Genomic DNA, 55,356 nt, shown 5'->3' with positions numbered 1-55,356 from the left:
TAGATCGCCGGTGCCGGGATCGCGGTGTCGTCGTCGGTGGCGATCCCGTGGTTGCAGCTGCCGGCCGCGGTGAGCCGGCCGGCGTAGCTGTTGTCCCAGGAGGTGCAGCTGTCGTAGTCGAGGAACCCGGCCACCGCCTGCCGTTCGGCGGCGGTGAACGCGACGCCGGGCTTCGCGAAGTACCGGTTGAGCAACCGGCAGTCTCCGGCGACGTCGAGCACCGTGAAGGGATCGGGGAAGGAGAAGCCGGGGATGATGCCGTCCAGGATGCCGGGGTAGGCGTCGGCGATGTCGTACTGCTGGATCGATCCGCCGGATCCGCCCCAGCCGATCGTGTGCGCCACCGGTCCGTAGGTGGTGATGAAGTGTTCCTTGACCATCATCGCCGCCTCGGCCGAGATGATCGTGGAGCAGTTGTTCTCCAGGACGTTGAGGCTGGAGGAGGCGACCGCGTACCCCTGCGACAGGAACAGGTCGTCGAGGACGTCTCCGGTACTGCTGCCCTGGTGGTGCCCGCCGTTGCAGCCGCCGCCGAAGGAGTAGACCAGCCTCCGGTTCCAGCTCGTGTCCGGCCGCAGCGGGGACGGCTCATGCCCGTCGTACAGCGCGGCCGTCCGGTAGACGGCGCGGTCGATCGTGCCGGTTTCGACCCGGACGACGTAGGGCACGGCGTGGCCGTCGACCTTGGCGGTGGCCAGGTCGGCGGGTCGGTCGTCCGGGTCGGTCAGTGCCCGGAAGGCACCGCCGGTGCTCCGGTACTGGTAGCTGACCACGGTCGGTGCGGCACATGACGGGCCGGCGGCCGGGGCGAGGCCGAACGCGGTGGTCTCGCAATAGAAGGGCTGCTGCTGGGGTCCCGAGAACACCGGGCCCGAGGCGGCGTGGTCGATCACCGTCACCGCGGCCTGACGACGACCGGATTCCGCGACGAGGTGGTGCAGTCCGGGTCGGAGCCCGCGCACGAGCCCGAGGAAGCTCCCGTCCGCCTGTCGCGTCAGGCCCTCCACCGGGTGCCCGTCGGCCCGCAGGACGACCGAGCCGGGTGCGGTCAACCGGATCAGCACGTCCGGGCCGCTGACCAGGTCCGGCCGTGGGTTGGACACGGTGGTGATGGTGACGCCGGGCCCGTCGTGCGCTGACGCGGTCGCCGGTACCGCGGCGGCCAGCAGCGCAACGCTCGCCACTCCCACCGCGGCGGACCAGGTTCGGCGGTGTGCGGGTCGCATGGCTCACGCCTCCGTGGCGAGCTCGGTGATCGCCGCGACGTCCTCGCCGGACAGCTCGATTTCCGCTGCCGCAAGGTTGTCCTTCAGGTGCGAGACGCTGGTGGTGCCGGGGATCGGCAGCATCACCGGCGAACGGTGCAGCAACCACGCCAGCGCGATCTGCCGGGCCGTCACCCCGTGCCGGGCGGCGATCGGCTCGATCACCGCCGTGACCTTGTCCGTGTCCGGGCCTTCGGTGAGCGTGACCGGGTGCCAGGGTGAGAAGACCGCACCGCTGTTCTCAGCTGCCCGAAGCAGGTCCGCGCCGGTGCGCGCACTGGCGTTGAAATGGGCTGTGACCGCCGCGATCTCCACGATTTGCTGGGCGGCCCGGTACTGTTCGAGGGTCACATTGGACAGTCCGACGTGCCGGATCAGCCCTTCCTCCTGCAACGCCGCGAGGGTGGCGACCTGGTCCTGGAACGGCACGTCCGTGGCGCGGCCGCTGTGCAGGTAGTACAGGTCGATCGTGTCCACACCCAGCCTGCGCGCGCTCAGGTGGGCGCTTTGCCGCAGGTAGTTCGGGTGGCCGACGGCGCCGAGGGTGGCGTAGTCGAAGCCGCCGCGCACGAAGCCGCCCTTGGTCGCGATGACCAGGCCGTCGGGGTAGGGGTGGAGCGCGTCGCGGATGAGGACTTCGTTGGTGTGCGGCCCGTAGACGTCGGCGGTGTCGATGAACGTGACGCCGGCGTCGACGGCCGCGCGCAGCACGGCGATGCCGCCGTCGCGGTCGGCGTACTCGCCCCAGACCTGCTTCCCGGTCAGCTGCATGGCGCCGAAACCGATCCGGCCGACCCGCAGGTCACCGCCGATGGTGAGGACTCTCGAAGTCATCCGGACCTCCTGATAGAGTGATAGTCGACTTCTCACTTTAACGGAGTCCAGTTATCACTTACAAGAGGTGGAGGTATCCCGGTTGACGCTCGCCGAGCTGCTCGCCGAACGCCGCCCGCACCGCGCCGACGCCCGGCGCAACTTCGACGCCCTGGTCACCGCCGCGACCGAGGCGTACACGGACCTCGGCGCGGACGTACCCATGGAGGAGATCGCCCGGCGTGCCGGTGTCGGCATCGCCACGCTCTACCGCAACTTCCCGACCCGCACGGACTTGATGGAGTACGTCTACCTGACCTCCGTCGACGAACTCGTCCGGTACGGGCGCGGGCTCGACCACGCGGACCCGTGGGCGGCGCTGTCGGATTGGTTGAGAAGGTTCGTCACGCACTTGGCCACCAAGCACGTGCTCACCGCGGTCCTCACCCGCGAGTCCCCGGCGTACCTGCCCAGCCGGGAAGCGATCTACGGCGTCGCCGACCCGCTGTTCGAGCTGGCGCAGCGAACCGGGGCGGTGCGTGCCGATGTCGACGCCGACGACGTCATGCGCCTGGTGTTCGCGGTGACCGCCGGGATCTACGTCGACGACGCGCAGCGCGAGCGCGCCATCAGGATCGTGCTCGACGGGATCCGCCCCGCGGCAAGCTGATGCCGGCGGTCAGCCGGCGACCGAGGCACCGCCGAGGGCAGCCGTGACGCTGCGAAGCGTGGCCGCGCGGATCGCCCGGCTGCGTTCGCCCGAGGGGAGCGCGCGGGCGATCGTCACGGCGCCCACGACCGAAGCCACCAGAGCCCACGCGGCCTCGGCCTGTTCCGCCGGGGATCCGGGCATGGCCGGGGTGAGCAGCTCGACCAGGGCCGCCATGCGACGCTCATAGGCTTCCCGGACCGCGTCGTTCGCGCGGGAGACGTCCGCGGTGAGCGCCGGCACGAGGCATCCGTCTGCCACGGCCGCGCAGTGCTCGTCGCTCAGGTAGAAGTGCAGGAACTCGGCGAGGCGGCGACGCCGCTCAGCCGGGTCCGGGTCATCGATCACCGCGAACTCGGCCCCGAGCTGCTCGGCCACCACCTGCTCGAGGAACGCCTCCTTGCTGCCGAAGTTCGAGTAGATGGCTCCGGACGTCACGTCCGCGGCTGCCGCGAGGCCGTCGACGCCGACGCCTCCGAAACCTTTCTCCTTCAGCGGGCGAGCCGCCGCGGCCAGGATCGCGGCGCGCGCCGTCTTCTTGTGGTCCTTCGGGTACCGCACGCCGGGTCCTCGCCTTCCGCCCTTGCCTTCGCGCTGGCGCCACCATACGATACCGATCGTTATATAGCGATCGTTATTCTATGGCGGATCGCTCCTCGGATCGTGAAGAGAAACGAGACACCCCCATGTCCACGAGCCACAACGAAGCCCCCACCCGCACGGTGGACGTCGACGGAACCGCTTTCGCCTACCGGGAAATCGGCACCGGATCGGATGTTCCGATCGTCCTGCTGCACCACTTCACGGCCGTTCTCGACGACTGGGACCCCGCCGTGGTCGACGGCCTGGCCGCGGAGCGCCGGGTCGTCCTGGTCGACCTGCGCGGCGTCGGCGCCACCGGCGGCAGCACACCCGACAGCGTCGAAGCGATGGCCGCGGACGCCATCGCCTTCATCCGCGCGCTCGGCCTGGTGACCGTCGACCTGCTGGGCTTCTCCCTCGGCGGCATGGTCGCGCAGGCGGTCGTCCAGCAGGAGCCGGACCTCGTCCGCCGCCTGATCCTGGCCGGTACGTCCCCCGCGGGCGACGCCGGACCGGCGAACGTCCTCCCTGTGCTGCAGGAAGCGATCGAGAAGGCGACCGCCGCCGGCAAGCACCCGAAGCACTTCCTGTTCTTCTCACCGACGGCGACCAGTCAAGCGGCCGCCGACGCGTTCCTCGGCCGCCTCGGGGAGCGCACTGCCGACCGCGTCCCCGCGGCCACCGACGAGACCATCGGTGCCCAGGTCACCGCGCTGGCCAAGTGGGAGCGCAGCAGCACACCGGCCGGCCTCGCGAACGTCTCGCAGCCCGTCTTGGTGGTCAACGGGGACAACGACGTCATGATCCCGACGATCAGCTCGTTCACCCTCGCCCGAGCGCTGCCGAACGCCCGGCTGAGCATCTACCCCGACTCCGGCCACGGCGCGCTCTTCCAGCACCACGAGCTGTTCGTCCGGCAGGCGCTGGACTTCCTCCGCGACTGACCGCCGGCTACTGCACCACGGGCAGAACGATGTTCGACGGGCGGGTTGCGGGCGAACCGCGGGAACACGCCGCCCGAGAGCTGCGGCCGGGTGCGGTGCCCGGCGTCGAACCGGTGTGCCGTGGGGTCGAGCGTCATCTCGATCCTGCGGACTTCGCCGGGCGTCGCACCCGCCCGGGACAGGACGCCCTCCGCCTCCAGTCAGCCGTGATCGTCCGCGAATAGCGAAGTCAGCAGGTGCCGCACGAACCAGTCGCGCGCCGCCTGCGAGGCCACGGCAAAACCCCGACCCGTGTAGGCGTCGAAATGACCACCCGGCAGGAAAACGACGTCCTTCGGTTCCGCCGCGCTGGAGTAGGCGACGGCGGCGAGGTTGCCGCCGGTCAGGCCGTCCTCGCTGCCGACGATCATCAACAGCGGCGTCGGCGTGACCTCCGGCAGGTACTTCGCCGGCTCGTAGCAGTAGTAGTTGTCCAGGCTGCGCAGCGTGACCTCGTTGGGCCACGCCGGATCGAGCTCGGCCCGCGCGTGGGTGAACCACTCGTGGGAGTCCCGCGTCGGCAGCCCGACCAGCCGGCCCGGGTCGGTCCCGACGACCGGGATGGTCGCGGCTGCCTCGCCCCGCGCGCGAGCCCGGCGGTCGGCCGTGAACACGTCCGGGCCGACGACCTGGTTGTCCACCCGCGCCAGGTTCGCGTAGGTCGCGCGGCCACTGACGAACGGCGCCTGCGTGACCACGGCCTTGACCCGCCGGTCCATCGCCGCGACGACGTAGGCGTGCGCACCCGAAAAACTCGTCCCCCACACACCGATGCGGTCGGGGTCCACTTCGGACCGGTTCTGGGCGTAGGTGATGGCGTGCCGGTAGTCGCCGACCTGAACCCACGGGTCGATCTCGTGCCGCGGCTGCCCCGGCGCCGCCTCGGAATCACCCCAGCCGCGGTTGTCGTACACCAGCACGGCCAGCCCGGCCGCGGCGAACACCTCCGCGAACCGATCGAGGTACATGCGCCTCGTGGAACTCCAGCCGTGGGCCATCACGACACACGGCGCCGGTCCGGCGGCCCCCTCGGCCTCGTAGAACCAGCCTCGCAGCAACGCTCCTTCGGCATCGAATTCGATGTCGTGACGCATCATTCCTCCTCGAAAACCCGCTGGCGGACCTGCTCGCCGACAAAGCCGGCTACGTCGTCGATCTCCCGGCCGCGGACGTCGTGGCCCAGCCCGGGATACACGTGGACCTCGGCGGTGGCGTGGCGAGCGAGCCACCGTTCGGTGCGCACGAGCGCGCCGGGCGGGATGACCCGGTCTTCCCGCCCGCGTCCCCAGTAGACGGGCGGACGGGTGACGCTCAGCGCCTCGTCGCCGGGCTGCTCGTCCCGCGCCACGAACCCGGCCAGGTTCACGCAGTAGGCGAACCGGTGCGGCGCCAACCGCATGAGCTGGTGGGCCATGGCGCCGCCCTGGGAAAAGCCGAGCAGCCCGATCGACGGCGCCTCGATCTTCTCCAGCCACGAGAGCACGTCCAGCGCCGCCGCGTTCGCCACCGCCGGCCGCGGATCACCGATCGGGTTGCCGGCGCTGGGAAACCACGCATACCCACCGGCTTCCGGGATCCGCGCCCGCACCGAGGCGACCACGACCTCGTCCGGCAAGTGCGGCGTGATCAGCCGGTGCAGATGCGTCTCGTCGTAGCTCCAGCCGTGCAGCATCACCAGCAGCGGCCGTGCCCCGCTGGCACGCTCCTCTTCGGACCACAGCACCGCCCCGCGGTCCATTCCCGGTTCCCGGTTCATTCTGCGGCGAGCTCGTTCAGCGGGTCGGTGTGCACGGGCGTCCAGCCCAGCTCCCGCTGCGCTTTGGCCGAGGTGAGCTGCTGGTCGAGGGCGAAGGCGTCGGCGATCGGGCCCATCTGCTCGCGGGCCTGCTCGAGGGTGAGGGAGACGGTCTTCCCGTCGAGCCCGGCGGCGCGGGCGCACGCCTCGGCGACCTCCTTGGCGGTCGGGTGGACCTCGCCCACGCCGAGGTACACCGAGCCCGCCGGAGCCGACAGCGCCGCCGCGTAGAGCCGGGCGAGGTCGTCGAGGTGGATCAGTGCCCAGTGGTTGCCGCCGTCGCCGATGTACGGGATCGCCCCGCTTTCCTTGCCGGGCTGGACGAAGAAGATGTCGATCAGGCGGTTGTCGCCGCCGTAGAGCAGGCCGGGCTGCACGATGACCGGCCTCCCGCCGCCGGCCGCCCGGGCCAGCACCGCGTCCTCGACGGCCCGGCGCCACGCCACGACGGCCGGCGGGTTCCACGCGGCCGTCTCGTCCTGCACTCCGTCGCTGTCGCCGTAGACCCAGCTGCCACCGGTGTGCACGTAGGTGCCGCCGCCGACGCCGTCCTGCATCGCGGTGGCGGCCGCCAGGTCCTCCTCACCGGTCGTGGCCTGCGCGAGGTGGATCACGGCCTCCGCCCGCGAGGCCGCGTGGTTGAGCACGCCGAGGTCGGTCAGGCCACCGCGGACGGCCGTCGCCCCGGCGGCGACCACGGCCGCCTCGGCACGCTCGTTGCGCGCGAGCGCCTCGACGGTGTGCCCGAGCCGCACCAGTTCGCCGATCGTCGCGCGGCCGATGTAGCCCGAGCCGCCCGTGAGGAAAATCTTCATCGCTGTCCCTTCAACCGGAATCCGTTCCTCCTCCACGGTGGCCCGGGCACCCGCTGTGCGTCCAAGACCCGTTTCGTGCGCTGTGATGCCCTGACGGCATCAACGACCTGCGATGATGGGTGACGAGAGCGGGAGGTGCGCCGACGTGGACTTCGACTTGCGGAAGCTGCGGTACTTCGTCGCGGTGGCCGAAGAGCTGCACTTCGGGCGGGCCGCCGCGCAGCTGCACATCGCCCAGCCGGCGTTGTCGCGCCAGATTCGCGCCCTCGAGGACGAGCTGAAGACGCTCCTGTTCGTCCGCGACCGCCGGACCACGGTCCTCACCGCGGCTGGTGAACAGCTCCTGGCCGACGCCCGGGACCTGCTGGCGGCGGCCGAAGCCGTGCACCGGAGGGTCACGGCCGCAGCGGAGGCGAAGGCAGTGCTCACGATCGGGTTCATGCCGGGCATCGTGGTCACCCCGGCGGTGCGGGTGCTGGCCCGGCAGCGGCCGGACGTCGGCGTCCGGTTGCTGCGCACGAGCTGGCACGACCAGGTGGAGGTCGTCCACGACGGCCGCGTGGACGTCAGCATCGTCCGGCTGCCGATCGACCAGCGCGGGCTGACCGTGCGGCCGCTGTTCACCGAACCCCGCGTCGTGGTGGTGCCCGCCGGGCACCGGCTGGCCGGGAAGGAGTCCGTGTCGGTCACCGAACTCGCCGACGAGCACCTGCTGCAGGACCCCGACGCCGTCCCGGAGTGGCGGGACATCGCGCTCGAATTGCGCAAGCCGGACCGCCCCGAGGTCCCGCGCATCCACAGTGTCGAAGAGAAACTGGAACTGGTGGCGGCCGGAGCGGGAATCAGCGTCATCCCGTTGTCGACGGCGACGTTCTACTCCCGCCCGGACGTCATCGGCATCCCGGTCGAGGACATCGGCCCGAACCAGGTTTGCCTGGCTTGGCTCACGACGCGCCGGTCACCCCTGATCGACGCCTTCCTCGACGCCGCGGCAAGCCTGGTGCCCTAGTCCTGCAAGCACGCCAGTCGGCTGCCGCGAACGCACCGCTCAACGCGGCGATGTCTGGCAGAGCAAGCCCAAGACACCCTCGTCGGAGGGCATCGTCGCCCTCGACCCGAACACGGTCTTGGTGCTGCGTGCCCACCTGGCCCGTCAGGACGAGCCAAGGCCTGCCTCGGCGACGACTGGGTGGAGCACTGCTTGCTCTTCACCGAGCCCGATGGCAGTCCTCTGCATCCCGCGGACGTGGCTGACGAGTTCGCCCGGCTGATCAAGCCGGCCGGGGCGATCCCGCGGAGGGTTTGCACCCGGATTGCGCTCTCGGGCTCCCCTCGGGCTCGCAGGAGACCACAAAGGACAGTGAGGAAGTGGACAAAGTGATTCCGGATAACACAAAACCCCAGGTTGAAGAGAACTTCAACCTGGGGAGTGGGTGTGCGCCATCAGGGACTCGAACCCCGAACCCGCTGGTTAAGAGCCAGCTGCTCTGCCAATTGAGCTAATGGCGCCGGTGTCTGCCGGAGGTTTCCCTCGGCGACGTGGAAAACATTAGCACCCGGTTCCGGGGCCTGTTTCAGGGGGGTCCCGTTAGCGAGTTGCGGTGTTGCCGCCCCGGTGTCGGGGCTGGTCGGGCACACTGTAGTCGGACATCGACGGCTAAACAGGCAGGTGGGCATGACGAGTGCGGGGGTGCGGCTGCTCGTGGCCGCTGGGGTGATCGGCCTCACGGTCGCCGGCTGTAGCAGTAACCCTTCGAGTGAACCGCCGAAGGAGACGGTGTCCTCGAGCGCTCCCAAGCCCGTGGCGAAGCCCGCCGTGCTCACGCTGAGCCCTGCGAAGGATGCCAAGGACGTCGCGCCCGGTGAGCCCGTGAGCGTCGTCGTCGCCGACGGGAAGGTCGGGGACGTCAAGCTGACCGGGGCCGACGGCAAGGTCGTCGCCGGGAAGGCGCGCGCCGACGGCTCCGGGTGGGACTCCGTCGAGCCGCTCGGTTACAACAAGACCTACACGCTGACCGCCGCCGCGACCGGCTCGGACGGCAAGCCGGTCAGCGCCACGTCGAGCTTCAGCACCGTCAGGCCCGCGCGGCAGCTCGGTGTCTCCGTCAACCTCGACGAGGGCGAGACCGTCGGCGTCGGGCTGCCGCTGATCTTCACCTTCACCGGCAGCGTCGCGGACAAGGCCGCCGCCGAGAAGGCGCTCAAGGTCACCGCCGAGCCCGCCACCGAGGGTGCCTTCCGCTGGTCCGGCGACAAGCAGGTGACCTGGCGGCCGAAGGACTACTGGAAGAGTGGCACCAAGATCAAGGTCGACGCCGCCGTCTACGGCAAGGCGCTCGGCAAGGGCAGCTACGGCCGCGAGGACAAGAAGATCACCGGCACGGTCGGAGACAAGCTCGTCGCGGTCGCCGACGGTCAGACCCACCAGATGACGGTCACCATCAACGACAAGGAGGTCAAGACCATGCCGACCTCCATGGGCAAGCCCGGCCACACCACCCCGGCCGGCACCTACACCGTCATGAGCGAGCACAACGGGTACACGATGAACTCCGCCACGTACGGCGTGCCCGAGGACTCGCCGGGTGGCTACAGCACCTTCGTTCAGTACGCGGTTCGCCTGTCCTACAGCGGCATCTTCTACCACTCCGCGCCGTGGTCGGTGCGGCAGCAGGGGCACAGCAACGTCAGCCACGGCTGCCTCAACCTGTCCACCGACAACACGAAGTGGCTGATGGACACGTCGAAAAAGGGTGACGTCGTCACGGTCCAGAACAGCGGCGGCCCGAAGCTCGAGCCGACCGACGGCTGGAGCGTCTGGCAGCTGTCCTGGGACGAGTGGCGGACCGCCGCGAACTAGCGGTCGTCGTACTCCTCGCGCGCCGCCGCGATCAGCGGCAGGTGCGTGATGCTCCACTCGATCAGCGGCGCGGTGGCCTCGCGCAGGGTCCGGCCCATCGTGGTCAGCTCGTAGCTGACGTGCGGCGGCATGACGGCGTGGACCGTGCGCGTCACTATCCCGTCGCGCTCGAGGTCGCGCAGGGTCACGGTGAGCATGCGCTGGCTGATCCCCTCGATGCTCCGCTTGAGCTCGGTGAAGCGCCGCGGCCCGTCCTTGAGCATCCGCACGACCAGCAGCGCCCACTTGTCCCCGACGATGCCGAGGACTTCGCGGGCCTGGCAGGGGTCCTGCACGGTTACCTCCTGAGAACCGGGGCACCATTTAGTGCCGTATTGCCCGGTGCGCGTCGAGTGGATCACGATGGTTCCGGTTACCGAATGGTACCGAGGAACCGAAGAGAACCGAGGCGTGCATGTCAACATTCCTGCTGGTCCACGGCGCTTGGCACAGCGGACGCTGCTGGGATCGGGTGGTCCCGCGCCTGGAATCCGCCGGACACCGGGTGCTCGCGCCGTCCCTGACCGGCTACGGCGACCAGGCCCACCTGCTGAGCCCGGAGGTCGGGCTCAGCACCCACGTCGACGACGTCGTCCGCCTGCTCGAGGACGAGCGCGACGTCGTGCTCGTCGGGCACAGCTACGCCGGGATGGTCATCTCGGGCGTCGCCAACGCCGTCCCGGAACGGATCGCCCGCCTGGTGTTCCTGGACGCGATGGTGCCCGAAGACGGCGAAACCGCAGCCGACGTCATGCCCATCACCAAGCAGCTCATCGACGCCGCGGTGGACGGCTGGCGGGTGCCGCCGCTGCCGGAGATGCCGCCGATGGGCCTGTTCGGGGTCACCGATCCCGACGACGCCGCCTGGCTGCGCTCGATGCTGTCCGACCAGCCGGTGCGCTGCCTCACGGAGCCGGTGCGGCTGGACAACCCGGCGGCGAAGGCGATCCCGCGCACGCACATCCACTGCGTGGGCGGACAACGTCCGGCGGGCATCACCCGGCGGCCGGTCCCGGCGGGTGAGCCGGTGCGCGAGCTGCCGACCGGGCACGACTGCATGATCACCATGCCCGCCGAGCTGACCGGGCTCCTGCTGGAGACGGTCTAGCCCTTCGCCGAGTCGCGGACGAGCTCCCGCGCCTCGGCTTCGGTCGCCACCGCGGGACCGGAGCCCCAGAGCGGCTTGTTCGCCGTCTCGCGGCTGAAGTAGACCGCGACGGCACCCACCGCGCCGGCGGCCATCATGTACCAGGCCGGCCAGAAGTCATGGCCGGTGGACGAAATCAGCGCCTGCATGACCAGCGGCGTCGTCCCGCCGAAGAGCGACACGGAGATGTTGAACGCGATGGACAGCGCGCCGTAGCGGATCGCGGTCGGGAACAGCGCCGGCAGCGCCGCGGGCATCGAGACCTCGAAGCAGAGCAGCAGCAGGCCGAGGCCCATGAGCCCGAGGAACGTCAGGATCAGGCCGCCGTCGTGCACCAGCAGCATCAGCGGCCAGGAGAGCACGACGAAACCGACGCAGCCGGCCATCATCACGGGCTTGCGGCCGACCTGGTCGGTGATCCGGCCGCCGACCAGGATGATCAGCATCATCACGACCATGACGACGATGATCAGCAGCAGGCCGTGGGTGGCGTCGAGGTGCAGCTGCTCGGACAGGTACGTCGGCATGTACGACAGGAGCATGTAGTCGGTGACGTTGAACACGAGCACCAGGCCGACGCAGATGAGCAGCGCGGGCCAGTAGTCGGTGAACATCTTCCAGAACGGCTCGCCGGAGCGGCCGCGCTTCTCGGCCTCTTCGGCGTGCTTCTGGAACGCGGGCGTCTCCTCGAGCTTGAGCCGCAGGTAGAGGCCGATGATGCCGAGCGGCCCGGCGACCAGGAACGGGATTCGCCAGCCCCAGTCGAGCAGCGTCTCGTGCGGGACCCAGGCCTTCATGCCGGTGACGACGGACGCGCCGAGCACGTACCCGGACAGCGTGCCGAACTCGAGCCAGGAACCCATGAAGCCACGGCGTTTGTCGGGGGAGTACTCGGCGATGAACGTCGTCGCGCCGCCGTACTCCCCGCCGGTGGAGAACCCCTGCACCATCCGCGCGAGGACGAGCAGGATGGGCGACCAGACGCCGATGGACGAGTAGGACGGGATCAGCCCGATGCACAGGGTCCCGATGGCCATCATGATCATGGTGACGGCGAGGACCTTCTGCCGCCCGATCCGGTCGCCGAGCGGCCCGAAGACGAGCCCGCCGAGTGGTCGCATGAGGAAGGCGGCGGTGAAGGCCCCGAAGGTCCCGATCAGCCGGACTCCGGGGGAGACCGTGGGCGGGAAGAAGACCTCGGCGATGGTGTCGGCGATGTAGGCGTAGACGCCGAAGTCGAACCACTCCATGGCGTTGCCGAGGGCGGCGGCTCCCACCGCCCGCTTGAGAAGCGACCGGTCGACGACGGTGATGTCCTCGTACCGCAGCTTCTTCTTCCGCCTGATCTTCGGTCCTGAACGTGCCACCACCCCACGGTGCACCGGCGATCGGACGTTCGCACGCTGAGCCATCCGGTCGTGAGGGTTGCCACGAACAGCGCAACGCAACGACGCGTGATGGGGGTCCGGGGGCGAGCCCCCGGCGGGGGTGTGGGGGTTCGACCCCACAAAAAGGCGAAACCCCGACCATGGGGAGGGCCCGCGAGGGCCCGACCACGTCGGGGTGTTGGGGTGAGCGACGGGTTTCGAACCCGCGACCTCCTGGACCACAACCAGGTGCTCTACCAGCTGAGCTACGCCCACCATCAGCGAGGGAACCGCGTGCGATCACCTCGATGGCAGTAATCGTAGCGGGTGTCTTCAAGCGGATTGCAGGGGGTTACCTCTGCAACCGTTCCTGCACTTCAGCGGCCGCCGCCTTGGCTTCGTCGCTGGTCGGGCCGGGCTGCGGGACGAAGGCGACGCGCCGGTAGTAGTCGAGCTCGCCGACGGATTCCTTGATGTCCGCCAGTGCCCGGTGCGCGAGGCCCTTCTCCGGCTTGGCGTAGTAGATCCGCGGGTACCAGCGGCGGACGAGTTCCTTGACGGAGGAGACGTCGACCAGGCGGTAGTGGAGGTGGGCGTCGAGCGCCGGCATGTCGCGCGCGATGAAGCCGCGGTCGGTGGCGATCGAGTTGCCGGCGAGCGGCGCGGTGCCGGCTTCCGGGACGTGCTCGCGGATGTACTCGAGGACGCGGCGTTCGGCTTCTTCGAGGGTGACGCTGGAGGCGCGGACCTCTTCGGTGAGGCCGGAGTGGGCGTGCATCTCGCGGACGACGTCGGGCATCCCGGCGAGTTTTTCCTCGTCGGCGTGGATGACGATGTCGACTCCTTCGCCGAGCACGTTCAGCTCCGCGTCGGTGACGAGGGCGGCGATTTCGATCAACGCTTCCTTGCCGAGGTCGAGCCCCGTCATTTCGCAGTCGATCCAGACTAGGCGGTCGGTCACCCGGTGACCCTAACCCGACACGGGGACGGGAAGGGCGTTACCTGCGCGTACGGCGCGTTACGCTCCGAGATGTGGTGCAGGCCACACGATCGGGGAGGTGCGAGTGACCGGGCAGGAGTCGCCGGCGAGCGAGATCGCCGCTGGTTATGCGAGTGAGGGGGCCGCGCTGGAGCTGGGCGCGGTGGTGATCGACGGGAAGGCGGACGCCACGGCCGCGGTGCGCCTGCCACTGGCGACGCTGAACCGGCACGGCCTGGTGGCGGGCGCGACCGGGACGGGCAAGACGAAGACGCTGCAGCTCGTCGCGGAGCAGCTGTCGGCCGCCGGGGTGCCGGTGGTGCTCGCGGACGTGAAGGGCGACCTGTCCGGGCTGGCCGCGGCCGGCGAGGCGAACGACAAGGTCGCGAAGCGCTCTCAGGAACTGGGTGACGACTGGGCCGGCACGGCGTTCCCCGTGCAGTTCCTGTCGCTGGGCACCGGCGGGAAGGGCTCGCCGATCCGGGCGACGATCACGAGCTTCGGGCCGGTGCTGCTGTCGAAGGTGCTCGGGCTCAACGAGACGCAGGAGTCGACGCTCGGGCTGATCTTCCACTGGGCGGACCAGCGCGGCCTCGCGTTGCTGGACACGAAGGACCTCCGGTCGGTGATCACGCACCTCACCGGCGACGAAGGCAAGGAAGACCTCAAGGGCATCGGCGGGGTGTCGGCGGCGACGGCCGGGGTGATCCTGCGCGCGCTGTCCAACCTGGAGGCCCAGGGCGGCGAGGACTTCTTCGGCGAGCCGGAGCTCGATGTCCACGACCTGATGCGGCAGAACGACGGCAAGGGCGTCATCACGCTGCTGGAGCTGGACAACCTCCAGGCGAAACCGGCGCTGTTCTCGACGTTCCTGATGTGGCTGCTGGCCGAGCTGTTCGAGGAGTTGCCGGAGGAAGGCGATCTCGAGCAGCCGAAACTCGTCTTCTTCTTCGACGAGGCGCACCTGCTGTTCAACGACGCGTCGAAGGCGTTCCTGGAGCGCATCGAGCAGACCGTGAAGCTTATCCGATCGAAGGGTGTCGGCGTGTTCTTCTGCACGCAGCTGCCCACGGACATCCCGAACAACGTCCTTTCGCAGCTGGGCGCCCGGATCCAGCACGCCCTGCGGGCGTTCACGCCGGACGACCAGGCGGCGCTGGCCAAGACGGTCAAGACCTACCCGAAGACGAAGTTCTACGAGCTCGACACGGCGTTGACGTCGCTGGGCATCGGCGAGGCGATCGTCACGGTGCTGTCGGAGCGGGGCGCGCCGACGCCGGTGGCGTGGACGCGGCTGCGGGCGCCGCGCTCGAAGATGGGCTCGATCGGCCCCGAAGCCGTCGCCGCCGCGGTCGCTTCGTCGGACTTGCACGCGAAGTACGCCGAGACGATCGACCGGGAGTCCGCGTACGAGAAGCTGGCCGCGAAGATCCCGCCGGCTCCCGCTCCGGACGCTCCGCCCGCCGAGGCCCCTCCGGTTCCCGAGAAGGAGAAGGACGAGCCGGGGTTCCTCGAGTCCGCGATGAAGAACCCGGCCGTGAAGTCGTTCATGCGGTCTGCGGCGAGCGCGCTGGGCCGGGAGATCACGCGTGGGCTGTTCGGCAACCGGAAGCGGTGAGGAATACCTGACGCGAACTGTCAGGTATGGCTGCCAAGCTGGGCTCACCTTCGAGACAGGGGAAACCAGCCATGACCAGCACTGCCACCGCGTCTTTCGTCCTCGACGAGTGGGCACCGCAGGCGACCGACGAGGCCGCGGGGACCGAGTTCTCCCGGGTGGCGATCGCCAAGACGTTCACCGGAGCGGTCGAAGGCACCAGCACCGTCGAGATGCTGACGGCGTCCAACGCGACTTCGCGCGCGTACGTCGCCTTCGAGCGTCTCGCCGTCTCGGTCGACGGCCGCAAGGGCGCCTTCGTCCTGCACCACTCGGCCGACGAGTCCGGCCTGACGCTCAAGATCCTCACCGGCTCGGGCTCGGGCGAGCTGACCGGGATCTCCGGCACGGCGAACATCGAGATGGACGCCGAGCAGAACCACACCCTGGTCCTCACCTACGACCTGTAAACAACGCGAAGGCCGTTTCGAGAGCCCCCGATTGACTCTCGAAACGGCCTTCGCTGTCCCCGCTCCCCGAAAGCGGGTGGAACGGACCGCCCCGACACGGCCCGTCCGCGTCCTAACTGTTCACGATCTGGTCGACGATCTTCTTGGCGTCGTTGATCGGGATGGCGAAGCCGATCCCGACGCTGCCGGCCGAGCCGTTGGCCGAGGCCGTCGGGCTGTAGAGCGCCGAGTTGATGCCGATGACGTTGCCCTGGGCGTCGACCAGCGCGCCGCCGGAGTTGCCCTGGTTGATGGCGGCGTCCGTCTGGATCGCGGTGTAGCTGGGCGAGTCCTGAGTCTGGTTCGAAGTCCGGTTGAACGGCGACTGCTGCTGCTCCTGGCCCTGCCCGATGTCGGACAGGTTCCGGTTGAGCGCGCTGACGATGCCGGTGGTGACGGTGTTCTGCAGCCCGCCCGGCGAGCCGATCGCGATGACTTCCTGCCCGACGATCAGCTTGCTCGAGTCGCCCAGCGTCGCCGCCGTCAGGCCGCCGGCGTTCTGGGCCTGGACCACCGCGATGTCGGCCTTGGTGTCCGCGCCGACCACGCTGGCCTGGTACTTCTTGCCGTCGGACGTGGTGATGACGACGTTCTGGGCGCCGTCGACGACGTGAGCGTTGGTCAGGATCCGGCCGTCCGAAGTGAGGATGACGCCGGAGCCGATGGCCTCGCCCTGCCCGGTGGTGACGTTGATCTGCACCACGCTCGGCGTCACCTTCGCCGCGACGCCGCTGACGTCGCCGGAGGCCGGGTTCGAGACCGTCTGGCCCGTGGCCGCCGGCGTGCTCACCGACGTCGTCGTGCCGTCCGCCGAGTTCGTGGTGAGCCCGACGATCGCGGCGCCGCCGACCAGCGCGGCGCCGAGGGCCGTCGCGCTGACGATCATCGCGACGCGGCCGCCTCTGCGCGGCTTGGCCTTCAGCGCCGTGGGCATCTGCTGCGGCGGCGGTTGCGGCGTGAACAGAGGGTTCGGCGCGGCCTGGTGCTGGTAGCCGTACTGCTGCTGCGCGTACGGCCCGTACTGCTGGGTGCTCTGGTGCGGCTGGTGCCCACCGGGTGAGGCGGGGCCGGGCCGACTCTCGTTCTCGGTCATGACTCAAGATTCGCGCCCGTGCTTGTGAGCAGCCTGTGGAAATACCTCAGGCTTTGCTGAGAAGAATCAGCTGAGAAAACTCAGGCGGTCCTCAGGCGTCACGCGAAGAACGACGGTACGTCCAGTGCGCCTCCCGCCGCCTCGAACTCGTCGTGGACCGCCTTCCGCAGCTCGGCGTCCCCCAGGTAGTCGGCGGCGGTGAGGGCCAAGCCCAGCGCGCCGTCCCGGACTCCGGCGTCGCCCGTCTCCGACCCGGCCGCGGCCGCGAACTCCTTGGTGTGCAACGCGACCGTCGGGCCCGAGACGGCGAGCATCGGGTGCAGCGCGGGCATCCGGTACGACAGGTTGCCCAGGTCCGTCGATCCCGTGAGCGACTCCGGGACGATGCCCGGCGGCAGCGGGGTGCGGCCGGTGCCGAGCTGGTTGGCCGTCCACCGCCCGGCGAGCGCGGTGTTGAACCGGATCGGCAGGTAGGCGGCCTGGGCGTCCCAGGTCAGCTCGACGCCGCAGCCGGTCATCGTCGCCGCGCCCTCCGCGATGGACGTCATGCGGGCGGCGAGGTCGCGCAGGGTTTCGGGGTTCTGGGAGCGCAGGTAGAACAGCAGCGCGGCCCGGGCCGGGATGACGTTCGGCCGGGCGCCGCCGTCGGTGAAGACGCCGTGGACGCGGTCGCTCTGCGGGAGCTGCTGGCGCAGCGCCGAGACGCCCTGGTAGGCCGCGACGGCGGCGTCGAGCGCGTTGCGGCCCATGAAGGGCTGGGCCGAGGCGTGCGCGCCGACGCCGTGGAAGACCATTTCGAGCTGACGGCGGCCGAGGAACGGGTGCAGCGCGATGTCGTGGCTGAACGGGTGCAGCATGATCACCGCGTCGACGTCGTCGAACACCCCGGCGCGGGCGAGGATCTCCTTGCCGCCACCGCCTTCCTCGGCCGGCGTGCCGATCAGGCTGACGCGGCCGCCGAGCCGCTCGGCCACGGTCGCGGCGCCGAGGAAGCCGCCCGCGGCGGTCGTGCAGATGATGTTGTGGCCGCACGCGTGGCCGAGGCCGGGAAGGGCGTCGTACTCGGCGAGCACGGCGATGTGCGGGCCGTCTCGTTCAGGCGTGCTGACGCGCAGCGCGGTGTCGAGCCCGCCGACGCCGATGGTCGCTTCGTGGCCATGGCGTTTCAGGAGGCCGGCCAGCGCTCGCACCGAACGGTGCTCGGCGAACCCCTCTTCGGGGTGGGCGTGGAGATCTTGGCTCAACGCCACCAGATCGGGTGAACTGCGTTCGACCGCGGCGGTCACTTCGGCCCGCGTCGCCTCGTCCGCGCCGGTGTGCGGCGAGGACAGCGGTTCGGCGGCCGCGACGGCGTCGGCGGTGGCCTCGACCAGGGAACGCAGGTAGCTGTCGTCGGGCGGGACGGGCTCGTGGTGGGTCATGGGGCGATGCTAACCGCAGGCTCCGACAATCCGCGGCGCTCAGGTCAGCCGGCCCGCCACGATCTGCGTGACCCCGGCGTACCGCTCGGTGATCCCGGCGAAGCCGCGGGCGCGCAGGCTCGCCGCGATCTCGCCGCGGTCGAACATCCGCTGCCCGCTCAGGATCCCGCCGACGGACTCCGCCGCCCGCGCGGGTTGCCAGCCTCGTCGGGCGCTCGTCAGCAGCACGATCCGGCCGCCGGGTTTCAGGACGCGCGCGAACGAGTCCAACGCCGTTTCGGGCTCGGCGAACATGTGGAGGGCGGCGAAGCAGCAGAGGCCGTCCACAGTGGACTCTTTTAGCGGGAGGCGCACGGCGTCGGCGCGCAGGTAGGCGACGGACGCCGGGCCGGCCTCGGCGACGGCTTTGGTGAGCATCGTCCGCGCGCCGTCGAGGCCGATGGCGAGCCCGGCCGGGCCGACGGCCGTGCCGAACGCGCGCGTGAACCGGCCGGTGCCGCAGGCGACGTCGAGCGCGGTGTCTCCGGGGCGCAGGCCCAGGAGCTTCGTCGCGAGTTCGACTTCGCCCGTCATGCTCGGGCCGAACGGGCCTTTGAGTGCGCGGCCGAGGGTGGGACGCCAGTACCGCTCGTAGATCCGCGGGAGGAGGGTGGTGCGCATCAGGCGCTGGGTGAGGCCGGTCGGCGGGCCGGCCTGGCTGACGGCGCCCAGCAGGTCGAGGTAGCCGTCCTCGATCTTCGCGGGCGTGTCCAGGAGGTCTTCCAGGCGTTCGGTGGCGGTCTCGGTCGGCATTGCGCTCCTCTCGGATACCGCCAGTATGTCAAAGCTGAGGCGCTCGAACGAGTGAAGAAGTCGCGGGCTCAGGCGTTCGAGGCCGAAATTGTCGGTGCTCGTGCCTAGCGTCGCAGGCGAGGTTCCGATCCGAGGAGGACTGATGACGATTTCCCTGCTGAACAACGAGATCACGGTGCACGGCGAGTTCGACCTGGCCGCGGCGGCCCGGTTCCTGACCGGCTTCGCGCCGGCCGGCCGGCCGGACGCCGAGCCCGGCGCGCTCCGGGTGGCGTTCCCGCTCGAGGGCGAGTGGACCCCGGTGGGAGCGGTGCTGCGGCAGAGATCGCCCGGCGAGGTCGTGGTGGAGGTACACGGGTCGCCCGCGCGGCCGGACGCGGTGCTGACCCAGGCGGGGCGCATGTGCTCGCTGGACGTCGACGGCACCGGGTTCGCCGACGTCGGCGGCCGCGACCCGGTGGTGTCCCTGGTGCAGGGGATGCATCCGGGGTTGCGGCCGGTCCTGTTCGCGTCCCCGTACGAGGCGGCGTGCTGGGCGGTGCTGAGCCACCGGATCTGGATGACGCAGGCGGTCCGGCTGCGCCGCCGGCTGGCCGAGCGCCACGGCACGGAGGTCGACGTCGGCGGCAGCCTGCTGACGTTGTTCCCGGCGCCGGCGGTGCTGGCGAAACTGGAGTACCTGCCGGGCCTGTCGGGCCCGAAGATGCAGCGCCTGCGCGGAATCGCCGAGGCAGCGGCGGACGGCCTGCTCGACGCGGCGACGCTGCGGGCGATGCCGGCCGACGAGGCGCTGAAACAGCTGCAGCGCCTGCCGGGGATCGGCCGCTTCAGCGCGGAGCTGATCCTGATCCGCGGTGCCGGCCACCCGGACGTGTTCCCCCGCGCGGAGACCCGCCTCCACGAAATCATGCGCGACGCGTACCACCTGCCGGACGCGGGAGTGGACGAGCTGACGGAGATCGCCGAGGCGTGGGCACCGTTCCGGAGCTGGGTGTCGTTCCTGTTCCGCGTGGAAGGGGAGGCGCGGATGAGGGAGTCCCGGTGACCTGACCCGGCGGCCCGGCCAAGCCCCGGTCTCGAGTTCTGGCCCGGATCACGCGAGTTCCGGCTCCAGTCACGCGAGTCTCGGCCTGGATCATGCGAGTTCCGGCTTCAGTCACGCGAGGCTCGGCCTGGATTATGCGAGTTCTGGCTTCAAGCACGCGAGCCACGGCCTCGGTCACGCGAGTCTCGGCTTTGGCTACGCGAATCACGGTTTCAGTCACGTGAGGCCGGCGCACCTCGCCGGAAGCCGATGCCCTCCGTCGGCGCACCTCGCCGGAAGCCGATGCCCTCCGTCGGCGCGGCTGCCGACCTGCCCGGGCGCCCGGCCGGACGTTCACCGCGAGCCCGCGATCGGCGCCCCACCTCCACCACGACGAAAGGAGATCGCATCGATCCGATACCGGAGCCGCCGAAACCTCCAGCGGCGGGGACTCACCGTAGCCAGATATCGCCTGTGGTGAGGTGTCCGGGTGAGCTCGCCCGTTCAACTCGCCCTCGGCAGTCAGGCCGGTGCCGCCCTTCGTGCGGCCGCCACCACGCCGTCGCTGCTCGATGAGGCCCAGGCCCCGGCGGTGATCACCCTGGTCGCCGGTGGGGTGGCGCTGCTGGTGGTGCTCGTCGGCGGCAGCCCGTGGCGGCTGGCGCGCAACGGCGTCACCATCGTGCACGAGGCTGGGCACGCCCTGGCCGCGGTGCTGGTCGGGCGGCGTCTGCAGGGCATCAAGCTGCACTCGGACACCTCGGGCGTCACCGTCTCGCGCGGCAAGCCCGAAGGGCCGGGCATGGCCTTCACCGCGATGGCCGGGTACCTGGCGCCGTCGGTGCTCGGGCTGCTGTTCGCCAGCCTGCTGGGCGCCGACCTGGCCGGCACGGTCCTCGTGCTGATCGCGCTGTTGCTGCTCGGCGTGCTGGTGATGGTCCGCAACGCCTACGGGGTGTTCACCGTCGTCGCCAGCGCCGTCGTGCTGGCCCTGGTCGCGTTCGTCGCGCCGGTCGAGGTGCAGGCTCCGTTCAGCTACCTCGTGACGTGGTTCCTGCTGTTCGGGGGCGTGCGGCCGGTGGTCGAGCTGCAGGTCAAGCGGCGGCGGGGCCGCGCCCGCGACTCCGACGCCGACCAGCTGGGCCGGCTCACCGCGGTGCCGCCGGTGCTGTGGGTGCTGGTCTTCGCCGTGGCGACGATCAGCTGCCTGATCGCCGGTGGGCTGTACCTGCTGGAGCCCGTGGCCGCCTAGCCACGCCCATGCGGCAAACTGGTCTCTCGCTGGTCCGCGCGGAGGGAGACGAACGATGGACGAGGTCGCCAAGGCCGTGGAGGAGTGCGCACGGGCGGCGAAGCTGGCCGCGCCGTCGCTCGCCGCCGCTTCCGCCGAGGCCGTCGACGCCGCGCTGACCGGGATGGCCGAAAGGCTGCTCGCGCACCGCGACGAGATCCTGGAGGCGAACCAGGCCGACGTCGAGCGCGCCAAGGGCGAGGGGATGAGCGCCGGTCTGCTCGACCGGCTCACCATCACCCCCGAGCGGCTGACCGGCATGGCCGAGCAGCTGCGGCTGCTCGCCGGCGCTCCGCACCAGGAGCGTTCGGTCGACGTGTCCACCCTGGACGGCGGCCTGAAGCTGGTCGAGCGGCGACGCCCGGTCGGCGTGATCGGCGCGAACTACGAGGCGCGGCCGAACGTGACCGTCGACGTGGCGTCGCAGCTGGTCAAGTCGCGCAACGGCGGCGTGCTGCGCACCGGCTCGGCCGCGCTCGGCTCGGCGCAGCGGCTGCGCGAGGTCGTCATCGCCCCGGCGCTGACCGAGGCCGGCATCGACGCCGACTGCGTGCAGCTCGTGCCGCGGGTGGAGCGCGAGGCGGCGTCCGCGCTGGTGCGGCTGCCGAACCTGGTGCCGCTCGTGATCCTGCGCGGCAGCGGCGACAGCACCCGGGCGCTGGCCACCGAGGCGGCCGTCCACGGCGTGCGCACGCTGGCCCACGCGGACGGCGGCGGCGTCCTGTACGTCGACCGCGGGGCGGACGTCACCAAGGCGCGTGACCTCGTCTACGCGAGCCTCGACCGGCTGGGCGTCTGCAACCGGCTGAACCTGCTGCTCATCCACGAGGGCATCCACGACGACGTCTGGCCGGGCATCTCCGAGGCGCTGGCCGAGCGGGGCGTCACGCCTTCGCTGGCGCCGCACGAGCACGCCATCGGCTACGAGTGGGCGCTGGACTCCGACCGCGAGGCGACCGTCACGGTGGCCAAGGTCGGCGCGCTCGCCGACGCGGTGGAGATCGCCAACGAGCAGACGTCGGGCCTGGCGGCGGGCATCGCCACCGACGACGCGGCGGCCGCCGACGCCTTCTTCGACGGCTACACCGGCACCGGCGTCTTCTGGAACGCCCCGACCCGCCTCCTCGACGGCTTCAAGCTGCTCGCGGTCCCGGAAACCGGCATCAACCTGGACAAGGTCCCGGGCCCGCGCGGCCCGGTGACGTACACGGACCTCTACGTCCGCCAGTACGCCGTCTTGCCCGCCTGACCGGTCTGGTGGTGGGCGCGGAGCCCGCGGGCCGGTGCGATGCCGGACAGGGTGCGCAGGTCGTCGACCGTGTGGGCCGCGTTGACCACGAGTCCGGTGCGGTCGTCCTGGTCGAGCACGTGGCGGTAGATGGCGCTCGGGCCGTCGCCGATCGCGATGGCCGCGACCAGCCGGCCCTCCGGGTCGCGCGTGAGCCCGGTCGTCACCGGGACGTCGCGCCCGAGGGTGTCGACCAGGGTGAGCGTCCGTTCCTTGTACCAGCCTCGCGTGGTCATGCACTCGTAGACGTCGCGATCGCCGGGCGCGTTACGGGGCGGGCATACTGGGCCGGGTGATCACCCGGCCGCACGTCCTGCTGTCCGCCGCGCAGTCGCTCGACGGCTTCCTCGACGACACCTCACCCGAGCGGCTCGTACTGTCCACTGAGGACGACTTCGCGGTCGTGGACCGGTTGCGGGCCGAGGCCGACGCCATCCTCGTCGGGGCCGGAACAGTCCGGGCCGACAACCCGCGGCTGCTCGTGCGCTCGCCCGAGCTGCGGCGGAAGCGGCTGGAACAGGGGAAGCCCGAGCAACCCGTCAAGGTCACCGTGACCACCCGAGGCCTCGATCCGGACGCGCAGTTCTTCACCGTCGGGGACACCGAGAAGATCGTCTACGCACCGCCCGGGGCCGCCGACGCGCTGAAGCACGTCGCGACCGTCGTCGATGCCGGAAATCCGTCCGACTTCTCGCGCGTCCTCGACGACCTCGGGGCGCGCGGCATCGGGAACCTGCTGGTCGAGGGCGGTGGCGGGATCCACACCCGGTTCCTCACCGAAGGCCTCGCCGACGAGCTGCGGCTCGCGATCGCGCCGTTCTTCGTCGGGCAGCCCGGGGCGCCGCGGTTCGTCGGGCCCGGGCTCTACCCGCGCCCGCTGATCCTGAGCGGCGTCGAAGAGCTCCAAGGGATGGCGATCCTCCGGTACCGGGCCGCGGCCGAGCCGACCGGCTGGGACGTCCGGCGCCTGCGGGAAGCCATCGCGCTCGCCGCCGAGTGCCCGCCGAGCCACACCTTCCGGGTCGGGGCCGTCATCACCGACGCCGACGGCGAGGTCGTCGCCACCGGGCATTCCGGCGAGGGCGACCCCCTGAACCACGCCGAGGAAGCCGCGCTCGCCAAGTGCGCCGGCGACCCGCGCCTGGCTGGCGCCACGATCTACAGCTCGCTGGAGCCGTGCAGCAACCGCAGCTCCCACCCGCGCAGCTGCACCGAGCTGATCCTCGACGCGGGGATCCCGCGGGTCGTCTTCGCGTGGCGCGAGCCATCCGTCTTCGTCGACGCCCGGGGCACCGAGCTGCTGCGGGAAGCCGGGCGGCACGTCGTCGAGGTGCCCGCGCTGACCCCGGAGGTCCAGCGCGAGAACACCCACCTCGACTGGAAGTAGCCCGTGCTGGCCGGAACCCGCACGGGCTGGACGGCTCAGCAGGCGCCGTTGTCGGTCCAGACGCCCCACTCGCCGGTGGTGCCGGGCTCCTCGCCCTGCGTCCACCACTTCGCGGTGAACTTGTGGCTGTTGTGCGAGACGACGTCGTCCTTCACGTAGACCTTCGCCTTGTCCCACGCCGCCGCGGTGCAGGAGCCGCCGCCCGGGGTGGTCGGGGTCGTGGTGGTCGGCGGGGTCGGCGTCGTCTGGGGCGGGGTCGCGCCGGCGAACCGGACGCTGAACTTCGTGAAGTCCCAGTCGTTCTGAGGGACGTTGCTGCAGACGCCGTTGTCCGTCGTGCCGACGCACGCGCGGTCGCGGTTGACCGACCAGAACGTGAAGCGGCCGAGGCCGTGGCTGGTCGCGTAGTCGTAGACCGTCTGGAAGTCGGCGGTGTAGAACATCTCGGCCGCGTCCGACTTGCCGTTCATGCCGGAGAAGCCTTCGTGCGAGTACGCGGTCGCGCTGTCCCAGCCCATGTGCGACATGAGCAGGCCGTGCAGTGCTTCCAGCGCGGACACCTGCGACGAGCCGCCGTTGAAGCCGCCGTCGAACGGCATGATCGAGAAGTTGTCGGGCGTGAAGCCGATCGACTTCGCCTGGTCGAGCAGCTGCGTGCCGAACCAGCCGGTGCCGGCCGCGGTGCCCGGCATGGTCACCGACACGAACAGGCCGGGGTTGTTGGCCTGCAACGTCTTCGCCGCGCCGAGCTCGTTGGCGATGGCCGCGGTGTTCTCGTACTCGGGCTCTTCGAGGTCGAAGTCGATCGCCTTGAGCGAATACTTGGTGATGACCTGCTGGTACGCGGCGGCGGTCGCGGCTACGGTGCCGCAGGTCTGGCCGAGCTTCGTGCCGCCGTAGCCGCCGACGGACACCGAAACGTCGCCGCCGTTGCCCCGGATCCGGGAGATCACGTTCGAGACGGTGGTGTCGGAGGAGACGGCGTTGGTGCCGTCCCAGGTCGGGCTGCAGCCGCCGCCGTTGGGCGCCAGGATGAACGCGAGCTGGAAGGCCTTGAGCCCGGTCGCGTTCATCACGGTGATCGGATCGGGTGGGTTGTTGCTCACGGGCATCAGATACGGCGCGGCGGCGTACCAGCTGGTGCTCAGCGCCGCTGTCGCGGAGGGCGCGCCGATCACGAGGCTCACCGCGGTACCGATGAAGGTGGCGGCGGCGAGCCCGATGGCGGCCAGTCTGCTTCTGCGCATGATCCGTCCTCCCGGTGGGGTTCGAGGGTGGACAAACTATTGGACTAGACCATTGACGAAGTCAAGACGCGAAGGTCGGGTAGGGGTGTTCGGCGGGCGAAAAGCGCCCGAATATCCGATATTCGTCCGGGAATGGCGCCGCCCGGGTGAGGCCGCAACGGACCGAACCGGCGAAGTGAGCGGGAGAGTAAGGCGGCGCCCACTCACCCGCGCGCCGGATCGTAGTTCGGCGCCAAGACGGGCAAACGGCGGCGGAGAAACGGGCAAGCGGCGCGGACAGCGCCGGAGTGGTGCGAGCTCTCAAGCCCGCGGGGCGAGGCGGGTGAGTGGGCGCGGTGGTGGAGGTGATTCGAGCTCGCAGGCTCGCCGGGCGGGTGAGTGGGCGCGGCAGTGCGAAGTGATGCGAGCTGGCAGGCTCGCGGGGCGAGGCGGGAGAAGTGTCACGGCAGTGCCAGAGCGATGCCCACTCTCAGGCTTTCAATCTCTCGGCGGGCGGCCCCGACGCACGCCCTGCTGCCATCGCCGCGCGACTCAGCGACCCTCAAGGCGCCGGCAGGGTCACCACCACGACCAGGCCGCCCTCCTCCCGCGCCGTCGCCGTCACCTCGCCGCCGTGGGCGTGGGCCACCGAGCGGACGATCGACAGCCCCAGCCCCGCTCCCTCGGCCGCCACCCGGGCGCGCCGGTGGAACGGGTCGAACAGCGCCGGCACCTCCTCCGGCGGGATCACCGGCCCGCTGTTGGCCACCTCCAGCTCCGCCCGGCCCGGCGACGACCGGGTCGTCACGCGCACCCAGCCGCCTGCCACGTTGTGGCGCAGCGCGTTCTCCACCAGGTTGTGCGCCAGGCGCTCCAGCATCAGCGCGTCGCCCAGCGCCGTCGCCTCGGCCAGGTCCTCCGTCACCCCCGGCGGGACCACGTGTGCCACCACCGCCGCCAGATCCACCGGGCAGCGCTCGGTCAGGGCGCTCTCCGACCGGGCCAGCAGCAGCAACCCGCTGATCAGCTTCTCGTGCCGCGCGTTGATCCGCAGCAGCTTGCCGCCGAGCTGCCGGACGTCGTCGGACGCCGTGCGGCGGTGCATCGCCACCTCGACCAGTGAGCGGTTCAGCGTCAGCGGCGTGCGCAGCTCGTGCGACGCGTTCGCGACGAACCGGCGTTGCGCGTCGAACGACCGGTCGAGCCGCTCGACCATCACGTCGAACGCGTCGGCGAGGTTCTTCACCTCGTCATCGGGGCCGCGCAACGCGATCCGCTCGTGCCCGCCCGGGTCGGCCGCCGCCGCGATGCGGCGCGCCGTGTCCGTCACCTGCCGCAACGGCGCCAGCGCGCGGCCCGCCACCAGCCAGCCCAGCCCGGCCGCCAGCACTGCCACCGCGCCGAGCGCGATCGCGCCCTGCGTCAGCAACGACGTCGCCGCCGCTTCGCGCACCTGCCGCGCCTGCTCGTCGAGCGACTCCGGTGACGGCAGCGAAGGCAGCCCGGCCGGCGCGGTGCCCGCGATGAACGTGACCCGCCGCCCGACCTGCCGCGTGAACAACAGGTACGTGACGCCCAGCAGCGCCCCGCCCGCCAGCAGGAACAGGCCGCCGTAGAGCACGGTCAGCCGCAGCCGGAGGCTCATCGGAGCCGGTAGCCGACCCCGGTGACCGTCTCCACCGGTGGCGGGTCACCGAGCTTGCGGCGCAGCTTGAGGATCGTGAGCCGGACCGCGCCGGTGAACGGGTCCGCGTGCTCGTCCCACGCCTTCTCCAGCAGGTGTTCCGCGGACACGGCGGCGCCGTCCGCGCGCAGCAGCTCGGCCAGCACCGCGAACTCCTTTTTGGACAGCGGCAGGTAGCGCCCGTCGCGGAACACCTCGTGCCGCGCCGGGTCCAGCGTGATGCCGCCGCGGCGCAGGATCGGCGGCGCGGCCGGCCGGCAGCGCCGCCCCAGCGACTGGATGCGCGCGGCCAGTTCGGGGAACGCGAACGGCTTGGTCAGGTAGTCGTCGGCGCCGAGGGACAGCCCGGCGACGCGGTCGGTGACCTCGACCGCCGCGGTGAGCATCAGCACCCGCGTCGCCGCCCCGGACGCCACCACCCGCCGGCAGACGTCGTCGCCGTGCACGACCGGCAGGTCCCGGTCGAGCACGACGACGTCGTAGTCGTGGACGGCGATCCGGTCGAGCGCGGCGCCGCCGTCGTGGGCGATGTCGACCGCGTGCGACTCGTCACGCAGCCACTCCGCGATCGCGTCCGCGAGCATCGGCTCGTCCTCCACCACCAGGACCCGCATGCCGCCATGATCGCCGCGCCGGTGTTTCCTCGCCGTTAGCGGCACTGGTAGAGCGCGTCCGCGCCGCCGATCCGCACCGGGCCGTCGCTCCGTCCGGGTCCGGGCCGGCCGCCGTACGCGCCCGGGTCGACGACCGTGCAGTGCCGCTCGATCCAGCGTTGGCGGTCGCCCTGGACCGGACTCCGCGGCGGCCCGGGCGGGGTGCCCGCGCCGCTCAGCACGAACCGGAGCTTGCCCTCGGCGAGCCAGCGGTCGAGCTGCGCGACCGACGGCGCGTCGTCGCGGCCGCCGAAGCCGCCCATCCCGATCACGGTCGCGTCCGACTCGATGAGGAACGGCGCGACCGTGCCCGCTTCGGCGTTCACCGCCAGGGTGATTTCGGTGCCGTTCCGGTGGGCGTAGTCGAGGATGCGTCGTTGCTCGTCCGACAGCGTGGCGGTGCCGTCTCCGCCGGAGAGCATCAGCCGGGGCTGCGGCCCGCCGGGTGACTGCGGCGGCGGCGCACCGGGACCACTGGAAGGTCCGGCGGCGGGCAGCGTCCCGGCCGACGTGCTCTGCGCGGCGGCGACCGACCACACCGCCGGCGTCAGCAACAGCGGCACCAGGGCGGCGACGAAGGCGCGTCGCCGAGGCGTCACCACCAGCCAGGCGACCGCGACCAGCGCCGTGCCGACCACCGCCCACCGCGTCCAGCCGTGGAACGTCGTGTCCCGCGAGGTGACGACGAACGCCCAAGCCGCGCTGCCCGCGACGGCCAGGGGGAGCAGGGTCCGCCGGTGGTTGCGCCACAGCAGCGCGAGCCCGGCGGCCGAAATCGCGGCGATCGCGGGGGCCATCGCCGTCGTGTAGTACGGGTGCCAGATGCCGCCGGCGAAGCTGAAGACCACGGTCGTCACCAGCAGCCAGCCGCCCCAGAGCAGCCAGCCGGCGTCGCGCCACCGGCGTCCGATGACGACCAGGACAAGCAGGGACAGCGGCAGCAGCCACGAGATCTGCCCGCCGACCAGGTCGTTGAACATCCGGCCCGGCCCCGGGTCGCCGCCGAACGAGCTCATGGTCTGCTGCCCGTTGCGCATGATCATCATGCCGCCGCCCTCGCCGTCGCCGGAAAGGCGGCCGAAGCCGTTGTAGCCGAAGACGAGGTCCCACGCGGAGCCGTCGGCGCTGCCGCCCACGTACGGCTTGGCGCCGGGCCACCAGTCGTGGAGCGCGATCCACCAGAACGACGAAACGCCCAGGACAACGCCGGCGCCGAGGACGTCCAGCAGCCGGCGCTTGAGCGGCCCGGTCGTGCCGGCGAGGTAGGCGACGACCAGGGCGGGCACGATGATCCAGGCCTGCAGCATCTTCGTCAGGAAACCGCAGCCGACGAAGAAAGCACACCACCACAGCCATTTCCGGCCGTCTTCGAGCGAGCGGGTGAGCGCGTACGCGGCGGCGACCAGGAACAGGACGAGCAGCGTGTCGGGGTTGTTGCCGCGGTCCATGATCACGGTGACCGGCGTCAGCGCCAGGATCGCCGCGGCCAGGAGGGCGACGTTCTCGCCGGCCCACAACCGGACGGTGCGGTGGAGCAGGAAGACCGCCGCGACGCCCTCGAGGACCTGCGGCAGCAGCAAAGCCCAGCCGTGGAAGCCGAAGATCCACACGGAGAGCGCCTGCGGCCACAGGGCCATCGGCGGTTTGTCGACCGTGACGACGCCGTAAGAGTCGAAGGAGCCGAAGAGGAAGTTCGTGAAGCTGCTCGTCATCGACTTCGCGGCGGCCGAGTAGTAAGTGTTGCCGAGCTGGCCGTCGCCGATCTTCCCGGCGTAGAGCACGGCGGCGCCGAGGCAGATGAGCGGAAGCGCCCAGGAGCGGGTCTTCGGAGGGGCGGCGGTGATCATGCCCGCCACCCAACTCCGGCCCGCGTTTCCCGGGCGTTTCCGGGTTACTGCGCCGTTCGGGAAAGGCTAGGGTGGCGACGGTGACCACGCCCGGCGACCTGCCTCGTACCCCGCTGTCCCGCTTGCTGGAAGAGATCTCCTGGGAGGGCAGGTCGGTCGTCAAGTACCGCGACGGCGGCCGGGGCAAGGAAAACGTCCTCACCGCCGAGGTGCTCACCGCGCTGGACTACCTGCCCCGGGACGCCTACCTGGCCGCTGTCCTCCGCGGCGCACACGGCGCGGCCGATGCGGCCGGGCGGGCGGCCGACGAGGCTGACGACGCGGAGGTCGTCTTCCTTCCCGAGGAATTCACCCTCAACCCCGCTGCCCAGGGGCGCGGCGATCGGCTGATCGTGCAGCCTGACGCGACGATCACCTCGCCGAACACCTTGGTGCTCCTGGAGGCGAAAGGGATCCGGTCCGGCAGCTTCGGGCCGGAACAGCTTGCTCGCGAGTACCTCGCCGTCACCGCGATGGCCGGAGCGCGAACGCCGTTGCTGCTGCTCGTCCTCGGTAGCGCGCCGCCGGTCGCGATCAGAGGACTGAGTGGCCGGTTCGAGCTCGCCGACGCGGTCGCCGCCAACCTGGAATCCGTGTACGCGAAAGCGGGCCCGCACCCGTGGTCGCCAATCGACCTTCAAGCTCGGGTGACGGAATGCTGTGCCTGGCTTACGTGGGCCGAGCTGGCCGGCCTCGTCGCCGCCGAACACGCGCGAGGCCGGCACTCCGGGACGTTCGCCGCCGGAACCGTCGACCGTCTCGTCGGCACGGTCACCCGAGCCGTCCGGTGGCACGGTTAGTCACTCCGCCTCGAGGTCGCCCTCCAGCGACAGGTACACCTCACGCATCTTCGCGAGCAGCTCCGGGTCCGGCTCCGCCCACAGCCCGCGGTCCGCCGCTTCGTTCAACCGCTCCACGATCCCGCGCAGCGCCCACGGATTGGCCTGCCGCAGGAACTCCTGGTTCACCTCGTCCAGCACGTACGACTCGGTCAGCTTCTCGTACATCCAGTCGCCGACCACGCCCGCCGTCGCGTCGAAGCCGAACAGGTAGTCCACCGTGGCCGCCAGCTCGAACGCGCCCTTGTAGCCGTGGCGGCGCATCGCTGCCAGCCAGCGGGGGTTCACCACCCGGGCGCGGAACACCCGCGCCGTCTCCTCGCCCAGCGTTCGCGTGCGGACCGCGTCCGGTGACGTGCTGTCGCCCACGTAGGACGCCGGGGCCGTGCCCGTCAACGCCCGGACCGTGGCGATCATCCCGCCGTGGTACTGGAAGTAGTCGTCCGAATCCGCGATGTCGTGCTCGCGCGTGTCCGTGTTCTTCGCCGCCACCACGATGCGCTTGTACGAGCTCTCCATGTCCTCGCGCGCCGGACGGCCGTCCAGGTCGCGGCCGTACGCGAAGCCGCCCCAGACGGCGTACACCTCCGCCAGGTCCTTGTCGTCGCGCCAGTTCCCGCTGTCCATCAACGGCAGGAGACCCGCGCCGTACGCGCCCGGCTTCGAGCCGAAGATCCGCGTCGTCGCCCGGCGGGGATCGCCGTGTGCGGCCAGATCTTCCGAGACGTGCGCGCGGACGAAGTTCTCCGACGCGGGTTCGTCCAGCGACGCCACCAGCCGCACCGCGTCGTCCATCATGGCGATCACGTGCGGGAACGCGTCCCGGAAGAAGCCGCTGATGCGGATCGTCACGTCGATCCGGGGGCGGCCCAGCTCGGACAGGGGAATCGCCTCGATGCCCGTCACCCGCCGGGACGCCTCGTCCCACACCGGCTGGACGCCCAGCAGCGCCAGGACTTCCGCCGCGTCGTCGCCGGACGTCCGCATCGCCGACGTCCCCCACACCGACAGCCCGACCGACCGCGGCCAGTCGCCGTTGTCCTCGCGGTAGCGCTTCAAGAGAGAATCCGCCAGCGCCTGCCCGGTCTCCCACGCCAGCCGGCTCGGGATCGCCTTCGGATCGACCGTGTAGAAGTTGCGCCCGGTCGGCAGCACGTTCACCAGGCCGCGCAACGGCGATCCGCTCGGCCCCGCCGGGATGTAGCCGCCGTCGAGGGCGTGCAGCACCGCGTCGAGTTCGGCGGACGTCCCCGCGAGCCGCGGGACGATCTCGTTCGCGGCGAACGAAAGCACCCGCGCGACCTCGGCGTCCGGGGCCACCGACTCGACCGCCGTCGCGTCCCAGCCGCGCATCTCCATCGTCTGGACGAGCTCCCGCGCCGTCTTCTCGACGGCGTCCACTTCGGACGTCGACGCGTCTTCCTTCAGCCCCAGGGCCGACCGCAACCCCGGCACCGCACCCTCGCGACCGCCCCACATCTGGGACGCTCGCAGCATCGCCAGCACGAGGTTGACGCGCGCCTCGCCGACCGGCGCCGCGCCCAGGATGTGCAGCCCGTCGCGGATCTGGGCGTCCTTGACCTCGCACAGCCAGCCGTCGATGTGCAGCAGGAAGTCGTCGAACTCGGCGTCGTGCGGACGTTCGTCGATGCCGAGGTCGTGGTCCAGCTTCGCCGCCTGGATGAGCGTCCAGATCTGGGCGCGGATCGCGGGCAGCTTCGCCGGGTCCATCGCCGCGATGTTCGCGTGCTCGTCCATCAGCTGCTCGAGCCGCGCCATGTCGCCGTAGGACTCCGCGCGCGCCATCGGCGGGATCAGGTGGTCGACGATCGTCGCGTGCGCCCGCCGCTTCGCCTGCGCGCCCTCGCCCGGGTCGTTGATCAGGAACGGGTACACCAGCGGCAGGTTCCCGAGCACCGCGTCCGGTGCGCAGGACGCCGAGAGCCCGGCCGTCTTGCCCGGCAGCCACTCGAGGGAGCCGTGCTTGCCCAGGTGGACGACGGCGTGCGCGCCGAACTCCTCCTCCAGCCACCGGTACGCGGCCAGGTAGTGGTGGCTCGGGGGCAGGTCCGGGTTGTGGTAGATCGCGACGGGGTTCTCGCCGAACCCGCGGGGCGGTTGGATCATGATGATGACGTTGCCGCTCTTCAGCGACGCCAGCACGATGTCGCCGTTGTCGACGTACAGCTCGCCCGGCGCGGGCCCCCAGTGCTCTTCCATCGCCTCGCGCAGTTCCGAAGGCAGCTCGGCGAACCACTCGCGGTACCGCGCGGCGGGCACCCGGATCGGGTTGCCGGACAGCTGTTCCTCCGTCAGCCACTCCGGGTCCTGGCCGCCCGCGGCGATCAGCGCGTGGATCAACGCGTCGCCGTCGGGCTGGTCGGTGCCGGTCGGTTCGACGCCCGGGAAAGCGTCCACGCCCAGGTCATAGCCCAGCTCCCGCATCCGCCGCAGCAGCTCGATCGCCGACGCGGGCGTGTCCAGCCCGACCGCGTTGCCGACGCGAGAGTGCTTCGTCGGGTACGCGGACAGCATCAGCGCGATGCGGCGCTCCGAAGCGGGCGTGTGCCGCAGCCGAGCGTGCGCCAGTGCGATGCGAGCGACGCGGGACGCGCGTTCGGCGTCCGGGATGTAGCGGGGCAGCCCGTCTTCGTCCAGCTCCTTGAACGAGAACGGCACCGTGATCAGCCGTCCGTCGAACTCCGGGACGGCCATCTGGTTCCCGGCGTCGAGCGGCGAAAGGCCGTCGTCGCTGGCCGCCCACGTCTCGCGGTCGCTGGTCAGGCAGAGCGCCTGCAGGATCGGTACGTCGAGCGCGGCCATTTCGGCGACGTCCCACGCCTCGTCGTCGCCCCCGGCTCCCACCTCGGACGGCCGCGTCCCGCCGGCCGCGAGCACCGTGACGAGCAGTGCGTCGACCTTGCCCAGCTCGGCCATCATCTCCGGCTCGCGCGTCCGCAGCGAAGCACAGTAGATCGGCAACGCGCGCCCGCCCGCGGCTTCGATCTGGTCGGCGAGCGTGTGGACGAAGTTCGTGTTCCCGGACAGGTGATGCGCCCGGTAGTAGAGGATCCCGATGACCGGGCCTTCGGCGGGCGACGGCCGTTCGAGGATGCCCCACGCGGGCTGCTGCGCGGGCGGCTCGAAGCCGTCGCCGGTGAGCAGGAGCGTGTCGGAGAGGAACCGGTGCAGCTGGGTGAGGTTCGCCGGGCCGCCCTGCGCGAGGTAGGCGTGGGCCTCGGCGGCGATGCCGGCCGGGACGGTCGAGAGCTTCATCAGCTCGGCGTCCGGCGTCTGCTCCCCGCCCAGGACGACGACGTGCGCGCCGGACGCCCGCAGCGTGTCCAGGCCCTCCTGCCAGGTCCGCGGCGTGCCGAGGATGCGGACGACCACGATGCGGACGCCGTCGAGCAGGCCCGGCAGCTCGGCGACGTCGAGCCGCGCGGGGTTCGCGAGGCGGTACTCGCCCTCGGCCGAACGGGCGCTGAGCAGATCGGTGTCCGAAGTGGACAGAAGCAGGATCACGAGGTTCCTCCTCGGGGTCCGCGCCCCGGGTCGACGGGCGCGCCGGCCGGAGTTCCTGGCTCTCGGGAAATCTCTTCCCGATGACAGTGGCGGGACCGCCCCGGACTCTCACCGGGTTCCTCCACCTGCCGACGCGTGGGTATCGGCTCCACTCTCCGGTGCCGGTCGAGGTGCGTCAAGGTGACGTTGACCGGCGCTCGGTAACCTGGCGGCTTGGACGCCTTCCTCCGCGACTTCGCCGCCGCCCAGTCGAGCCGCCAGCGCTACCGCCGGGCGACCGCCGCCGAGCTGGCGGCCGCCGAAGCCGGGTTCGCCGCATTCTTCGACCGGGCCCCGCACGACCTCGGCGAGCTGGGGTTTTCCGTCGACGGGGACAGCCTGGTCCACCAGGAACCGGGCTCCGAGCGCGCCTGGGGCCTGTACGCGATCGACCGGTCCGCGCCGCCGTCGCTGGTGGTCGAGGCGCCGCACGCGTCGTCCGACCTGCGGACCGAGCTGGTCGGCCTCGAACTCTTCCGGCGGACCCCGGGCGCGATCCTCGCGGTCGGCGGCGCCCACCGGCGTCGCGAAGATCCCGCGCACGACACCGGGACCGTCTTCCACGTCGTCGCCACGCTGCTGGCCCGGCGCGGCGTGCCCCAGGTCCAGCTGCACGGCTTCAACGACACGACCCTCGTCTCGGCGGACGTCGTGCTGTCGGCCGGGGCCGCCGAAGCCGGGGACGCCGCCCGCCGCGCGGCCGACCGCCTCGACGAAGCCGGGTTCCGGGTCTGCCGGGCCTGGGCCGAGCCGTGCCGGGGCCTGGCCGGGACGACGAACGTCCAGGGCCAGGCCGCCGGCGACGCGCCGTTCCTGCACGTCGAGCTGAACCGGACCGTCCGCGAGGCTCGCCGCGATGACGTCGTCCAGGCGCTCGTCGACGCCGGCCTCACGAAGCCCTAGGCGGACTGCTCACCCAGCCGCGGGAACGGCTTCGTCGAGAACAGGACCTCCAGCGGGACCTCGAAGAACTCCGCGATCCGCAGCGCCACGAACAAGCTCGGGCTGTACTCGCCGCGCTCCAGGTAGCCGATCGTCTGGTAGTGCACGCCCAGTGCCTCCGCCAGCTGCCGCCGCGAGATCGACCGTTCCGCGCGCAGCATCGCGATCCGGTTGTAGACGACCTCACTCATGACTACCCCACACGCTGCATGGCCTTCTCCCGGCGTTCGGCCACCGACGAACCCGCTTCCCGCCGCGCCATGCGGCGGAGCAGCACCGGGGCCAGGGCCAATCCGATCACGGTCCACGCCAGGAGCACCGCCAGGGTCGGCAACGGCCGCCACGACTGGCCGATTTCGACGACCACCGCGCCGTCGGGCAGCAGCGCCGAGCGCATCCCGAGGCCCAGCCAGTACATCGGGAACGCCTGCGCGATGCCCTGCACCCACCCCGGCAGCGCGGTGATCGGGTAGAAGATCCCCGAGATCGCGCCCATCCCCATGATCGGCAGCGTGATCAGCGCGATGGACCGCGGGCTGTTGGTGAGCGAACCCAGCGCGGCCCCGAGCGGCAGGGTGGCGACCAGACCGAGCGCCAGCACCCACAGCAGGTTCAGGTACGACCAGACGCCGTCCGGCGCGAGCTCGGAGTACAGGAACAGGCAGGGGACCAGCACCAGCAGGATGCTGGTGACCTGCGCCATCGACAGCGCCGTCGTCTTCCCGACGAGGTAGCCGAGCATGCCGTTCGGCGTGGCCTTGGCGCGCAGCAGCGTGCCGTCTTCGCGGTCGATCGACAGGTAGCCGGCCGCGCTGTTCAGCCCGTTGAACACGATCCCGGCGCCGAGCACGCCGGGCACGGTGGCCGCGCCGAGCGAGAACCCGGTGCCGGGCAGGGTCGCGTTGCGCATGAAGAACAGCGTGCCGAGGAAGAGTGCGACGAAGACGAACTGGCCGACGACGTCGTCGCGGTTGGTCCACGTCTGCTTGAACTCGATCCAGCCGCGGGCCACCCCGGTCCGCAGGGCGGCCGACTGGGCGTTCATCGCGCACCCGCTTCCTGGAGACCCAGCTCCGTCTCGCCGCCGGCCTCGGCGCGGTGGACCAGCGTCATGTAGGTGTCCTCCAGCGAGGCCCGCCGCACCTCGAGGTCCGAGACGGCCTCGCCGTGCTGCTTGAACAGGTCGTACACGTACTTCGTCGCTTCGGCCGTCGCGTGGACGAAGCGCTGGCCGTCGACGGTCCAGCGGACCTCGGCCTCGCCGGAGATCTGCCGGGACAGCGCGTCGGCCGAGCCGTCGGCGATGATGCGCCCGCCGTTGAGGATGAGGATCCGGTCGGCCAGCTTCTCGGCCTCGTCGAGGTCGTGCGTGGTGAGCAGGATCGTGGTGTCGAGCTCGTCGGAGAGCCGGTGCACGAGGTCGTGGAACTCCCGCCGCGCCTCCGGGTCGAAGCCGGCGGTCGGCTCGTCGAGGAACAGCAGCTCGGGCCGCCCGACGATGCCGATCGCGACGTCGAGCCGCCGGCGCTGGCCGCCGGAGAGCTGCTTGAGCTTCTTGTGCGCGTGCTCGGCGAGCCCGACCGTCTTGATCAGCTCGTCGGCGTCCCACGGCCGGGGCCGCGACTCCGTCGAGTAGGGCGCGTAGTACCGGCCGAGGTGGGCCAGGAGCTCCCGCACGCGCCACTTCCCGTGGTCGCGCCAGGACTGGAGCACGACTCCCAGCCGCGCCCGCCAGTCTTCCCCGCCGTGCGCCGGGTCGACGCCCAGGACGCTCACCTCGCCGGCCGACCGCATCCGGAAGCCCTCGAGGATCTCGATCGTCGTGGTCTTGCCCGCGCCGTTGGGCCCGAGCAGGCAGACGACCTCGCCCCGGTGGGCCTCGAACTCCACGCCGTGGAGCACGTCGTTCGTGCCGTAGCGCATCCGCAGCCCGCGCACGCGGACCACGGGAACCGCTGGATCTCTCATCGCGACACCCCCATCGAACTGATGCGATCGAATGTAGCACACCTACTACATTTGACCAGAGTTCTGCTGTGCCGGGAACTTGACCCGCGGTCATCCGGTTCGCCGGGCATGGGTACTTGGCTGGGGCTGGCTCTCCCGGGCGGCGTCGTGATCCTGCTGGTCATGGCCGCGATCGAACTGCGGCCGCGCAAGAACGGCTCGCGCTTCAAGGCGCGGCTGTCCGCGACCTACATCGAGGAGACCACCGCGTTCCTCTACGGCACCAAACGGCGTGAGCTGGAACACCGGGAAACGATGTCGATGCTCGTCGAGCAGGATGCCGACGGCGCGCCACCCCGGCGTGACGTGGACCTGGACGCCGGAGTCGCCCGGATCCGGCCCCGTTCGGACCCGCCGGAGCCGGAAAACCGCCAGCTACAGTGACCTCATGCCAACCCCAGCGCGTGTGCGAGCCGACGCGTGCCCGGGTGTTTTCGCACCCCACGACGCCGCCGACGGCCCCTTGGCCCGCGTGCGCCTGCCCGGCGGAACGATTTCCGCACCGCAACTGCGCGCGCTGGCGGACTGCGCCGAAGCGTGCGGCGACGGCGACCTCCACCTCACCTCACGCGGCAACGTCCAGCTGCGCGGCGTCACCCGGCCCGGCCTCGCGACGCGGCTGACCGACGCCGGCCTGCTGCCTTCGCCGTCGCACGAGCGGGTCCGCAACATCCTCGCGTCGCCGTTGAGCGGGGTGCGCGGCGGGCTCGCCGACGTCCGGGGCCTGGCCGCGTCGCTCGACGCCGTGCTCTGCGCGACCCCGGAGCTCGCCGAGCTGCCCGGCCGCTTCCTCTTCGCCTTCGACGACGGGCGCGGTGACGTCGCCGGGGAAGGCGCGGACGTCTGCTGGCGGGCGACCGGCCCGGCCGAGGGAACCCTGCTGCTGGCGGGCGGCGACACCGGACGCCGGGTCGCTCGCGCGGACGCCGTGACAGCGATGATCGACGTCGCGCTGGAATTCGGACGGGTACGCGGATCCGCGTGGCGCGTCGCCGAACTCGACGACCCGGCCTGGCGCGGGACGCCGGTGCCGCGCACCAGCGCCGAAGTCCCGGCCGGGCTCATCGAGCGGGATGGCGGCTTCGCGGCGGGGGTCGTGCCCCGCTTCGGGCACTTGACCGCCGCGCAGGCCCGGGCCCTGGCGGAATTCGGCCCGGCGCTGGTCACGCCGTGGAAGTCGCTGGTCCTGCCGGACGTGCCCGCCGACGTCTTCGAGCGGCTGGGGTTCGGCGGCGAGGCCTGGGGAACCACCGCGTGCATCGGCCGGCCCGGCTGCGCGAAGTCACTGGCCGACGTGCGGGCCGACGCCGTCTTCCGGCCGGGCCTGCGCGCGCACTTCTCGGGCTGTGAACGGCGGTGCGGGAAGCCGTCGCAGTCCCATGTGGACATTGTCGCCGAAGCGGACGGATATCGGGTCGACGGCCGGTGGGTGCCGTTCGACGAGCTGAAAGGGAAGCTGTGATCGACTACCTGCGGGACGGTGCCGAGATCTACCGGCACTCGTTCGCCACGATCCGCGAGGAGGCGGACCTGGCGATCCTGCCCGACGACGTGGCCGGCCTGGCGGTCCGGATGATCCACGCCTGCGGCATGGTCGATCTGGTCGACGACCTGCGCTACACGCTCGACGTGGTCGAGTCCGGCCGCGCCGCGCTCGAAGCGGGCGCGCCGATCCTGTGCGACGCGCAGATGATCGCCAGCGGTGTCACCCGGCGCCGCCTGCCCGCGGGCAACGAAGTCGTGTGCACGCTTTCGGCCCCGAGCGTTCCTTCGCTGGCCGAGCGGATGGGCACGACGCGCTCGGCGGCGGCCCTGGAACTGTGGCGCGACAAGCTGCCCGGCTCGGTCGTGGCGATCGGCAACGCGCCGACCGCGCTCTTCCGCCTGCTGGAGCTCCTCGACGAAGGCGTCGGCGTGCCCGCGGCGATCATCGGCGTGCCGGTCGGGTTCGTCGGGGCCGTGGAGTCCAAAGTGGAGCTCGCGAAGCGGGCGCCGGCGCCGTACCTGGTGGTGCACGGCCGGCGGGGCGGCAGCGCGATGGCCGTCGCCGCGATCAACGCCCTCGCGAGCGCCGAAGAATGACCGGGACGCTCTACGGCGTCGGGCTCGGCCCCGGCGACCCGGAACTGATGACGGTCAAGGCGGCCCGGCTGATCTCCGAAGCTTCGGTGATCGCCTACCACTGCGCGCGGCACGGGCGCAGCATCGCGCGGTCGGTCGCCGAGCCGTACCTGCGCGAGGGGCAGATCGAGGAGAAGCTCGTCTACCCGGTCACGACCGAGACGACCGACCACCCCGGCGGGTACGAGGGCGCGATCGCCGACTTCTACGAGCTGAGCGCGAAGCGGCTCGCCGAGCACCTCGACGCGGGGCGCGACGTCGTCCTGCTCTGCGAAGGCGACCCGTTCTTCTACGGCTCGTACATGTACATGCACGAACGGCTTTCCGGCCGGTTCGACGCGGTCGTCGTGCCCGGCGTGACGTCGGTGAGCGCGGCGTCGTCGGTGCTCGGCCGCCCGCTGGTGCAGCGCGACGAGGTGCTCACGGTGCTCCCGGGCACGCTCCCGGCGCCCGAACTGGCCCGGCGGCTGGCGGACACCGACGCGGCGGCCGTGCTGAAGCTGGGCCGCACGTTCGGCTCGGTGCGGGAGGCCTTCGAAGAGGCCGGGAAGCTGGACGACGCCGTCTACGTCGAGCGCGCGACCTGGGGGCAGCAGCGGATCGAGCCCCTGGGCGAAGTGGATCCCGCTTCGGTGCCGTACTTTTCGCTGGCGCTGCTGCCTTCGCCGGCTTACGCGTCACGCCAGAGTCCTGCTCCCGCCGCTCCTGCGGTCCCGGCTCCGGGTGGCGAGGTCGTCGTGGTGGGTCTCGGCCCGGCGGGTCCCGAGTGGCTGACACCCGAGGCCGCGGCGGAGCTGGCGGCCGCCGAGCACGTCGTCGGGTACGGGCCGTACGTCGCGCGGGTGCCGCAGAAGGCGGGGCAGCAGCGGCACGCGTCGGGCAACCGCGTCGAGGCCGACCGGGCGGTCGAAGCGTTGTCGCTGGCCGCTTCGGGGGCGCGGGTCGCGGTGGTGTCCTCGGGTGACCCCGGGGTGTTCGCGATGGCGTCGGCGGTGCTGGAGCAGGTGTCCTCGGGCCACGGCGCGGGCGTCCGGGTGCGGATCGTCCCGGGCGTGACGGCGGCCCAAGCGGCGGCGTCGCGGGTCGGCGCGCCACTCGGGCACGACTACTGCGTGCTGTCGCTGTCGGATCGTTTGAAGCCGTGGGAAATCATCGAGAAGCGCCTCGACGCGGCGGGCGCGGCCGACCTGGTGCTCGCGCTGTACAACCCGGCGTCGCGCTCCCGGACGACGCAGCTGGCCTCGGCTCGCGACGTCCTGCTCCGCCACCGCGCTCCGGGGACGCCGGTCGTGGTGGCGCGGGACGTCGGCGGCCCGGAGGAGGACATCCGCGTCACGACGCTGGGCGACCTTGATCCGTCCACAGTGGACATGCGCTGCCTGCTGATCGTGGGCTCGTCGCGGACCCGCGCGGAGAACGGGGTGGTGTGGACTCCGCGCAACTACTGACGGCCGAGCGTGCGTTGCACCGCCGGGCGGGGATGGCGGGCGAAGCGGCGTCGGCGGCGGGAGTGCCCGGCCGGTTTCGCGCGTGGGAGCACGCGGGATTGCTGGCGGTGCTCGCGACCGACCCGGCGCTCGCGTACCTGTCGACGGTGACCGGGGTGACGCCGGAGACGCTGCCCGAGGTCGCCGTTTTGCTGCGTTCGCCGGACTGGGACGGCGTCCACCCGGCGGTCGTCGCCCCAGCGGGCCTGCCGGTGCCGGGACTGGTGCCGACGGGCGAGCGGTTCTTGGCCGTCCGCCGGCTGGCTCCCGCAGCCGCGTCGCCTGGGGAACAGGCCGACGCGGAGGTCTTCCTGCGCGCCCTGCTGGCCGGGTTCGAGGTGAGCGGACCGGTGGCGGAGTTCATGGCCGCGGAACACCGGCTCCCGATCATGCGGCGCTTCCTGCTGCGGGAAGGGGAGACGCCGATCGCCGCCGCGGGCATGACGATCGACACCGGGGTGGCGATCCTCGGCGCGGCCTCGACCCTTCCGGAGTTCCGCGGCCGGGGAGCCCAGCCGACACTGCTGCGCCGCCGCCTCGAAGCGGCGGCGGCCGAGAGCTGCACCCTGGCGGTGGCAACGGCCCGCCCCGGCTCACCGAGCGTGGCGAACCTGGAGCGAGCCGGCTTCCGCCTCCACCGCCGGACGGCGTGGACGAAGGCCTAGCGGGTCGGGTCCTTGCCGTTGGGCTGGCGCGGCCCCGGACCCGGGGACCACCACCCCGGCACGGTCTTCTCCCCGTGCACCACCGTCGGCGCGACGCCTTCGGTGAACGGCTCGATCTGCAGCAGCTGGCCCCACGACTGGCTCGGCTGCCCGATCAGGTAGCTCGGCACCTCGGGCTCCTCGGCCAGCTCCTCCAGCCACCCGATCGGCCCGCCGTTGGTCGAGGACGCCCACTCCGCCTCGTCCGCCAGGCCGCCCGCCGTGATGCGGTACTCCGGGACCTGCGAGATCCCGTCGTGGGACGTCACCGGCTGCGCGCACGGGTAGACGAACGACGCCGGCCAGTCGATGTACACCGGCTTCGTGCCGATCTTGTCCGTCAGCGTCGTGAACGTCGGGACGCGCGGGGCCGACGCCGCGATCCAGCCGTCCTCCGTCAGGTCGTTGTCGACGATGTTGATCCGCACCGCGTTCGTCTCCGCCGGGAGGTCGCGCAGGTTGATGCGGGTGTCGTTCCAGCCGCCCGTGCCCGATCCCGGCGGGAGCATGAACTGGCTGCGCAGCACCTTCACGCCTTCCGGGGTGTTGACGCCGTAGTCGAGGCTCACCGACGTCGGGCGGCGGGCCGCGCCGGCCGTGGCCACCACGATCTGGCCGTCCGCGGGCTTCTCCGTCAGCGCGTACCAGTCGCTGCGCAGGCGGCCCGCGCGCGTCTCCTGGTCGAGGTAGCTCGACCACATCGGCACGCTCTCCGGGGTGAACCCGTGCGGCGGCTCGGCCAGCGGGTCCTTGTCGTCGACCGCGTGGGTGTGGAAGCCGGTCTGGACGCGGCCGTTGTCCTGGTCGGGGTTCGGCAGCGGCGAGTTCGGCTCCTTGGGCTTCTCCGCGACCGTCCGCTGCTCGGACTGCGGGTGCAGGATGCTCGTCGCCGCGTCGCGCTCCACCATGACGTGGTCGGAGAGGTTGCAGCTCTTGCCGAACAGGTGCCCCACGTTCGCCGCGCCGAGGCTGTAGCTGCCGGCCTGGTTGTGGATCGCCCACGCCATCGTGACGAACTCGCCGCCCGCCACCAGGCCGCAGACCACCACCAGCGACAGCGACCCGCGCCGCAGCGCGCGCAGCCGGCCTTCCTGCGGCTGGGCCGGCAGCCCCGGCCGGTGCGCGCGGACGTTCTCGACGAACGCGTAGACGCCGGCGATCGCGGCGGCCACCAGCAGGATCGTGGACAGCCCGATGCCGCCGATCGACGGCGCCACGTTCGTCCACTGGACGCCGAGGCGCGAAACGAACCAGTACGTGTTGGGCCCGGTCGCGGCGAGCGCGGCGACCACCAGCAGTGCCGCGAGGAAGGCCGCGCGGTTGCGTTTGGACCGCAGCACCGTCGAGCTGGTCGCGAGCGCGGCCAGCGCGGCCATCGACGCACCCACCGCGGCGAACGCGCCGAAGTGGTGCGTCCACTTCGTCGGGGTCAGGGCCAGCAGCAGGAAGAACACCGCCGTCGTGCCGATCAGGCGGCGCGCCGGGCCGAGCGACGCGCCGGGGATGCGGCCGCGGCGCAGCAGCATCACCAGGCAGGTGGCGGTGCACAGCACGACCAGCAGCACCGGGAACCGGCGTGGCGCCGAGCCGTCCGGCAGGTCGGCGAACAGCAGCTGGTAGCGCGCGAGTTCCTGGAACCAGGACAGGTTCGGGCCCACCTGGGTCCGGATCCGGGTCGCCTCCTGGACGGTCGCGAACGTCTGGTCGGCGAACACCACAACCAGCACGAGGAGCCCGGCCGCGGCGACCGGCGCGAGCACCGGCAGCCAGCCGTTTTCGTTCGCGCGCTGGCGGATCAGCTTGAACAGCGGGCGCGCGGCGACCAGGTACGGCGCCACCGCGATCAGCCCGGTCGGCGTCGCGGCCAGGGTGAACCCGGCCGCGGTCAGGCCGAGGCACAGCGGCAGCAGCCGGCGCGTCACCAGCGTGCGCTCGACCGCGCAGATCGCCAGCAGCGAGCCGAGCGCGGCCACCGGCTCGGGGCGGACGCCGTTGTTGTAGGGCATCCACCAGATGAGGAACACCGTCGCCGCGGCCCAGCTGGCCGGGCGGCTGGTGCGGATCTGGGTGCCGAGGCGCGGCATCACCTCACGGCTGATCAGCAGCCAGCTGAGCACGCCGAGCAGGAACGACGGCAGCCGGATCCACGGCGGGACCACGCTGACGTGCGCCATCAGCTCGAAGACGTGGTAGAACCAGCCGAACGGCGCCTCGGCGACCCCGAACCAGCGGTGGTAGTTCGTGAGGAACCCGGTCTGCTCGGTGACCCGGGCCATCGTCAGGATGTAGCCGTCGTCCGAGGTCACCGGCCCGATGAAGACCCACGCGCCGAGCGCGGTGATCACCGTGGCGTCCCGCAGCGTCAGCCGCCACCAGCCGACCGGTGCCCAGCGCGGCGCGCGTCTCGCGGCGCCGGAGTCGCGGCGCCAGACCGCGATCATGCAGCCGATCAGCGACAGCACGGCGAGCACCCCGACGCCGATCTTCAACGCGGTCGGCGACGTCTGGTAGCGCGTGTCCGGCACGACCGAGACGTGCAGGCCGGCGATCGGGTCCTTGCTCGAGTTGATCGAGGAGTAGATGCCGACCACGCGGGGCCGGACGTCGCCGTCGGCGTGGAACACCGGCGTCCCGGCCACGGCGAGGGTCATCTGCGTCGCGTCGACGTCCAGCTCGACGTCGCACTTCTCGGCGGGCAGCGGCTGCTGGGCGATCTGCTGGCCCTGGCTGGAGGCGAGCAGCACGCCGTTGTCGACCTTCAGCTGGAGGCCGACGCCCTTGCCGGCCTTCGGGTCGGTGCGGCCGTCCGGCACGGTGGCGAAGAGCAGGCCGGGACCGGTGGTGCGGGCGTCCACCGAGCGGATGGCCGCGCACGGCACTTCGGCGCGCAGGTCCTGGGCCCAGTACCCGGTCAAGGGCGCGTTGACGGAGCGGGTGTCGCTGCCGGTCGGCCAGACGACCTCCGCCGTGTCCTGCACCACCGGCAGGAAGGGGAAAGCCAGCGCGCACAAGGCCGAGAGCAGCCCCAGCGCTACGGCAATCAGACGCATCGGCGCAACGCTAACGGGTCAGACGCCGGCGGCTGACGCAACCCCCGGGTCACGCGGCGTGAAGCGCCCGTGGTGCAGCGCCTCGGCCAGGGGACGGCGGCTGCGCCAGCCGTGGCGCTCCAGGTCGGGCACGGTTTCCAGCCTGCTCACCGGCCCGACGCAGAGCCACGCGACCGGCCGGATGCCGTCCGGGATGCCGAGCAGCTCGCCGAGGAACGGCTCGCGGTAGAAGCTGACCCAGCCGACGCCGAGGCCTTCGGCGGTCGCGGCGAGCCACAGGTTCTGGATCGCGAGGCACACCGAGTAGAGGCCGGCGTCGGCGATGGCGTGCCGGCCGAGGACGTCGGGCGCGCCGCGGGCCGGGTCGTAGGTGACGACGACGCCGAGGCTCGATTCGAGGATGCCCTCGATCTTGATGTTCGCGAAGGTGCTCGCGCGGTCCTCGGTGAGCTGCTCCGCGAAGACCTCGCGCTCCTCGTGGACGTGCTTCGCGAACGTCTCGCGCGTCGCGGGGTCGTCGACCAGCACGAAGTCCCAGGGCTGGGTGAGCCCGACGCTGGGGGCGGCGTGCGCGGCTTCGAGGATCCTCAGCAGGGTGGCTTCGGGGATCGGCTCGCCGGTGAACTCGCCGCGGACGTCCCGGCGTTTGCGCAGCACCTCGTAGAACTCTTCGATCATCGGTTCAGGACCCATTCGACGGCTTCGGCCACGGTGCAGGCGGTTTCCGTGCCCGGTCTCGCCGGCCGCCGGACCAGGAGGACGGGTTTGCCCAGTTCCCGCGCCGCCGTCAGCTTCGCGCTGGTCTGCGTGCTGCCGGAGTCCTTGGTGACCAGGACGTCGACCCGGCGGAGCAGCTCGCGCTCGGCGGCCACCTCGTACGGCCCGCGCGCGAGGATCAGCTCGTGGTGGCGGGGCAGCGGCGGCTCGGGCGGGTCGACGCAGCGGATCAGGAACCACAGGTCGTCGAGGTGCGCGAAGGCCGGGAGGCCCTGGCGGCCGCTGGTGAGGAAGACGCGTTCGCCCAGTTCGGGGAGTTTTTTCGCGGCGTCTTCGAGGTCGTCCGCCCAGTGCCAGACGTCGTGTTCGCCCGGTTCCCACCCGGGCCGGGCGAGCCGCAGCAGGGGAGTTCGCGTCTGTTCGGCCGCTTTCGCCGCGTTGGCACCGATGCGCTCGGCGAAGGGGTGCGTCGCGTCCACGACGGCCTTCACGTTGTTCTCGCGCAGCCAGGCGGCGAGACCTTCCGGGCCGCCGAAGCCGCCTACGCGCACTTCGCCGACGGGGAGCCGCGGCCGTGCGACGCGTCCGGCCAGCGAAGACACGACGCGGACTTCGCGTTCTACGAGGTCTTCGGCAAGCTCTCGCGCTTCGCCGGTGCCGCCGAGGACGAGGATCATTGCGGAGTTCCGTAGCCGACGGCTTCGCGCCACCGGTCCAGGGTGCGCAGGTTGGCCAGCGTCTCGGCCCAGGTCAGCTCGGGTGCCTGCCGGTCGCCGACGTGCGCGGCGACGTGGTCCGCTTCGCGGGCGAAGACGCCTTGCGTCGCTTCGACCTCGATGATCTCGGGCTCGCCGCCGGCCGGGGTCAGGACGATCCGAGAGACGCCGGGGTCGCGCAGCGGGTGGATCCACGCCGGTTGCGGCACGTACAGCTGCCCGCGCGTGCCGAACACGCGGATGCCGTCCTCGCGGGTCAGCCGGATCCCGCAGGAGATCGTCGCGAGGATGTCCCCGGGCAGCCGGAGCAGGCCGGTCGCGTACTCGTCGACGCCTTCCGGGCTCAGGCGGGCCATCCCGCTGACCTCGGTGGGCTCCACGACGTCCTGGCCGGTCGCGGCCTGGGCGACCAGCCGGGCCAGCGACGTGCAGTAGCAGCCGACGTCGAGGATCCCGCCGCCGCCGAGGGCCGGATCGCTCAGGCGGGCGGTCTCCTCGGGGTTGCTGTCGAAGGAGAACGTCGTGTCGACCGCGCGGACCTCGCCGATCGCGCCGCTCGCGATCAGCTCGACCAGCCGCCGCGTCTGCGGGTGCAGGCGGTACATGAACGCCTCCATGAGGAAGACGTCGTGTGCGCGAGCCGCGGCGATCACCTCTTCGGCGTCGGCGGCGGTGATCGTGAGCGGCTTCTCGCAGAGGACGTGCTTGCCCGCTTCGATCGCGGCGATGGCCCATTCCTTGTGCAGCGCGTGCGGCGTCGAGACGTACACGGCGTCGACGTCCGGGTCGGCGAGGAGGTCTTCGTAACTGCCGTAGGCCTTGGGGATCTCGAAGCGGGCGGCGAATTCGCGGGCGCGGTCGCCGTTGCGCGCCGCGACCGCGGTGAGGGTGCCGTGCTTGCTCTCGTCGACGCCCGCCGCGAAGTGGGCGGCGATGGTCCCGGCGGCCAGCAGGCCCCAGCGCAGTTCGGTCACAACGACTCCGGTTGGTTCGCCCGGTCACGGGCACTGGAATAGAGGAAGCTGTCGGGGAAGCCCGCGGCGGCGAGCACCCGGCCGACGAAGATGGTGGCGGCCCGCGTCATCCCGGCTTCGCGGACCAGCTGGGGGAGCTCGCCGAGTACCCCGCGCACGACGGTCTCGCCGGGCTGGCTCGCGAGCGCGACGACGGCGACGGGGCAGTCGGCGCCGTAGTGGGGGGTGAGCTCCTCGGTGACCCGCTCGACGTGGTTGATCGCGAGGTGCAGCGCGAGGGTCGCCTCCGTGGCGGCGAAGGCGGCGAGGGTTTCCTTGGGCGGCATCTTGGTGGAGCGCGCCTGGACGCGGGTGATCACCAGGCTCTGCCCCACTTCGGGCACGGTGAGCTCCCGGTTCAGCACGGCGGCCGAAGCGGCGAAGGCGGGTACGCCGGGTACAACCGCGTAGGGGACGTTCGCCGCGTCAAGCCGCCGGGCCTGCTCGGCGACGGCGCTGTAGAGCGAGGGATCGCCGGAGCAGAGCCGCACGACTTCGTGGCCGTTTTCGTGCGCTTCGACGAGCTTTCCGACGATCTCTTCGAGGCTGAGGTTCGCGGTGTCGATCAGCGTCGCTTCGGGCGGGCAGTACGCGAGCAGGCCGGGCGGCGTCATGCTGCCGGGGTAGAGGCAGACGGCGCAGCGGGCGAGCAGGTCCCGGCCCCGGACGGTGATGAGGTCCGCGGCCCCCGGCCCGGCCCCGACGAAGTGCACGGTCATCGCCCGTCACCTCCCGCCGCACGCCCCGCGCGGAAGGGCCCCTTCAGTCCGGGCGGATGTGCGGTCATCGGCTGCTCCACTGCGTCACGGTCCGGGCGGGGGTCCACCCGGTGAACCCCCCGAGCGGCGCGGCGCGTTCGACCGCGATCCGCAGCAGTTCACCACCTCGCTCGGCGTACAGGTCACCGAGGATCCGTTCGGCTTCCAGCGTCACCCCGTGCGCCACCAGCCGCGCCCCCGTCGCCAGGCAGGCGTCCAGCACGCCCGGCGCGGTCAGGCCGCCGCCGACGAAGATCGCGTCCGGGGCCGGGAGCGCGCTCAGCGACTCCGGGGCCGGGCCGGTCACCACCTGCAGCTCCGGAACGCCCAGGTCCAGCGCGTTCCGGCCGATCCGCTCGGCGCGGTCCGGATTCTGCTCGATCGCGATGGCGCGGTTCAGCTCGTGCAGCCGCGACCATTCGATCCCGACGCTGCCCGCGCCCGCGCCGACGTCCCACAGCAGCTCACCGGGGCTCGGCGCGAGCCGCGCCAGCGCCGAGACACGCAGATCGCGCTTCGTCAGCTGGCCGTCGTGGGAGTACACGTCGTCCGGGATGCCGATCAGGGGCAGCGCCGGCCCCTCGCACGTCAGCGCGAACACCGTCAGCGGTCCGGGGTCGCCGGCCCAGCCGTCGGAGATGCGCTCGTCCGGCCCGCCCAGGTTCTCCAGCGCGAACAGCTCGCTCTCGCCGTACCCGCGCACGGTCAGCAGGGAACGCAACGCCGCCGCGTCGGCACCCAGGACGAGCACCCGCCGCCCCGGCGCCAGCACCCGCGCGACCCGGGCCGACGACCGGCCGACGAGCGTCACCACCTCGGTCTCCTCGGCGGACCAGCCCAGCCGGGCCCGGGCCAGTGTCACCGACGAGAGCGCGGGGAGCGCCTCGACCTCGTATCCATGGGCCACGAGCGTGGTGCCGACCCCCGACAAAAACGGATCGCCGCTGGCCAGGACGCAGATGCGTTGTCCCTCGTGTTCGGCGATGACCGCGTCGAGCCCGGGCAGCAACGGCGACGGCCACGGCTCACCGGGAACGTCCGAAGGCAGGTATGCGAGTTGCCGCGGCGCGCCCAGCACGACGTCGGCGCCGAGCACCAGAGCTTGGGCCTGTTCCGACAAGCCGGACCAGCCATCAGCCCCGATCCCGACCACCGTCAACCGTGATTTTTCGCGCACGATTTCCCACCCTAAGCGAGCCCGGCGCTGTGCGATGATCGGCCGGTCGCCGACCTCAGGAGTGCTGTTGAAGCCGTACCCGTTCACCGCCGTCGTCGGGCTGCCGGACCTGCGCCTGGCGCTGGTTCTCTCCTCGATCTCGCCCGCCATCGGCGGGGTGCTGGTGCGCGGTGAGAAGGGCACGGCGAAGTCGACCATCGTCCGCGCGCTCGCGGGTCTGCTGCCCAGCGTCGACGTCGTGGACGGCTGCCGGTTTTCCTGCGATCCCGCGGCGCCCGACCCGCTCTGCCCGGACGGCCCGCACGATCGCGCGCAGAGCCACCGGCGGCCGGCGAAACTGGTCGAACTGCCGGTCGGCGCGGCCGAGGACCGCGTCGTCGGTTCGCTGAACCTCGAGCGCGCGCTGGGCGAAGGCGTCACCGACTACCAGCCCGGCCTCCTGGCCGCCGCGCACCGCGGGCTGCTCTACGTCGACGAGGTCAACCTGCTCCACGACCACCTCGTCGACACCCTGCTCGACGCCGCCGCGATGGGCCGCGCGACCGTGGAGCGCGAGGGCGTCTCGGTGTCGCACGCCGCGCGGTTCGTGCTGATCGGCACCATGAACCCCGAGGAAGGCGAGCTGCGCCCGCAGCTGCTGGACCGCTTCGGGCTGACCGTCGAGGTCGCTTCCAGCCGCGACCCGGAGCAGCGCGTCGAGGTCGTCCGGCGCCGGCTCGCCTACGAAGCCGATCCGGACGGGTTCGCCGCGCAGTACGCCGGCGAAGACGCCCGGCTCGCCGAAGAGATCGAGTCGGCGCAGAAGCTGCTGCCCGCCGTCAAGCTGCCCGACGACGCCCTGCGCCAGATCGCCGAGATCTGCGCGTCCTTCGAGGTCGACGGCATGCGCGCGGACATCGTCACCGCGCGGACCGCGGTCGCGCACGCGGCCTGGGCCGGCCGCGACGAGGTGACCACCGACGACGTCCGCGTCGCCGCTCGGCTCGCGCTGCCGCACCGGCGCCGCCGGAACCCCTTCGACGCGCCCGGGATCTCGGAAGAGCAGCTGGAGCAGGCCCTTCAGGACGCCCAGCCCCCGGAGCCGGGCCCCGAAGACGACGGCCCCGGCTCGGGTTCGACGCCCGAGGAAGCGCCGCAAGAAGTACCGCAGGGAGACGCGCCGCAGGGCGAGCCCCAGCAGAAGCAGAACGGTGGGCAGCAAAAGACCGTCGGCGCCGGCGAGACGTTCAAAGCCCGCGTGTTCCGCGTCAAGGGCACGGGCGAAGGCGAGCGCGGCCGCCGTTCGCGCGCGATCACCGACAGCGGCCGCACCATCGGCGTCCAGCCCCCGAGCGTCCGGGACGGGCGGCCGCACCTGGTCGCGACCGTCAAAGCCGCGGCGCCGCACCAGAAGGCCCGCGGCCGCGACGGCGCCGGGCTGAAGCTGCGCCGGCAGGACCTCCGCTTCGCACTCCGCGAAGGCCGCGAAGGCAACCTCGTGCTGTTCTGCGTCGACGCGTCCGGCTCGATGGGCGCGAAGGCGCGGATGCGCGAGGTCAAGTCCGCGGTGCTGTCGCTGCTGCTCGACGCCTACCAGCGCCGCGACAAGGTCGGGCTCGTCACGTTCCGCGGCAACGCCGCCGAGCTCGCGCTGCCGCCGACGATCAGCGTCGACGCGGCCGCGTCCCGCCTCGAAGGCCTGCCGACCGGCGGCCGGACGCCCCTCGCCGAAGGCCTCCTGGAGGCCGCGCGAGTACTGCGCGTCGAGGAGATCCGCGACCCGCGGCGCCGCCCGCTGCTGGTCGTCGTCACCGACGGCCGCGCCACCAGCGGCCCCGACGCCGTCGCGCGCGCCCAGGCCGCGGCCGGCCTGCTCGCCGGTGTCACCGCCATCGTCATGGACTGCGAAAGCGGCAAGATGCGGCTCGGCTTGGCCGCCGATCTCGCCACCCACCTCGGCGCCGAGCACGTCCCCCTGGGTGAGGTCGCCGCCGAGTCCCTCGCGAGCGCCGTCCGCGCCCGGACCGGGAAGGCCGCCTGATGCCGCAGGGAAAACCGGAAATCGTCCCGAAGGACGGGCTCACCACCCGCCAGCGCCGCAACCGGCCGTTGCTCGCCGTGCACACCGGCGAGATGAAGGGCAAGTCGACGGCCGCGTTCGGGATGGCCCTGCGTGCCTGGAACCAGGGCTGGTCGATCGGCGTGTTCCAGTTCGTCAAGTCGGCGAAGTGGCGCGTCGGCGAGGAAGCCGCGTTCCGCGCGCTCGGCAAGCTGCACGACGACACCGGCGAGGGCGGGCCGGTCGAGTGGCACAAGATGGGCGAGGGCTGGAGCTGGGCGCGCAAGTCCGGCTCCGAAGAGGACCACGCGGCGAACGCGCGTGAGGGCTGGGCGGAGATCAAGCGCCGGCTCGCCGCCGAGACGCACGATTTCTACGTCCTCGACGAATTCTCCTACCTGCTCAAGTGGGGCTGGCTCGAGGTCGATGACGTCGTGTCCACTTTGGTCTCGCGGCCCGGGCACCAGCACGTCGTCATCACCGGCCGGTACGCGCCGCCGGAGCTGGTCGAAGCCGCCGACCTGGTCGCCGAGATGACCAAGGTCAAGCACCCGATGGACGCGGGCCAGAAGGGTCAGCGGGGGATCGAGTGGTAGCGCGCGTGGTCATCGCCGCGCCCGGTTCGGGACACGGCAAGACCACGGTCGCCGCCGGGCTGATGGCGGCGCTGCGCGAGGCCGGGCACCGCGTCTCCGGGCACAAGGTCGGCCCCGACTTCATCGACCCGAGCTACCACGCCCTCGCGACCGGACGCCCCGCGCGCAACCTGGACCCGTTCCTGCAGGGCGAAGACCGGCTGATCCCCTTGCTGCGTCACGGTTCCGCCGGTGCGGACATCGCCGTCATCGAGGGCGTGATGGGCCTGTTCGACGGCGCTCTCGGCACCGAGGGCTACGCCTCGACCGCGCACGTCGCCCGGCTCCTGGACGCACCGGTCGTGCTGGTGGTGGACGCGTCGGCGGCGTCGCGCAGTGTCGCGGCGACCGTGCTCGGGTTCGCTTCCTACGACACGCGGGTGCGGCTGGCCGGGGTCGTCCTCAACAAGCTGGGCTCGCAGCGGCACCTCGACGAGATCGCGGCCGCGCTGGAGGCCACCGGCGTCCCGCTGCTGGGAGCGTTGTACCGCAACGAAGAGATCCACGCGCCGAGTCGGCACCTCGGGCTCGTCCCGGCGGCGGAACGGTCCGCCGAAGCCGAGCGCGTGCTGCCTTCGCTGGCCGCCTGGGTGCGCGACGGGGTCGACCTCGAAGCGATCGTCCGGATCGCTTCGGCGGCGTCCCCCCTTTCCGTGCCACTGTGGGAGCCGTCCGGTGTGGACGGTCCGCGGGTGACCGTCGCGGCCGCGGGCGGTCCCGCGTTCACGTTCCGCTACACCGAGAACGTCGAGCTGCTGGCCGCGTGCGGCGTCGACGTGGTCGACGTCGATCCCCTGCGGGACAAGACGCTGCCCGAGGGATGCGCCGGTCTCTACTTCGGCGGCGGCTTCCCCGAAGTCCACGCGGCGGAACTGTCGGCGAACACGTCGTTGCGGCTCGAGGTGGCTTCGGCGATCGAACGCGGGATGCCGGTGAGCGCGGAATGCGCCGGCCTGCTGTACCTGTGCCAGTCGCTGGACGGCGTGCCGATGGTCGGCGCGGTGCCCGCGGACGCGAAGATGACCGCGCGCGGCAAGCTCGGCTACCGGCGCGCGGTCGCCGTCGGGGACAACGTCCTGGCCACGGCCGGGCAGCGCGTCACCGGGCACGAGTTCCACCGCACCGAGGTCACGCCGTCGCACGGCGCCTCGGCGGCCTGGGGCTGGGACCGGCAGCTGGACGGCTTCGCGTCGCCGACGCTGCACGCGTCCTACCTGCACGTCCACTGGGCCGGGTACCCCGAGCTGGCTCAGCGGTTCGCGGCGCGGGTCCGGGCCCATGCCGGTGTCTGATTCCGCCTCCGCGGGAGGGAACACCTATGACCTCCACCACCATGGCGACCGCGAAGTCGGGCCGGGGCTGGTCGACCTCGCCGTGAACGTCCGGCTGCCGCGCCCGCCCGCGTGGCTGCGGCAGGAGCTGGCGTCCGCTTTGGATTCCCTGGCGGCCTATCCGTCCCCTGTGGAGGCTGAGTGCGCGGTCGCCGCGCGCCACGGCCGTCCCCCGTCGGAAGTCCTGGTCACCGCGGGCGCGGCGGAAGCGTTCACGCTGCTGGCTTCGGCGCTCCGGCCGCGGCACGCCGTGGTCGTACATCCGCAGTTCACCGAGCCGGAAGCGGCGTTGCGGACGGCCGGCCACGCCGTCTCGCGCGTGATCCTGTCCGAAGAGGACGGTTTCGTGCTCGACCCGGCGCTGGTCCCGGACGACGCCGACCTGGTGTTCGCGGGCAACCCGACGAACCCGACGTCGGTGCTGCACCCGGCGGCTTCACTCCTCGAGCTGGCGCGTCCCGGCCGGCTGCTCGTGGTCGACGAGGCGTTCCTGGACGCGGTCCCCGGCGAAAGTGAAAGCCTGGCCGCCGGTGTCCCGGGCGTCGTCGTGCTGCGCAGCCTGACGAAGACGTGGGGCCTGGCCGGGCTGCGGGCGGGGTACGTGCTCGCTTCGCCGGACGTCGTCGAGCGGCTGCGGGCGGTGCAGGTGCCGTGGTCGGTGTCCACTTTGGCCGGAGTGGCGACGGTGGCGTGCTGCCGTCCGTCCGCTTTGGAGGAAGCGGAGAAGCTGGCGGTCGCGGCGGAATCGGACCGCGAGTACCTGGTGTCCGGCCTGGCTGACGCGGGTGTCGCGGTGCTGGGCGACCCGCGTGGCCCGTTCGTGCTGGTCCGGATCGCGGACGGCGCTGCGGTGCGGGCGCGGCTGCGCGAAGCGGGCTACGCGGTGCGCCGCGGCGACACGTTCCCGGGGCTCGGCCCGGACCACCTGCGCCTGGCGGTCCGCGACCGCGCGACGACGGACGCGTTCCTGGCGGCGCTGCGCGAAGTTTCCTAAACACCGACAGGGGGCTGTCGCCACCACCGCCCAAAGTGGGTGTCGCCGCCGGGAAACGCCTGGCGGCGCAGTGGAAGGAACGACATGCCCCGATTCAACGACGTCGCCTGGTTCGAAATCGGTGCCGCCGACCCGGCGGCCGCGGAACGGTTCTACGGCGACGTCTTCGGCTGGGCCGTCGCGCAGGACGACTCGGCCAGCACCGACGCGGCCTACCGGGTCGTCGACACCGGCGGTTCGCGCGGCGGGCTCTTCGCGACCAAGGGCGAAATGCCCGATTACGCGGTGTTCACCGTGCTCGTCGAGGACGTCGAAGCCACGTGCCGCCGGGTCGAGGAGGCCGGCGGGAAGGTGCAGCGGCCGGTGGCGGTGAACCCCGTCGGCGTGACGTTCGCGCACGTGCTGGACCCCGCGGGCAACCACTTCTCGGTGTTCACTCCGCCAAAGTGAGCTGCTCGACCACGCCGTAGGGGATGTCGAGGTCCTCGCGCCGCAGCGGGCGGGGCGGGGGCACCTCGGCGGTGACCGCGACCGAGGTGATCCGGTCGGTGCGGAAGGCGCGGACCTCTTCGCGCAGCCGGCACCAGGCCACGAGGTACCAGTGCGCCGGCTTGCCGACGTACCCCAGCGGTTCGATGTCCCGCCGCGTCTCGGCGCCTTCGCGATCGCCGTAGCCGATGCGCAGGACGCGGCGGGTGACGAGCGCGTCGGCCAGCACGCGGGGGAGCGGCGGGAGGCTGCCCGTGTCGGTGAGGAAGTGGACGCGGCCGGCCAGGGCCTCGGCCGCGGCGGCGTCGTCCTCCTGCATCGCGGCGACGAGCTTGCGCAGCGCCGAGCCCGCTTCGGTGCGGAAGGGCGTGCCTTCCAGCCGCCTGAGGGCGATGGCCATCGCGACGGCCTCGCCGGGGGTCAGGTTGACCGGCGGCAGGGTGCGCGCCTTGTCGAGGCAGTACCCGCCGGTGCGGCCGGGTTCGGCGTAGATCGGCGTGCCCGACTGCTGCAGCGCGCTGATGTCGCGCTCGACGGTGCGGGTGCTGACTTCGAACCGGCTCGCGAGCCAGCGCGCACTGCGGGGCCGCGGCGCGACGGCGCGCAGTTCTTCGACGAGGGCGTAGAGACGGTCGGTCCGGTTCACGGTCCGGACCTTAGGCGGGGGGTACGACGTTTTACGCGAGCGCGATCAGCGAGGCGGCGACGGCGACCTCGACCCCGGCGCCGAGGACGTCGCCGGTGACACCGCCGAGGCGCCGGGTGCACCTGGCCAGGAGGGCCGCCGCCACGACGTAGGCGATCGCCACGGCCAGCGGGCCCCGCCACCAGGCCGTCCCCGGGATCAGGGCGCTCGCCAGGGCGGCGGCCACGGCGATCCCGGCAGCGACGGTTCTCGAGACCGAGCCGGCAACGGTCGCCCCCAGCCCCTCGGGCCGCGCGGACGGCACCCCGCGCGCGCAGGCCATCGAGAGCGTGCAACGCCCGACGAGCACACTCACGACGACGGCGGTGATCGGATGGCCGGCTTGGCTGAGCGCGCCGACCTGGACGAGCAGGACGAAGACGAGCGTCGCGACCCCGGTGGGCCCGGAGTCCCCGCGGCGCATGACGTCGAGGGCCTTGGCGCGGTCGTAGGAGGCCCCGAGGCCATCGGCGGTGTCGGCGAGCCCGTCGAGGTGCAGACCCCGGCTCCCGAGGGCGACGGCCCCGAGGGCGAGCGCGGCGATGGCGATCCTCGGAAGGCCGAGCGCGATCCCCCCGGCGACGACGAGCCCGGCGACCGCGGCGAGCGGAACGGCGGCGAGGGGCGCGAGCACCATGGCACCCCCGGCGACGCGCCGATCGATGACGCGGGGCGCCGGGACGGGAACGGTGGTGAGGGTCCCGACGGCCATCCGCACGGAGTCGCCCCAGCGGCTCACGAGCGCCCCAACGCCACATTGGGTGCGTGGGACGCACCGAACGCCACTTTGGGTGCGTGGGACGCACCGAACGCCACTTTGGGTGCGTGGGACGCACCGAACGCCACTTTGGGTGCGTGGGACGCACCGAACGCCACTTTGGGTG

At 71.8% G+C, this 55,356-nt stretch carries 53 protein-coding genes, 2 tRNA genes and 1 riboswitch (1 of these 56 only partly in view); of the genes, 23 read left to right on the top strand and 32 right to left on the bottom strand.

The window, feature by feature from the left end; all coding sequences use genetic code 11:
* Positions 1-1,226 carry the 5' portion of a DUF6351 family protein gene (locus tag AB0M83_RS04285; protein ID WP_364512247.1) on the bottom strand. 907 nt of this gene lie to the left of the window's left edge, so the window shows 1,226 of its 2,133 coding nt (coding positions 1-1,226); its start codon is at positions 1,224-1,226; the stop codon falls past the left edge of the window.
* 3 nt (positions 1,227-1,229) lie between these two features.
* The gene (locus AB0M83_RS04280; protein WP_364512244.1) at positions 1,230-2,099 is read right to left on the bottom strand and encodes an aldo/keto reductase; all 870 of its coding nucleotides are present in this window, start codon (positions 2,097-2,099) and stop codon (positions 1,230-1,232) included.
* An 82-nt stretch (positions 2,100-2,181) separates the two neighbouring features.
* Here AB0M83_RS04280 and AB0M83_RS04275 point away from each other — a divergent pair, with 82 nt between their 5' ends.
* Positions 2,182-2,748 (top strand): helix-turn-helix domain-containing protein, encoded by a 567-nt coding sequence (locus AB0M83_RS04275; RefSeq protein WP_364512241.1) that lies wholly within the window; start codon positions 2,182-2,184, stop codon positions 2,746-2,748.
* 9 nt (positions 2,749-2,757) lie between these two features.
* Here AB0M83_RS04275 and AB0M83_RS04270 read toward each other — a convergent pair whose 3' ends face one another.
* Entirely contained in the window at positions 2,758-3,348 is a 591-nt protein-coding gene (locus tag AB0M83_RS04270) for a TetR/AcrR family transcriptional regulator (RefSeq protein ID WP_364512238.1), read from the bottom strand.
* A gap of 125 nt (positions 3,349-3,473) precedes the next feature.
* Here AB0M83_RS04270 and AB0M83_RS04265 point away from each other — a divergent pair, with 125 nt between their 5' ends.
* On the top strand, positions 3,474-4,313 hold the full coding sequence (locus tag AB0M83_RS04265) for an alpha/beta hydrolase (protein ID WP_364512235.1): 840 nt from the start codon (positions 3,474-3,476) through the stop codon (positions 4,311-4,313).
* On the opposite strand, the gene AB0M83_RS04260 is transcribed toward AB0M83_RS04265, so the two are convergent.
* Genes AB0M83_RS04260 through AB0M83_RS04245 form a run of 4 tightly spaced genes read right to left on the bottom strand, consistent with a single transcriptional unit; the run spans position 4,232 to position 6,962 of the window.
* Positions 4,232-4,513 carry a CocE/NonD family hydrolase C-terminal non-catalytic domain-containing protein gene (locus tag AB0M83_RS04260; protein WP_364512369.1) on the bottom strand — a complete coding sequence of 94 codons (282 nt, stop codon included), beginning with the start codon at positions 4,511-4,513 and terminating at the stop codon, positions 4,232-4,234. The genes AB0M83_RS04265 and AB0M83_RS04260 overlap by 82 nt on opposite strands.
* On the bottom strand, positions 4,514-5,446 hold the full coding sequence (locus AB0M83_RS04255) for an alpha/beta fold hydrolase (RefSeq protein ID WP_364512233.1): 933 nt from the start codon (positions 5,444-5,446) through the stop codon (positions 4,514-4,516).
* Positions 5,446-6,108 carry a dienelactone hydrolase family protein gene (locus tag AB0M83_RS04250; protein ID WP_364512230.1) on the bottom strand — a complete coding sequence of 221 codons (663 nt, stop codon included), beginning with the start codon at positions 6,106-6,108 and terminating at the stop codon, positions 5,446-5,448. The genes AB0M83_RS04255 and AB0M83_RS04250 overlap by 1 nt, the downstream gene beginning before the upstream one ends.
* A complete protein-coding gene (locus AB0M83_RS04245) occupies positions 6,105-6,962 on the bottom strand; it encodes an NAD-dependent epimerase/dehydratase family protein (RefSeq protein WP_364512229.1) in 858 nt (285 codons plus the stop codon). The genes AB0M83_RS04250 and AB0M83_RS04245 overlap by 4 nt, the downstream gene beginning before the upstream one ends.
* A 145-nt stretch (positions 6,963-7,107) precedes the next feature.
* On the opposite strand from AB0M83_RS04245, the gene AB0M83_RS04240 reads away from it, so the two are divergent.
* Positions 7,108-7,971, top strand: a complete 864-nt coding sequence (locus tag AB0M83_RS04240; protein WP_364512226.1) for a LysR substrate-binding domain-containing protein — start codon at positions 7,108-7,110, stop codon at positions 7,969-7,971.
* A gap of 427 nt (positions 7,972-8,398) precedes the next feature.
* On the opposite strand, the gene AB0M83_RS04235 is transcribed toward AB0M83_RS04240, so the two are convergent.
* A tRNA-Lys gene (locus tag AB0M83_RS04235) sits at positions 8,399-8,471 on the bottom strand.
* A gap of 166 nt (positions 8,472-8,637) precedes the next feature.
* Here AB0M83_RS04235 and AB0M83_RS04230 point away from each other — a divergent pair.
* Entirely contained in the window at positions 8,638-9,822 is a 1,185-nt protein-coding gene (locus AB0M83_RS04230; protein WP_364512223.1) for an Ig-like domain-containing protein, read from the top strand.
* Here the strand turns inward: AB0M83_RS04230 and AB0M83_RS04225 are convergent.
* Positions 9,819-10,157 carry a helix-turn-helix domain-containing protein gene (locus AB0M83_RS04225; RefSeq protein ID WP_364512220.1) on the bottom strand — a complete coding sequence of 113 codons (339 nt, stop codon included), beginning with the start codon at positions 10,155-10,157 and terminating at the stop codon, positions 9,819-9,821. The two genes, AB0M83_RS04230 and AB0M83_RS04225, sit on opposite strands and share 4 nt — an antisense overlap.
* Positions 10,158-10,276: 119 nt before the next feature.
* Here AB0M83_RS04225 and AB0M83_RS04220 point away from each other — a divergent pair, with 119 nt between their 5' ends.
* On the top strand, positions 10,277-10,969 hold the full coding sequence (locus AB0M83_RS04220; protein WP_364512217.1) for an alpha/beta fold hydrolase: 693 nt from the start codon (positions 10,277-10,279) through the stop codon (positions 10,967-10,969).
* Here the strand turns inward: AB0M83_RS04220 and proP are convergent.
* The 3 genes from proP to orn all read right to left on the bottom strand — a co-directional run bounded on the left by proP (position 10,966) and on the right by orn (position 13,336).
* On the bottom strand, positions 10,966-12,420 hold the full coding sequence (gene proP / locus AB0M83_RS04215) for a glycine betaine/L-proline transporter ProP (protein ID WP_364512215.1): 1,455 nt from the start codon (positions 12,418-12,420) through the stop codon (positions 10,966-10,968). The genes AB0M83_RS04220 and proP overlap by 4 nt on opposite strands.
* A gap of 155 nt (positions 12,421-12,575) precedes the next feature.
* Positions 12,576-12,651, bottom strand: a tRNA-His gene (locus AB0M83_RS04210).
* 76 nt (positions 12,652-12,727) lie between these two features.
* On the bottom strand, positions 12,728-13,336 hold the full coding sequence (gene orn, locus AB0M83_RS04205) for an oligoribonuclease (protein WP_364512212.1): 609 nt from the start codon (positions 13,334-13,336) through the stop codon (positions 12,728-12,730).
* A 103-nt stretch (positions 13,337-13,439) separates the two neighbouring features.
* On the opposite strand from orn, the gene AB0M83_RS04200 reads away from it, so the two are divergent.
* Positions 13,440-14,972, top strand: a complete 1,533-nt coding sequence (locus AB0M83_RS04200; RefSeq protein WP_364512209.1) for a helicase HerA-like domain-containing protein — start codon at positions 13,440-13,442, stop codon at positions 14,970-14,972.
* 71 nt (positions 14,973-15,043) lie between these two features.
* On the top strand, positions 15,044-15,421 hold the full coding sequence (locus tag AB0M83_RS04195) for a DUF3224 domain-containing protein (protein ID WP_364512206.1): 378 nt from the start codon (positions 15,044-15,046) through the stop codon (positions 15,419-15,421).
* Positions 15,422-15,533: 112 nt separating this feature from the next.
* Here AB0M83_RS04195 and AB0M83_RS04190 read toward each other — a convergent pair whose 3' ends face one another.
* From AB0M83_RS04190 to AB0M83_RS04180, 3 genes are all read right to left on the bottom strand, one after another.
* Positions 15,534-16,553 (bottom strand): trypsin-like peptidase domain-containing protein, encoded by a 1,020-nt coding sequence (locus AB0M83_RS04190; protein ID WP_364512203.1) that lies wholly within the window; start codon positions 16,551-16,553, stop codon positions 15,534-15,536.
* Positions 16,554-16,651: 98 nt separating this feature from the next.
* On the bottom strand, positions 16,652-17,974 hold the full coding sequence (locus AB0M83_RS04185; protein WP_364512200.1) for a M20 family metallopeptidase: 1,323 nt from the start codon (positions 17,972-17,974) through the stop codon (positions 16,652-16,654).
* A gap of 39 nt (positions 17,975-18,013) precedes the next feature.
* A complete protein-coding gene (locus AB0M83_RS04180) occupies positions 18,014-18,766 on the bottom strand; it encodes a methyltransferase domain-containing protein (RefSeq protein ID WP_364512197.1) in 753 nt (250 codons plus the stop codon).
* Between the two features lie 142 nt (positions 18,767-18,908).
* Between AB0M83_RS04180 and AB0M83_RS04175 the strand changes: the two genes are divergently transcribed.
* From AB0M83_RS04175 to AB0M83_RS04165, 3 genes are all read left to right on the top strand, one after another.
* Positions 18,909-19,811 (top strand): DNA-3-methyladenine glycosylase 2 family protein, encoded by a 903-nt coding sequence (locus tag AB0M83_RS04175; protein WP_364512194.1) that lies wholly within the window; start codon positions 18,909-18,911, stop codon positions 19,809-19,811.
* Between the two features lie 469 nt (positions 19,812-20,280).
* Positions 20,281-21,042, top strand: coding sequence for a M50 family metallopeptidase (locus AB0M83_RS04170; RefSeq protein ID WP_364512191.1), 762 nt, complete (start codon positions 20,281-20,283; stop codon positions 21,040-21,042).
* Between the two features lie 55 nt (positions 21,043-21,097).
* Entirely contained in the window at positions 21,098-22,330 is a 1,233-nt protein-coding gene (locus AB0M83_RS04165) for an aldehyde dehydrogenase family protein (RefSeq protein ID WP_364512188.1), read from the top strand.
* Here the strand turns inward: AB0M83_RS04165 and AB0M83_RS04160 are convergent.
* Complete coding sequence (locus AB0M83_RS04160) at positions 22,297-22,605, bottom strand: hypothetical protein (RefSeq protein ID WP_364512185.1); 309 nt, start codon at positions 22,603-22,605, stop codon at positions 22,297-22,299. The two genes, AB0M83_RS04165 and AB0M83_RS04160, sit on opposite strands and share 34 nt — an antisense overlap.
* A gap of 56 nt (positions 22,606-22,661) precedes the next feature.
* Here AB0M83_RS04160 and AB0M83_RS04155 point away from each other — a divergent pair, with 56 nt between their 5' ends.
* Positions 22,662-23,756 carry a dihydrofolate reductase family protein gene (locus AB0M83_RS04155; RefSeq protein WP_364512182.1) on the top strand — a complete coding sequence of 365 codons (1,095 nt, stop codon included), beginning with the start codon at positions 22,662-22,664 and terminating at the stop codon, positions 23,754-23,756.
* A 35-nt stretch (positions 23,757-23,791) separates the two neighbouring features.
* Here AB0M83_RS04155 and AB0M83_RS04150 read toward each other — a convergent pair whose 3' ends face one another.
* The 4 genes from AB0M83_RS04150 to AB0M83_RS04135 all read right to left on the bottom strand — a co-directional run bounded on the left by AB0M83_RS04150 (position 23,792) and on the right by AB0M83_RS04135 (position 29,166).
* Positions 23,792-25,003 (bottom strand): chitinase, encoded by a 1,212-nt coding sequence (locus AB0M83_RS04150; RefSeq protein ID WP_364512179.1) that lies wholly within the window; start codon positions 25,001-25,003, stop codon positions 23,792-23,794.
* Positions 25,004-25,544: 541 nt separating this feature from the next.
* Entirely contained in the window at positions 25,545-26,627 is a 1,083-nt protein-coding gene (locus tag AB0M83_RS04145; protein WP_364512177.1) for a HAMP domain-containing sensor histidine kinase, read from the bottom strand.
* Complete coding sequence (locus AB0M83_RS04140) at positions 26,624-27,280, bottom strand: response regulator transcription factor (protein ID WP_364512174.1); 657 nt, start codon at positions 27,278-27,280, stop codon at positions 26,624-26,626. The genes AB0M83_RS04145 and AB0M83_RS04140 overlap by 4 nt, the downstream gene beginning before the upstream one ends.
* 35 nt (positions 27,281-27,315) lie before the next feature.
* Positions 27,316-29,166: a glycosyltransferase family 39 protein gene (locus AB0M83_RS04135; RefSeq protein WP_364512171.1), complete on the bottom strand. Its 1,851-nt coding sequence runs from the start codon at positions 29,164-29,166 to the stop codon at positions 27,316-27,318.
* A gap of 80 nt (positions 29,167-29,246) precedes the next feature.
* On the opposite strand from AB0M83_RS04135, the gene AB0M83_RS04130 reads away from it, so the two are divergent.
* Positions 29,247-30,005: a hypothetical protein gene (locus tag AB0M83_RS04130; protein ID WP_364512168.1), complete on the top strand. Its 759-nt coding sequence runs from the start codon at positions 29,247-29,249 to the stop codon at positions 30,003-30,005.
* Here AB0M83_RS04130 and cobN read toward each other — a convergent pair whose 3' ends face one another.
* Positions 30,006-33,569 carry a cobaltochelatase subunit CobN gene (cobN, locus tag AB0M83_RS04125; protein WP_364512165.1) on the bottom strand — a complete coding sequence of 1,188 codons (3,564 nt, stop codon included), beginning with the start codon at positions 33,567-33,569 and terminating at the stop codon, positions 30,006-30,008. It lies immediately after the preceding gene.
* 49 nt (positions 33,570-33,618) lie between these two features.
* Positions 33,619-33,691, bottom strand: a riboswitch (cobalamin riboswitch).
* A gap of 91 nt (positions 33,692-33,782) precedes the next feature.
* On the opposite strand from cobN, the gene AB0M83_RS04120 reads away from it, so the two are divergent.
* Positions 33,783-34,511, top strand: coding sequence for a hypothetical protein (locus AB0M83_RS04120; RefSeq protein WP_364512162.1), 729 nt, complete (start codon positions 33,783-33,785; stop codon positions 34,509-34,511).
* Here AB0M83_RS04120 and AB0M83_RS04115 read toward each other — a convergent pair.
* Genes AB0M83_RS04115 through AB0M83_RS04105 form a run of 3 tightly spaced genes read right to left on the bottom strand, consistent with a single transcriptional unit; the run spans position 34,508 to position 36,518 of the window.
* Positions 34,508-34,741 (bottom strand): helix-turn-helix transcriptional regulator, encoded by a 234-nt coding sequence (locus AB0M83_RS04115; RefSeq protein ID WP_155541712.1) that lies wholly within the window; start codon positions 34,739-34,741, stop codon positions 34,508-34,510. The two genes, AB0M83_RS04120 and AB0M83_RS04115, sit on opposite strands and share 4 nt — an antisense overlap.
* Positions 34,742-34,743: 2 nt before the next feature.
* A complete protein-coding gene (locus tag AB0M83_RS04110; RefSeq protein WP_364512159.1) occupies positions 34,744-35,595 on the bottom strand; it encodes an ABC transporter permease in 852 nt (283 codons plus the stop codon).
* Positions 35,592-36,518, bottom strand: coding sequence for an ABC transporter ATP-binding protein (locus tag AB0M83_RS04105; protein ID WP_364512156.1), 927 nt, complete (start codon positions 36,516-36,518; stop codon positions 35,592-35,594). The genes AB0M83_RS04110 and AB0M83_RS04105 overlap by 4 nt, the downstream gene beginning before the upstream one ends.
* A gap of 108 nt (positions 36,519-36,626) precedes the next feature.
* Between AB0M83_RS04105 and AB0M83_RS04100 the strand changes: the two genes are divergently transcribed.
* Genes AB0M83_RS04100 through AB0M83_RS04080 form a run of 5 tightly spaced genes read left to right on the top strand, consistent with a single transcriptional unit; the run spans position 36,627 to position 40,830 of the window.
* Complete coding sequence (locus tag AB0M83_RS04100; RefSeq protein WP_364512153.1) at positions 36,627-36,941, top strand: DUF6191 domain-containing protein; 315 nt, start codon at positions 36,627-36,629, stop codon at positions 36,939-36,941.
* Between the two features lie 4 nt (positions 36,942-36,945).
* Positions 36,946-38,019, top strand: coding sequence for a precorrin-3B synthase (locus tag AB0M83_RS04095; protein WP_364512151.1), 1,074 nt, complete (start codon positions 36,946-36,948; stop codon positions 38,017-38,019).
* Positions 38,016-38,639 carry a precorrin-8X methylmutase gene (locus AB0M83_RS04090; RefSeq protein ID WP_364512148.1) on the top strand — a complete coding sequence of 208 codons (624 nt, stop codon included), beginning with the start codon at positions 38,016-38,018 and terminating at the stop codon, positions 38,637-38,639. The genes AB0M83_RS04095 and AB0M83_RS04090 overlap by 4 nt, the downstream gene beginning before the upstream one ends.
* Positions 38,636-40,126, top strand: a complete 1,491-nt coding sequence (locus tag AB0M83_RS04085) for a precorrin-2 C(20)-methyltransferase (protein ID WP_364512145.1) — start codon at positions 38,636-38,638, stop codon at positions 40,124-40,126. The genes AB0M83_RS04090 and AB0M83_RS04085 overlap by 4 nt, the downstream gene beginning before the upstream one ends.
* Positions 40,105-40,830 carry a GNAT family N-acetyltransferase gene (locus AB0M83_RS04080; protein WP_364512142.1) on the top strand — a complete coding sequence of 242 codons (726 nt, stop codon included), beginning with the start codon at positions 40,105-40,107 and terminating at the stop codon, positions 40,828-40,830. Before AB0M83_RS04085 ends, AB0M83_RS04080 begins: the two co-directional genes overlap by 22 nt.
* Here AB0M83_RS04080 and AB0M83_RS04075 read toward each other — a convergent pair.
* From AB0M83_RS04075 to cbiE, 6 genes are all read right to left on the bottom strand, one after another.
* Positions 40,827-43,919 (bottom strand): arabinosyltransferase domain-containing protein, encoded by a 3,093-nt coding sequence (locus AB0M83_RS04075; protein ID WP_364512139.1) that lies wholly within the window; start codon positions 43,917-43,919, stop codon positions 40,827-40,829. The two genes, AB0M83_RS04080 and AB0M83_RS04075, sit on opposite strands and share 4 nt — an antisense overlap.
* Before the next feature lie 18 nt (positions 43,920-43,937).
* Positions 43,938-44,597, bottom strand: coding sequence for a 5,6-dimethylbenzimidazole synthase (gene bluB / locus AB0M83_RS04070; protein ID WP_364512136.1), 660 nt, complete (start codon positions 44,595-44,597; stop codon positions 43,938-43,940).
* A complete protein-coding gene (locus tag AB0M83_RS04065) occupies positions 44,594-45,313 on the bottom strand; it encodes a cobalt-precorrin-6A reductase (RefSeq protein ID WP_364512133.1) in 720 nt (239 codons plus the stop codon). The genes bluB and AB0M83_RS04065 overlap by 4 nt, the downstream gene beginning before the upstream one ends.
* Positions 45,310-46,326, bottom strand: a complete 1,017-nt coding sequence (locus AB0M83_RS04060) for a Gfo/Idh/MocA family oxidoreductase (protein ID WP_364512130.1) — start codon at positions 46,324-46,326, stop codon at positions 45,310-45,312. The genes AB0M83_RS04065 and AB0M83_RS04060 overlap by 4 nt, the downstream gene beginning before the upstream one ends.
* Positions 46,323-47,084: a precorrin-4 C(11)-methyltransferase gene (cobM, locus tag AB0M83_RS04055; protein WP_364512127.1), complete on the bottom strand. Its 762-nt coding sequence runs from the start codon at positions 47,082-47,084 to the stop codon at positions 46,323-46,325. Before cobM ends, AB0M83_RS04060 begins: the two co-directional genes overlap by 4 nt.
* 64 nt (positions 47,085-47,148) lie before the next feature.
* Entirely contained in the window at positions 47,149-48,300 is a 1,152-nt protein-coding gene (cbiE, locus tag AB0M83_RS04050) for a precorrin-6y C5,15-methyltransferase (decarboxylating) subunit CbiE (protein ID WP_364512125.1), read from the bottom strand.
* Positions 48,301-48,367: 67 nt separating this feature from the next.
* On the opposite strand from cbiE, the gene AB0M83_RS04045 reads away from it, so the two are divergent.
* The 5 genes from AB0M83_RS04045 (at position 48,368) to AB0M83_RS04025 (ending at position 53,748) form a co-directional block, all read left to right on the top strand.
* Positions 48,368-50,320 carry a putative cobaltochelatase gene (locus tag AB0M83_RS04045; RefSeq protein WP_364512122.1) on the top strand — a complete coding sequence of 651 codons (1,953 nt, stop codon included), beginning with the start codon at positions 48,368-48,370 and terminating at the stop codon, positions 50,318-50,320.
* Positions 50,320-50,934, top strand: a complete 615-nt coding sequence (cobO, locus tag AB0M83_RS04040) for a cob(I)yrinic acid a,c-diamide adenosyltransferase (protein ID WP_364512119.1) — start codon at positions 50,320-50,322, stop codon at positions 50,932-50,934. Before AB0M83_RS04045 ends, cobO begins: the two co-directional genes overlap by 1 nt.
* On the top strand, positions 50,928-52,265 hold the full coding sequence (locus AB0M83_RS04035) for a cobyrinate a,c-diamide synthase (RefSeq protein ID WP_364512116.1): 1,338 nt from the start codon (positions 50,928-50,930) through the stop codon (positions 52,263-52,265). Before cobO ends, AB0M83_RS04035 begins: the two co-directional genes overlap by 7 nt.
* Positions 52,252-53,298, top strand: a complete 1,047-nt coding sequence (gene cobC / locus AB0M83_RS04030) for an Rv2231c family pyridoxal phosphate-dependent protein CobC (RefSeq protein WP_364512113.1) — start codon at positions 52,252-52,254, stop codon at positions 53,296-53,298. Before AB0M83_RS04035 ends, cobC begins: the two co-directional genes overlap by 14 nt.
* Before the next feature lie 84 nt (positions 53,299-53,382).
* Positions 53,383-53,748: a VOC family protein gene (locus AB0M83_RS04025; RefSeq protein WP_364512110.1), complete on the top strand. Its 366-nt coding sequence runs from the start codon at positions 53,383-53,385 to the stop codon at positions 53,746-53,748.
* Here the strand turns inward: AB0M83_RS04025 and AB0M83_RS04020 are convergent.
* Positions 53,732-54,433 (bottom strand): YafY family protein, encoded by a 702-nt coding sequence (locus AB0M83_RS04020; protein WP_364512107.1) that lies wholly within the window; start codon positions 54,431-54,433, stop codon positions 53,732-53,734. The two genes, AB0M83_RS04025 and AB0M83_RS04020, sit on opposite strands and share 17 nt — an antisense overlap.
* A gap of 31 nt (positions 54,434-54,464) precedes the next feature.
* Entirely contained in the window at positions 54,465-55,184 is a 720-nt protein-coding gene (locus AB0M83_RS04015; protein ID WP_364512367.1) for an adenosylcobinamide-GDP ribazoletransferase, read from the bottom strand.
* Between the last annotated feature and the right edge of the window lie 172 nt (positions 55,185-55,356).

The organism is Amycolatopsis sp. NPDC051106, assembly GCF_040682775.1.
GTDB lineage: Bacteria > Actinomycetota > Actinomycetes > Mycobacteriales > Pseudonocardiaceae > Amycolatopsis.
Note: the sequence above shows the minus strand (reverse complement) of the source record. Positions and strands in the feature narration are given on the sequence as shown.

What these genes read in the sequence shown, in the direction of transcription:
- AB0M83_RS04280 (WP_364512244.1), bottom strand. Translation starts at nt 2,099, where the DNA reads ATGACTTCGAGAGTCCTCACCATCGGCGGTGACCTGCGGGTCGGCCGG.
- AB0M83_RS04265 (WP_364512235.1), top strand. Translation starts at nt 3,474, where the DNA reads ATGTCCACGAGCCACAACGAAGCCCCCACCCGCACGGTGGACGTCGAC.
- AB0M83_RS04255 (WP_364512233.1), bottom strand. Translation starts at nt 5,446, where the DNA reads ATGCGTCACGACATCGAATTCGATGCCGAAGGAGCGTTGCTGCGAGGC.
- AB0M83_RS04250 (WP_364512230.1), bottom strand. Translation starts at nt 6,108, where the DNA reads ATGAACCGGGAACCGGGAATGGACCGCGGGGCGGTGCTGTGGTCCGAA.
- AB0M83_RS04245 (WP_364512229.1), bottom strand. Translation starts at nt 6,962, where the DNA reads ATGAAGATTTTCCTCACGGGCGGCTCGGGCTACATCGGCCGCGCGACG.
- AB0M83_RS04230 (WP_364512223.1), top strand. Translation starts at nt 8,638, where the DNA reads ATGACGAGTGCGGGGGTGCGGCTGCTCGTGGCCGCTGGGGTGATCGGC.
- AB0M83_RS04220 (WP_364512217.1), top strand. Translation starts at nt 10,277, where the DNA reads ATGTCAACATTCCTGCTGGTCCACGGCGCTTGGCACAGCGGACGCTGC.
- proP (WP_364512215.1), bottom strand. Translation starts at nt 12,420, where the DNA reads ATGGCTCAGCGTGCGAACGTCCGATCGCCGGTGCACCGTGGGGTGGTG.
- AB0M83_RS04195 (WP_364512206.1), top strand. Translation starts at nt 15,044, where the DNA reads ATGACCAGCACTGCCACCGCGTCTTTCGTCCTCGACGAGTGGGCACCG.
- AB0M83_RS04190 (WP_364512203.1), bottom strand. Translation starts at nt 16,553, where the DNA reads ATGACCGAGAACGAGAGTCGGCCCGGCCCCGCCTCACCCGGTGGGCAC.
- AB0M83_RS04185 (WP_364512200.1), bottom strand. Translation starts at nt 17,974, where the DNA reads ATGACCCACCACGAGCCCGTCCCGCCCGACGACAGCTACCTGCGTTCC.
- AB0M83_RS04180 (WP_364512197.1), bottom strand. Translation starts at nt 18,766, where the DNA reads ATGCCGACCGAGACCGCCACCGAACGCCTGGAAGACCTCCTGGACACG.
- AB0M83_RS04175 (WP_364512194.1), top strand. Translation starts at nt 18,909, where the DNA reads ATGACGATTTCCCTGCTGAACAACGAGATCACGGTGCACGGCGAGTTC.
- AB0M83_RS04165 (WP_364512188.1), top strand. Translation starts at nt 21,098, where the DNA reads ATGGACGAGGTCGCCAAGGCCGTGGAGGAGTGCGCACGGGCGGCGAAG.
- AB0M83_RS04160 (WP_364512185.1), bottom strand. Translation starts at nt 22,605, where the DNA reads ATGACCACGCGAGGCTGGTACAAGGAACGGACGCTCACCCTGGTCGAC.
- AB0M83_RS04150 (WP_364512179.1), bottom strand. Translation starts at nt 25,003, where the DNA reads ATGCGCAGAAGCAGACTGGCCGCCATCGGGCTCGCCGCCGCCACCTTC.
- AB0M83_RS04145 (WP_364512177.1), bottom strand. Translation starts at nt 26,627, where the DNA reads ATGAGCCTCCGGCTGCGGCTGACCGTGCTCTACGGCGGCCTGTTCCTG.
- AB0M83_RS04140 (WP_364512174.1), bottom strand. Translation starts at nt 27,280, where the DNA reads ATGCGGGTCCTGGTGGTGGAGGACGAGCCGATGCTCGCGGACGCGATC.
- AB0M83_RS04135 (WP_364512171.1), bottom strand. Translation starts at nt 29,166, where the DNA reads ATGATCACCGCCGCCCCTCCGAAGACCCGCTCCTGGGCGCTTCCGCTC.
- AB0M83_RS04115 (WP_155541712.1), bottom strand. Translation starts at nt 34,741, where the DNA reads ATGAGTGAGGTCGTCTACAACCGGATCGCGATGCTGCGCGCGGAACGG.
- AB0M83_RS04110 (WP_364512159.1), bottom strand. Translation starts at nt 35,595, where the DNA reads ATGAACGCCCAGTCGGCCGCCCTGCGGACCGGGGTGGCCCGCGGCTGG.
- AB0M83_RS04105 (WP_364512156.1), bottom strand. Translation starts at nt 36,518, where the DNA reads ATGAGAGATCCAGCGGTTCCCGTGGTCCGCGTGCGCGGGCTGCGGATG.
- AB0M83_RS04100 (WP_364512153.1), top strand. Translation starts at nt 36,627, where the DNA reads ATGGGTACTTGGCTGGGGCTGGCTCTCCCGGGCGGCGTCGTGATCCTG.
- AB0M83_RS04095 (WP_364512151.1), top strand. Translation starts at nt 36,946, where the DNA reads ATGCCAACCCCAGCGCGTGTGCGAGCCGACGCGTGCCCGGGTGTTTTC.
- AB0M83_RS04085 (WP_364512145.1), top strand. Translation starts at nt 38,636, where the DNA reads ATGACCGGGACGCTCTACGGCGTCGGGCTCGGCCCCGGCGACCCGGAA.
- AB0M83_RS04075 (WP_364512139.1), bottom strand. Translation starts at nt 43,919, where the DNA reads ATGCGTCTGATTGCCGTAGCGCTGGGGCTGCTCTCGGCCTTGTGCGCG.
- bluB (WP_364512136.1), bottom strand. Translation starts at nt 44,597, where the DNA reads ATGATCGAAGAGTTCTACGAGGTGCTGCGCAAACGCCGGGACGTCCGC.
- AB0M83_RS04065 (WP_364512133.1), bottom strand. Translation starts at nt 45,313, where the DNA reads ATGATCCTCGTCCTCGGCGGCACCGGCGAAGCGCGAGAGCTTGCCGAA.
- cobM (WP_364512127.1), bottom strand. Translation starts at nt 47,084, where the DNA reads ATGACCGTGCACTTCGTCGGGGCCGGGCCGGGGGCCGCGGACCTCATC.
- cobO (WP_364512119.1), top strand. Translation starts at nt 50,320, where the DNA reads ATGCCGCAGGGAAAACCGGAAATCGTCCCGAAGGACGGGCTCACCACC.
- cobC (WP_364512113.1), top strand. Translation starts at nt 52,252, where the DNA reads ATGCCGGTGTCTGATTCCGCCTCCGCGGGAGGGAACACCTATGACCTC.
- AB0M83_RS04025 (WP_364512110.1), top strand. Translation starts at nt 53,383, where the DNA reads ATGCCCCGATTCAACGACGTCGCCTGGTTCGAAATCGGTGCCGCCGAC.
- AB0M83_RS04015 (WP_364512367.1), bottom strand. Translation starts at nt 55,184, where the DNA reads ATGGCCGTCGGGACCCTCACCACCGTTCCCGTCCCGGCGCCCCGCGTC.